We start from the raw sequence: 57,671 nt of genomic DNA, 5'->3' as shown, positions 1-57,671 counted from the left end.
TCGGCGGGGCTGTAGCCGTAGCGGGAGAAGACGGCGCAGATCTCGGCCCCGGGGAAACGGCGGTGCAGATGGGCGACGTTCTCCGCCGCGCTCTGGCCGGCGCCGACCACGACGAATCGGGAGGGGTCGGTGCCCTCCAACTCACCCACCCGGGTGAGCAGGTCGGAGGTGTGCCAGATCCGGTTCGAGCGGGTGACGCCCTCCGGTAGCCGGGGGCGCAGCCCGGTGCCGATGACCAGGTTGCGGGCCCGGTGGACGACCTCCTCGGAGCCGCAGCGGGCGGTGACGTCGAAGTGGGTCACCCCGCCCTCGGAGAGCACCGGTTCGACGGAGACGACCTCGTGGCCGTAGGAGACCATGTCGTCGACCTTGGAGGCGGCCCACTCGAAGTACTCGTGGAACTCGACCCGCAGCGGGAAGAAGTTCTTGTGGTTGACGAAGTCGATCAGCCGTCCCTTGCTCTGCAGGTAGCACAGGAAGCTGAACTCGCTCGACGGGTTCCGCAGCGTCACCAGGTCCTTGAGGTAGGAGACCTGCATGGTGGCGTCGTCGATGAGCATTCCCCGGTGCCAGCCGAATCGGGGTTGGCGCTCGAAGAAGTGGGAGGTGACCGCCTCCTGCCTGCCGACGCGCGCGTTGTGCTCGCGCAGTGCCACGGCCATGGCCACGTTGGACGGCCCGAAGCCGATGCCTACGAGGTCGTGGATCACTGGTGTGTCGCCAGGAAGAACCTGAGACATGTCACTCCCATCGGTGCGGGGCAACCGTCGGTCGGACGGTGGGAAACGGCGGGGAACAGCGGGGGGATGGTCGAAGTCGCGGCGGGATCGGCGGAACAGGGGCGTAGCCGGAGCACGACGATGACCGCCGACCGAACAAAACTTAGGTAAGGCTAACCTGACATGATCGGCCTGTCGACCGCCCCGTGACGGTGGCCGGGACGGCCGCGTGGTCCAACTGACCGAAAAAGGATCCCTGTTGCGTGGTTAGGTAAGCCTTGCTTTACTTGGCGCTGGTCAGTCGCCTTCCGAGGAGGAATCCCCATGCGGGTCGTCATGTTCGGTTACCAGACCTGGGGCCACCGCACCCTGCGAGCGCTCCTGGACTCCGAACACGACGTGGTGACGGTCGTGACGCACCCCGTGAGCGACCACGCCTACGAGAGGATCTGGAGCGACTCCGTCGCCGACCTCGCCACCGAGCACGACGTCCCGGTCATCCTCCGCGACCGACCCGACGACGAGGAACTGTTCCAACTCCTCAAGGACGCAGACCCGGACCTCATCGTCGCCAACAACTGGCGCACCTGGATCCCGCCGCGCGTCTTCGGCCTGCCCCGCCTCGGCACCCTCAACGTCCACGACTCGCTGCTGCCGAAGTACGCCGGCTTCTCCCCGCTGATCTGGGCCCTCATCAACGGCGAGAAGGAGGTCGGCGTCACCGCGCACATGATGGACGAGGAACTGGACGCCGGCGACATCGTCGTACAGCGCGCGATCCCCGTCGGCCCCACCGACACCGCGACCGACCTCTTCCACCGAACCGTGGACCTCATCGCCCCCGTCACCACCGAGGCCCTCGCCCTGCTCGCCTCCGGGCGGACGGAGTTCACCCCGCAGGACCGCTCCCTGGCCACCTTCTTCCACAAGCGCGCCGAGGAGGACATCCGGATCCACTGGGACCGGCCCGCCGAGTACCTGGAGCGCCTGATTCGGGCCCAATCCGCCCCGTACCCGGCCGCGTTCACCTTCCACCGGGGCCGGCGCCTGGAGATCCTCTCGGCCGTCGTCTCGACGGGGCGCTACGGTGGCACCCCCGGCCGGATCTTCTACCGCGAGGGGGAGGGCGTGGTGATCGTCGCCGGCGCCGACGCCCACACCGGCCGTAACCACGGCCTGGCCGTCACCCGGGTGCGCACCGAGGACGGCCGCGAACTGCCCGCGACCGAGTACTTCAGCTCCATGGGCGGCTACCTCACCGACCGTCCCTGACCGTCCCCGACAGCCCCCCACCACCGGGCCCCCCCGGGCCGTCGGTGCGTCCCCGGCGCCCGGGCCGCCCCGGGCGGTCGAGGGCCACCGATGGCCGGGACGACCGTCGTCGCGGCGCGTCCCGGCACCGGAACCACGCCTGACCCGTACGGGTGTTGACGGGGCTCCCGGGGGGCCCGGAGACTGACGCGCATGCCTTTCACGGACGTTCCCGGCCTGCCCTTCCCGGTGTCACCCGACGGCGCGCCGAAGTGCGCGCACGAGATCGTCGGGGACGCCCTGCGCGTCAGCGGCGGCGCCCGCACCGACCTGTTCGTCGATCCCGCCGGTACCGCCGGGAACCCGCCGAACGCCGGTCGGTTGGTCGGCATCCCGCCGGAGGGCGACTTCTCCCTCGCCGCCCGGGTACGGGTGGAGTTCGGCTCGGTGTACGACGCCGGGGTGCTGCTGGCGCACGCGGGCCCGCGCCGCTGGGCCAAGCTCTGCTTCGAGTACTCCCCGCAGCGCGTTCCCACCGCCGTCACCGTCGTCACCCGGACGACCTCCGACGACGCCAACGGCTTCGAGGTGGAGGGCGACGCGCTGTGGCTGCGGGTCACCCGCGCGGGAACCGCATGGGCCTTCCACGCCTCCACCGACGGCGAGTGGTGGCGCCTGCTGCGCTACTTCTCCCTGCACGAGGCGGAGGGGGAGCCGGCCCGGGTGGGCTTCCTCGCGCAGTCACCCATGGGCGAGGGGTGTGTGGCGACCTTCGACCGCGTCACCTTCAAGCCCTCGGCCCCGGCCGACCTCCGCGACGGCTCCTGACGGCCGGCCCGGCACGACGCGGCCCCGGCCCCGGCCCGTGGCGTCGTGCCACGGACCGGGGCCGGTCTCACGGAACCGGCACGGGGTCCGTACCCGTGTCGCCGTCGGCACCGCCATCCGGGCCCGGGACCACGACGCCGGGGCCCCTCTGCGCCGGAACCCCACCCGCGTCCGCCGTGCCCGCCGGGTCCGTGTCGTTCGTACCCGCGTCGGCGTTCACCGCCCCCCGCTCCGCCGGTTCGGCGAACTGCGCCGCCTGGATGGAGTACATCTCCGCGTACCGGCCTCCCCGGGCGAGCAGTTCCCCCGGGGAGCCGGACTCCACGACCGTGCCCTCGTGCAGGACGTGCACCAGGTCCGCGCCGCGCACCGACGCCATCCGATGGGTGATCAGGACAACCGTCCGTCCCTCGTCGGCCAGGGCCCGGATGCTCTCGAAGACCTCCTGCTCGGCCTTGGCGTCCAGGGCGGCGGTGGGTTCGTCCACGACGAGCACGGGTGCCTCGCGGTAGGCGGCGCGGGCGATGCCCAGTCGCTGCCACTGCCCGCCCGAGAGCTGGTGGCCGCGCTGGAAGACGCGCGACAGCAGGGTGCCCCAGCGCTGCGGCAGCGAGTCGACCACGGCGCCGGCGCCGGCCCGCCCGGCGGCGCGGTCCAGCCGCTCCTCGGTCATCGGGTCGTCCGCGCGACCGATGGCGACGTTCACCCCGGCGGTGAAGGGCCAGCGGTAGAAGTCCTGCCCCACCACCGCGAAGCGGGAGAAGAGTTGGGCGCGATCGGCCCGGCCGGTTTCCACGCCGCCGAACAGGATGCGGCCCGAGTCCGGCCGGTGGAGCCCGCAGATCAACTTGACCAGGGTGGTCTTGCCCGAGCCGTTCTCCCCGACCAGGGCGGTGACCCGCCCGGCGGGGATGGTCAGGGAGACGTCCCGCAGGGTGGGGGATGCGCTCTCGCTGCCGGGGAAGGAGAAGGTCACGCCCTCGACCGCGATGCCCACCGGCCCGTCCGGCACGGGCTCCCCGCCGACCGGGATCTCCCGGCCGTCGGCCTCGGTGACCACCCGGTGCAGGTCGTGCACGAAGAGGCTGTCCTCGTGCATGTTCGTCACCTGTGAGATCAACGAGTCCAGGGCCGAGGAACCGGCGCGGATCGCCACCACCGCCGCGCCGGCGGCGGCCAGGGCCACGGCGCCCGTCCACAGCAGGCCTCCGAGCACCGCGTAGGCGGCGACGGCGGTGAGACCGGTGAGGGCGGCGGCCAGCAACTGGGTGCCGGCCGTGACCCGGGCCAGCCGGGCCTGCTCCCCCTCGTACGCCCGGGACATCGCCCCGAAGTGGTGCAGCAGGAAGGGCCCGGTCCCGTGCACGCGCACCTCGGCGGCGGCGTCCTCCTCGATGATCAGCCGGGAGATGGTGCTCGCCGCGCGGGTGTGCTGCACCCACTCGTGGTACGAGCGGTACCTACGGCGGGCGATGGTGAGCGTGGCCCAGGCGCCGGGCAGGGTCATCAGCAGCAGCATCGGCATGAGCACCGGATGCAGCACCGCCAGCACACCCGCCGCCGCGACCAGCGAGATCAGCGCGGAGATCACCCGGGTGCCCTGGCCGACCATCCGCCGTGCGGATCCCGCCCCGAACTGCGCGGACTCCAGCAGCTTGTGGAAGGCGTGGTCCTCGATCGCGGCCAGTTCCACGGCGAGGACCCGTCGCAGGTACCGTTCGCGGGCCAGGCGTTCGACCTTGGGCTGCAGGACGCCGTCGGCCCGGGTGGTCACCGCCCCCAGCACCGCTCCGACCGAGGCCGCGCCCGCCACCAGCAGGATCGCCGGGAGGGCGTCGCGCAGTCCGTCGGTGACGGTGTCGGGGGCGAGGATCGCGGCCAGTACCGCCTGGATGCCGAGCAGGGCCACGGCACCGGTGACGCCGCGCAGGGTTTCGGCGATCACCACCTGGAGCGTGGCGCGTCGGTCGGCGTCCCGGGCGAGGCGCGCGCAGACCAGCAGCATGCGGGGGAGTTGGACGAGGGTGCGGCGCAGGGTCAGGCCCGTGATCGCCTCGTCGTGGCGGGACCAGCCCATGTCGTAGCGCAGCCGGCCGCCGAACAGCAGGCGCTCGGACTCCGAGACGAACTCCCCGTCCTCCCCGCCGGCTTCGGTCCCGGCCTCCTCGGTCCCGGCCTCCTCGGTCCCGGTGGTTCCCCCGACTCCTTCCGCGTCCGTTCCCCGCCCGGCGGGTTGATCGTCCGTGCCATCGTTCCCGCCGCTCTTCCTCTCCGTCGGCGTGCTCATGCCCGGCTCCCCCCTTCCGGACGGGAACCGCGGTGCCGATGACGAGAGTGGGGGCCGGGGGAGTCTCCGGGAGGGGCGAGGGCGTTCGGGTATCGGACCACGACTGTTCCTCTCGGTCTCGGAAAATCGCGCGAGTGCTCGGTTAACGCGGGTAGACCGGTCCGGGTCACGCCCGATTCGGGCGATTCATGGTTCAGATGTTCGGAGGTTGATGACGGGTGGGGAGGCCGGGACGATCGGGAGCGGACGGTTGCGCCCCCGCCTCGAACGCTCGCCCCGGCTCACCGGAACGTCCCATACGAAGCGAATGGCCCCGGGTCGTGGCGCGGGATGCGCCACGACCCGGGGCCGTGCATACATATGCGGAATGATCGGTGACCCGCGGTGGTGATCCGGGTGGGCCCGGGCGAATGTTCCCGGCCGGTGGGTCCCGGCGGACGGGTCCGGGAACCGCCGCTCAGTCCGTGCCGGACTCGATCGCGGCGTGGTCCAGCGCCTGGTCGTCCACCGAACCGGGCTCCTCCTCGGCGCCGAGGCTCGCGATGGCCTCCGCCCCGCCGGGCGCCGGTACGCCGATCAGACCCTTCCATGCCTCGAGCCGCCCACCCGCCGCGTACTGCTCGAGCTTCGCCCGGGAGTCGGCGATGTCGAGGTTGCGCATGGTCAGCTGACCGATCCGGTCGTCCGGGAAGAACGCCTGCTCGTGGCTGCGCTCCATGGACAGCTTCTCGGCGTGGTAGCTCAGCTGCGGGCCGGTGGTGTCCAGGATCGTGTAGTCCTGCCCCCGGCGCAGCCGCAGGGTGACGCTGCCGGTGACCGGGTAGCCGACCCAGCGTTGGAGGCTCTCGCGCAGCATGAGCGCCTGCGGGTCGAACCAGCGGCCCTCGTAGAGCAGCCGCCCGAGCCGGCGCCCCTCCACGTGGTACATCGCCACGGTGTCCTCGTTGTGGATGGCGTTGAGCAGCCGCTCGTAGGCGATGTGCAGCAGCGCCATGCCGGGGGCCTCGTAGATGCCGCGACTCTTGGCCTCGATGACGCGGTTCTCGATCTGGTCGGACATGCCCAGGCCGTGCCGGCCACCGATCGCGTTGGCCTCCCGGACGAGGTCCACGGCGGAGGGGAACGCCTTGCCGTTGATCCGCACCGGCCGTCCGTACTCGAAGTCGACGGTGACGTCCTCGGCCGGGATCTCCACGCCCTCGTCCCAGAAGCGGACGCCCATGATCGGGGAGACGATCTCCAGCGGGGTGTCGAGGTACTCCAGGCGCTTGGCCTCGTGGGTGGCGCCCCAGATGTTGGCGTCGGTGGAGTACGCCTTCTCGGCGGAGTCGCGGTAGGGCAGGTCCCGCTCGGAGAGCCAGACGGACATCTCCTGCCGGCCGCCGAGTTCGGTCACGAAGTCGCGGTCCAGCCAGGGCTTGTAGATCCGCAGGTCCGGGTTGGCGAGCAGGCCGTAGCGGTAGAACCGCTCGATGTCGTTGCCCTTGTAGGTGGAACCGTCACCCCAGATGGAGACGTCGTCATCGTGCATGGCCCGCACCAGCAGGGTGCCCACCACCGCGCGACCCAGCGGAGTGGTGTTGAAGTAGGTCTGCCCGGCGGACCGGATGTGGAAGGCGCCGGCGGTCAGGGCGGCCAATCCCTCCTCCACCAGGGCCTCGCGGCAGTCGATGAGCCGGGCGCGTTCGGCGCCGTAGGCGAGGCCCCGGGCGGGCACGTCGTCCAGCTTCGGCTCGTCGTACTGGCCGACATCGGCCGTGTAGGCGTAGGGGATGGCGCCGCCCTCGCGCATCCACGCCACCGCGACCGAGGTGTCCAGGCCACCCGAGAACGCGATGCCGACCCGCTCGCCGACTGGAAGTTTATTCAGAACCTTCGACATGTATGCATCCTAGGGCCATGCCGTGCCGGGTGCCGCCCCGTTTCGGGGCGGCACCCGGCGTGACGGTCGTCACCGACCGGGCCGGGGCGTGGGCTCCGGCTCGGGCAGGGGTCCGGGCGCCGGTGGTCGCGGCACGGGATCGGGCTCGCCGGGACCCGGCCCGGGGCCGGGCGTCGGCGGCACCGGGTCGGGGCCGGGCCCCGGGATCGGTGGTCCGGGATCGGGGGGTGGGACGGTCATCTCGACCTCCTCGGTCGTCGTACCCGCCCGGTCGGCGGGACATCGGCGGCGCGCCGGGAACGGGAACGCGTGTGACGGGGCTTCGCCCGGCCGCGCGACGCGTCACTCGGTCGGATAACCGGATGGAAACGGGCGAAACGGGCCGGGGTTCGGTGGCGGGGCGGTCGAGGTGCCCCTTCCCTCGGCGGTCTTCACCGGTCGCCCCTGCCGACCTCACGCAACGCCCACCCCACCTCTATTGACGTGTTCACGACGTCACGGATACGTTCGTTGGAATATGTCGGAATCAAGTCGAATGTGTTCGACGATGCCACCTTCGGGTCACCCCGGTTCCCGCCGGTGAGGCGGCGAGGCCGACGTATCGCAGTTCCACGAGCGGGCCTCCGACGTGGTCGGCAACCCACCCCTGCCGGGGCGGGTCCGGAAGGCGGGGGCGGTACGGCGAGCCATCCGGAAACGATCACATCGAGTCCCGCTCGGACGCACACGATCTGAAGGGACGACCGTGAAGAGCCGTTCACGAGGTTTTCTGACCGCCCTGACCTCACTCGCCGTACTCGTCGGCCTGGCCGCCGTGCCGACCTCCGCCCTCGCGGGGGAGGACGGCACCGACGAGGAGACGCCCCGGGAGACGGTGGGGGATGTGACCACCACCTCCGCCATGGACATGGTCGCGGCCATGCAGCCCGGTTGGAACCTGGGCAACACCCTGGACGCCGTCGGCAGCGACGAGACCGCCTGGGGCAACCCCCGGGTCACCCGTCAGCAGTTGGCCGCCATCCGAGCGCAGGGATTCGAGAGCATCCGCATCCCCGTGACCTGGAGCGCCCAGCAGGGCGGGGCCCCGGATTACACCATCGACCAGAGCTACCTCGACCGCGTCGAGGAGGTCGTCGACCAAGCCCTCGACGAGGGCTTCCACGTGATGATCAACATCCATCACGACTCCTGGCAGTGGATCATGAATCTGCCCCGGAACCACGACACGGTGATGGCCCGGTACACCGCGAGCTGGGAACAGATCGCCGAGACCTTCCGTGACGCGCCCCCCGAGCTGAGCTTCGAGAGCGTCAACGAGCCGTACTTCGAGGGCAGCTCCGGCGCCGCGCACGACGCCGAACTGCTGCACGACCTCAACACCACCTTCCACGGCATCGTCCGCGACTCCGGCGGCAACAACGCCGACCGCCTCCTGGTCCTCACCACCCTCCACGCCGCCCACGAGCAGGAGCGACTGGACGAGCTGGCCGAGACGTTCGACGAACTGGACGACCCCAACCTCGCCGCGACCATCCACTACTACGGCTTCTGGCCGTTCAGCGTGAACGTCGCCGGCTACACCCGCTACGAGCAGGACTCCCGGCGGGACATGGTCGAGACCTTCGACCGGCTCCACGACACCTTCGTCTCCCGCGGCATCCCGGTGATCATCGGCGAGTACGGCCTCCTCGGCTTCGACCGCCACACCGGCACCGTCCAGCAGGGCGAGAAGCTCAAGTTCTTCGAGGACTTCGGCAACCGGGCGCGCGCCCGCGACCTGACCACCATGTGGTGGGACAACGGCCAGCACTTCAACCGCAACTCCCTGACGTGGAACGACCCGACCCTGTACCGGCGGATCTCCACCAGCTGGACCACCGCCTCGGCGACCGCCTCCACCGACCAGATCTTCGTGCGCGGCTCCCGGCCCGTGACCGACGCCGAGATCACCCTCGACACCACCGGTCACACCCTCACCGCCGTCCGCCACGGCGCGCGGCAGCTGACGCGCGGTACCGACTACACCGTGAACGGCGACCGGCTCACCGTCTCCGCCGCGACCCTCACCCGCCTCACCGCCGGCGGCGGCCAGGGCGTCAAGGCCACGCTGACGCTGGAGTTCTCCGGCGGCGCCCCCTGGGATGTGCGGGTGATCACCCACAGGACACCGCGGCTCTCCAACGCCTCCGGCACCACCAACTCCCTCGTGATCCCCACCCGGTTCAACGGCGACCAGCTCGCCACCATGGAGGCCGTCTACGCGGACGGCGGCAACGCCGGCCCGCACGACTGGACCTCCTTCAAGGAGTTCGAGGCCGCCTTCTCCCCGGACTACGAGGCCGGGCGGATCACCCTCCCCTCGGCCTTCTTCAACGGCGTGCGGAACAACTCCACGGTCAACCTCACCTTCCACTTCTGGAGCGGTGACACCGTGACCTACACCCTCACCCGTTCCGGCGGCACCGTCACCGGCACCGCCGGCTGACCGTCGCCGAACGACCCCCACATCGGACGGGGCGGAGCCCACCATGCCGGGCTCCGCCCCGTGCCCGCCCGGCGAAGCCGGAATCGCCGAACGGGCACGGGGCCCGGTCCTGCCGTCACCCCGGCCCCGTCACCGGAAACGGCCGCCCCGCCCACGAGTCGTACGGTGCGCGAAAAGCCCGGGTGGCACCTCATCCCGCCGGGGGTGATGCTGAAAACCGGGAGGTGACCACCATGAGCGGGAAGCACCACCACGACGGCGACCGGTCATCGAGCGGGGAGCGGGAACGGCGCGGTGGGGAGGCGGACCTTCCGACCCCACTGGTGGACGCGTTCGCCTCCCGGCTGCGAGGCGCCCTCATCCGGCCCGACGACGCCGACTACGAGCCGGCCCGGAGGCTCTGGAACGGCATGATCGACAAACATCCGGCGCTGGTGGCCCGGTGCGCCGGTGACGAGGACGTGATCGCCTCGGTCGACTTCGCCCGCGAGAACAAGCTGCCACTCGCCGTGCGCGGCGGCGGACACGGCGTCGCCGGCCAGGCACTCTGCGACGGCGGCCTGGTCATCGACCTGTCGGAGATGAGAGAGGTCCACGTCGACCCGGAGAAGCGGAGCGCGGTCGCGCGCGGTGGCTGCACGCTCGGGGACATCGACCGCGAGACCCAGCGCCACGGGCTCGCCACTCCGCTGGGCGTGGTGACGGGGACCGGAGCGGCCGGCCTCACCCTCTCCGGAGGCATGGGCTGGCTCCGTCGCAAGCACGGACTGAGCTGCGACAACCTCGTGTCCGCACGGGTCGTCACCGCCGACGGGCAACTTCTGGTCGCCGACGGGGACCGGAACCGTGGACTGTTCTGGGCGATCCGTGGCGGCGGCGGCAACTTCGGCGTCGTCACCGCCTTCGAGTACCGGCTGCACCCCATCGGACCGGAGGTCTTCCTCTGCTTCGTGTTCCACCCCGCCTCCCACACCGAGGAGGTGCTGCGGGCCTGCGAGCGGTGCCTGTCCGAGAGACCGGACGACTTCGCCCCGATCGGGATCCTCGGCAGGATCCCGGAAGAGGAGGAGAGCTTCCCGCCCGAGATACGCGGGAAGCACTACGCGGCGCTGCTCGGACCCTACCCGGGCGACCCGGAGGAGGGCGAGCGACTCCTGCGACCGCTACGGGAGATCACCGAGCCGATCCTGGACCTCAGCGGGACGGTCCCCTACGCGGAGGCGCAGGGGACCGTGGACGAGGACTACCCCGACGGCCTGCGGTACTACTGGAAGTCCATCAACATGCCCGGGCTCGACGACGGGCTGATCAAGCGGCTCGCCGAGCACGCCGCCGCGGCACCGTCCGCCCTGTCCACCATCGACGTCTGGTACCAGGGCGGCGCCATGGCCCGCGTCGGCGAGGAGGAGACCGCCTTCGCCAACCGCGACGCCCCCTACCTGATCGGGATCGAGGCGAACTGGGAGGCGGAGGCCGAGTCGGCCGCGAACGTGGCCTGGGTGCGCGACACCTTCGCCGACCTGCGCTCGTTCTCCACCGGCGGCGTCTACCTCAACTTCCCCGGCTTCCTCGAGGAGGGCGAACAGCTCATGCACGAGGGCTACGGCACGAATTACGAGCGGCTCTCGGAGATCAAGGCGGAGTACGACCCCGACAATCTATTCCGCCTCAACGCGAACATCACGCCGAAGCGCTGAATCCGGGCCATCCGCCCCGGGCACGACCGCCGGTTGACCCTCGTGGCCCTCGCGCCCGGCTCACCACACCACGGACCGAACCCCGCCCAATTCGGGGGCCGTTCGTATGCCGACATCGGACCTGGGCCGACCCCCTCGGGCTCGCACCTGAATGGATTTCTCCGGGAGATATTAATTTTTCTCAGCGCGCCATATCGGAAAATAGTTATGCTGATGAGATGAAGGCGAATAGGCGGGATTGGGGGAGGTCGGGCCCGCTTAGGGTTATGGAAGTTGATGGCCAGTTGGTTACCTATGACAATCGCCGTCTGGACGCCGCTCGCGAGGCAGGGGTTAAAGTTCCGATCGAGCGTGTGGACCCGAATGCTCCCCATCCCGATTCCACGGCAGGGAAAACCTGGGGAGATAAATTCCAGCAGAGGTTCAACGATCCCAGGAGCAGAAGGGCTGGTGGTGTAGTGCCCAGTCAAGGGCTCTCCGAAAGGCCGACGGTGCAGTGCAAGGGTGGAGGTGGTGGGAAGTGAGTATTGCTTCAGGGCTTTGGGGAGACGGGAAAGTTTTCATCCGCGATGCTCTTCGCATGGTCTCAAGAGGGGTGTCGATCGATGTGCAGTTGGATGATGAATCTGATTCCGGAGTGAGTTTCGGAGGTGAGTTCGACCTTGAATTTGAGCTAGGGAAAAACCCGGACTGGGTTACACCGGTTGATGTCACCGGTACGCGGGAGACGGGTGATGGTGGGGAAATTTGCCGAGGGGAGGGTTCGTATGGATCTGAAGGATTCTTTGCCAGAATGGACGAGAAGGGAGGGCTCATTTGGGTCATGTATTTCGAAGAGTCGAATCCTTTTGTTGGGGTTTCCCTGATCGAAGGAGAGGCGATCTTCAGGTCGACTTCCGGGGTGACGGTAGTTATTGACATCGGCAATCCCGGGGAGGGTGGGTGACTGCCGGTTCTCATCTGGGTTTGGTTCCTGGTGAGGGTTTCCCAGGGAGGTTTCCGATTTCGATGGCTGGTGGGAAGTCCGGGGATAAGTTTGCTTTGATGGCGCCTGTGTCGTGCCTGAACTTTCTTGATCTTCGATTTAAGGTTTTTGCCTCTTTTGGTGAATTCCTGATAGGGTCTCTTGGGATTCCACTCAAGGTCTTTGTTTCTGTAAAACGACTCTGTCAGAGTTGCTCAGATGGTGGATGAGGTGCGGTCGGTGGTGGCGAGGAAGGCGGTCCAGCTTTCGGGGGTGAAGGTGAGGACGGGGCCCCGGGGCTTCTTGGAGTCGCGGACGGGGACGGCGGAGGGGTGGCCGTCCATGATCTCCACGCAACTGCCGCCCTCGGGGCCGCTGTACGACGACCTGTGCCACCTCCCGGATATGGAAGCGATCGGGGCGGCGAGGTCAGGCATGACGTTGATGTTCCTTCGCGGTCGCTCGCAGGAGGGTATGGGACTCCTTCGACGGCAACGCGTCCCCCAAAGCCTGATGGTAGGCGTTCTGCAACCGCTCGACCACGGTCGGGGAGTCGTGCACCCTCCCCACCCGCAATCCCTCCGAGTAGGCGACGGAGGGCTGGTCCTCGAACCACATCAGGGTCAACATGCCCTGCATCAGGGGATGGGCGCCCAACCCGTAGGGCAACACGTGGAGCCGCACCCGTCCCTCCTCGCAGAGCCGGACGAGATGAGCGATCTGGTCGGCCATCACGGCCGATCCACCGACCGGGCGGCGTAGAACCGCTTCGTCGAGGAGCGCCCACACCACGGGAAGAGGGCGGTGGGTGAGGATCTTCGCGCGTTCCAGCCGTGTGACGACGAGCCTGTCACATTCCTCATCGCTCAAGGGGGCGAAGCCGCTGCGAAGGATCGCGCGTGCGTACGCCTCCGTCTGGAGGATGCCGGGAACGCACGACAGGGCGAACTCGCGGATGACGGTGGCCTGCTGTTCGAGGTGGCGGGCGGCCTCGAAGTAGTCGGCGACGGCCACGTCTTTCTGCGGGAGGAAGCTGGTGAGCACGTTGCCGGTGTCGAGGACCCGGTCCAGGCGGCGGGCGTCCTCCCGTGAGGGGACGCGACGGCCCGCCTCGATGTGGGCGATGTGCGAGCGGGTCATGATCGCCGCGTCGGCCAACTCCTGCTGGGTCATGCCGGCAGCCGCGCGCTGTTCCCGCAACCATTCCCCATAGGTATTGCTCATGGTCAACTCCCGCGTGACAGGTGGAACGTCACTCCGAACCCCTGGTCAGCGTAGCCCGTCGCTTCTCACTGTGTGAGTGAATCGATACGGAGCGGAGTTTGCTTGCGGCCGGCTCCGCGACGACCCCGGCGCGGTCCGAGCCGCCGGGGTGGGAACACCCGAACCGTGGAGTGACGCCGTGCGCCGACTCATCGCCCGCCTTCCCGAACCGCCGACGCGGTTCCTCCGCCCGGCGTCCGGCCGTCACCGGGCATGTCCCGCTGCCGGCCGTGAGCCCGAGGTGGGGCGGCGTGGGGCGGCCCGCCACCGCCGAGCGGCGGGGTCCGCCCCGGGACCCGCGCCGGGGGCCGTTCCCGGGAGGTGGCGAGCGGTTCGCGCCGGGGGAGTGACCGCGTGAGCGCCCCCACGACAGGTGCCCCCTGCCCGGCGGCCCGGTCACCCCTCCCGGCGCGGGACGCGGCCGGTCGCGAGTCCCGCCTCCTCCACCGGGTGGAGGAGGTGCAGTTGGACACGGCCCTCGTCCTGCTCGGTCACGCCGCCGACATGGTGGACGACCGCCGGGTCACCGACGACCAGTTGCGGTACCTGGTGAGACGCATGGCGGAGGCGCTGCGCGAGGTGCACCGGGTCGCGGAGGCGCGCGGCGCCCGCCTTCCCGCGTTCCCGCCGGTCGGGAAGGGCGAGGGCGACCCGACCGGGGCCACTTCCATCCCGGCCGTTCCCTGAGCGACCCGGGCGGGGACGGAACACCCGCCGAGAGCCCCCGCGCCGGTCGCCCGGGAGGACGCGTAGCGGGCCGGACGCCCGCGACGGGGTTCGGAACGTTTCCCACCGGCCGCTCGCCGCGTCCCGTCGGTGACAGGGCTGTCGAGGGTGGCCGGCCTTCCACGCGCGGGGGCGGGCCGTTCACCCGCCCGCCATAGCGCACCTCGGCCATGCGGTGGGGGCGAATGGTCGGGAAGGGGTGGCCGGGTCCCGAATTTCCGCCAAGTCGGGGGCCGGAGGTTTTCTTCCGTTTCCCCGGTTCGGTGTGTTCGGTGTGGCCCCCCACCTCGGATGTCGGGGCGTTCCGGTCGCGGGGAACGAAGCGGGCCGGGTTCGGAGCGGCGCCCGCCCGTCCTCCGGGGCCGACAGGGCGACAGCCCGTCAACTGCCGTCTTCACCCCCTACCGACCGGTAGGGGGTGAATGGCGTGAATCGTTTCCCGCCCGGGCGCCGCCCCGGGAGCATCATCGCCCTGGAAACCAGCCGATCGACACCCCTTGGGGGGAGTGCCCATGGGGCTGCTCGGCGAGGACTTGGCGTTCGCACACGCCCTGACGACACAGGAAGCCGAGAGCGTGATGGCTCTCGGCTTCCCCAAGCGCTATCCGGCCGACGCCCACCTCGTCTCCGAGGGGGACCGGTCCCATCACGTCATGGTCGTGTCGGAGGGGTGGGTGACCGTGTCGGTGGCCACGGACCGGGGGGCCACGCGGCTCATCGTCGGGCTCCGCGGCCCCGGCGAGCTGCTGGGGGAGATGTCGGCGTTGGACCGGCATCCCCGCAGTGCCACGCTGCGTGCCCTGGGGGAGGTGGAGGCGCAGGTCATCGACGGGGACGTCTTCCGTCGCTTCCTGGCCGTGAACCCCCGGGTGGGCGGACTGGTGATGCGACAGCTCGCCGTCCGGCTGCGCAGCGCCGATCGGGAGCGCTCCGCCCTCGCCTCCCTCACGGTCCTGCAACGGCTGGCCGGGCGGCTCGCCGAACTCTCCCGACCGGGGGAGGCGGGGCCCTACCTCCCCGAGGGGGCCGCGACGGAAGGGCCGGGTGTCGTGATCCACCTGGCACAGGACGAGTTGGCGGCCACCGTGGGAGCGACCAGGGAGGCCGTGGCGAAGGCGCTCCGACTCCTGAGGGAGCAGGGGATCGTGCGCACCGGGAACCGGGTGGTGGAGATCCTCGACCCCCGGTTGCTCTCCCTGCTCGCCGAGGGCCATTCGGACTGAACTCCCGGGGCGGGTGTGTAAACGGCTACAGACGACCCCGTTCCACGGGGCGAGCCTGGTGGGACGTCGGGCAACGAGCGACGACGGATGTCATGAGAACGGCGGATGTCATGAGGGGGTTGGGGTGAAAGACGCCGGGGACGGCAGCGAAGCGCTCTACGAGTCGGTGATCAGCGTCGACGCGCGGCGCTCCGGGTCGTACGGGGACGCGGACAAGCCGCGGATGCGGGCCGATGTCCACGGGATCGTGGGGACGGCGTTCGCACACGCCGGGGTGGGACGGGAGGACCTGCACCTGGAGGACCGCGGGGACGGGGTGCTGGTCTCGGTGAGCGGTGGGATACCCGTCACCCGCCTGCTCGGCCTGTGGGTGGTGGAGGCGCACGAGGCCCTGCGCGAGACGAACCGGGCCCTGCGTGTCCCCCTGGGGCTGCGGGTGGGGATGCACGTCGGGCCGGTCCGTCACGACCCGCACGGCATCAGCGGGCGGGCGGTCGACCTCGCCTGCCGGCTGGCCGACTCGCAGCTCTCCCGGCGGCTGTTGGACGCCGAGGGGGCCGACATGGTGGTGGTGGTCTCGTCCTCCCTGTACGAGGACGTGGTGGCCGGCGGCGGGAAGTTCATCGAACCGGCGCGGTATTCCCCCGCTCGCCAGGACTTCAAGGAGGGCGCCACCAGAGCCTGGTTCCACCTGCCCGGCCGGCCGACTCCGGCCCTGCCGGCGGAGGGGGAGGAGCCCGGGCCGGGGGGCCCGGCGCCCGACCCCGACGCGGACACCGGAGGCGGCACCGGGGGCACCGACCCGGCCCCGCGCCCCGCTTCCGCGCGCGTCCCGGACACCGCCCCCGGGGTGACGCAGACCGTGACAGCCGCCCGCGACGTGTACCTCGCCGGCGGTGATCTGTCCCGGCACGACGGCAACACCTATCACCAGCCGGTGCACATCGGCCGCGTCGTCCGCGAGCCCGGGGACGGGGGGAACCGGTGACGCCGGGCGAGGAGCGGCGACCGGAGGGTCCCGTGGACGGCCGCCCCCGGGACGGGGACGGGGCCGGGGAGCCGGCTCCCGCCCCTCCGGGGGAGCCGGCGGATGCCGATGAGGGGGCGGGGCGGGGTGAGGAGGAGGCCCGGGAGCGGGCGCGTGCCGCCGAGCGGTTCCGGGAGCACACCCGGGACCCCCTCCGTGCCGGGGGAGCCGGGGAGGGCGAGGACGCGGAGGACGGCGGGGACGGTCCCGCTGTCCTGGCCGCCGCGGCCGCCGCACGGCGCACCGGCCGCAGGTTGTTCGAGGCCGGGCGGGATCTGAACACCATCGACCGCTCCTACATCAGCAGCGCCCACATCGGTGACATCCATCTGAGGCTGGACGCCCACCGGCCGGGCACGCGGATGCGCAGCGGGCCCGTTCCCGAGGAGGAACTGCGCGGGCTGCGACGGCTCCACGTGGAGCCGGAGGGGTATGTGCGGCTGCGCGAGGCGCTGCGCACCCGCCGGTTGCTGGTGCTGGGCGCGGCGCCGGGCACGGGGCGCACCATGACGGCGCTCTGCCTGCTCGACGAGGTCACCGCCGGAGCCGCCGGGGGAGGGACCCCCACCGGTTCCGGGGCACGGGTGCACCGGGCCGATCCGGAGCACGGGGTGCGCGGGTTGGTGGAGCTGCTCGGTGACGCGGATGACGCCGGTGACCCGGACGCCCCCAGGACGTCGGGCACCGCCCCCGGCAGGGGTTACCTGGTGGAGCTTCCTCCCGCCGGTCCCGGTTCCGCCCCGCCCGACGCGTTGGACCTGGACGGTCTGGCCGCCTCGCTGGCCGGGCGACGGGCGTTCGCCGTGATCGTGGTGACGATCGGCTCCGCCGCCAACGCCCTGATGGCCGGCCGCTACGGCATGACCTGTCTGCCCGTCCCCACCCGCGAACTCCTCACCGCCCGCCTGCGCGATCGACTCCGGGAGCACGTCCCCCCGGCCGCCGGCAGCGGTACCGGTGACGGCGCCCGCCCCGATCCGGGTGAGCTGCTGGCGTCGGCGCTCGCGCGGGCGGACGCCGAGGAGGTGGGGAACGCCATCGGCCTGGAGGATCTGCGGCCCGCCGAGGTCGAGGTCCTGGCCTCCCTGCTCGCCGGCCGGGTGACGGGCGCGATCACCGACGAGGAACTGCTGGCCGGTTGCCGGGACCTGGCCGCGCGCCAGGCCCGGGAGTGGTTCACCGGTGTGGACCGGGGCTCGGCCGTGCCCCGGACCGGCGCGGAAAGGGGTGTGGTCGGGCCGTCGGCGGCCTCGTTGTTCCACCCCGTGGCGTTCCGGCTGGCCCTCGCCGTGCTGGGTGGCGTGCCGTACGGCGTGGTGGCCTCCGCGGCCCACCTCCTGACCTGGGAACTGTCCGTACAGGCCGATCCGGACACCACCCCGGCCCGACCGTTGTTCTGCGACGACCCGGACACGGACCTCGTGCTCGCCCGGGCCGACCTCCGGCGGGGGCGGACGGAGGTGGCCGGGGCGGAGGTGGAGGCCGGTCTGGTCTGGTACCGGGGCGCGGCCCTGCCCTCGGCGGTGCTGGCCGAGGTCTGGGACCGGCATTTCCCGGTGCGGGCACCGATGGTGCGCTGGTTGCGGTTGTTGGCGGACGACCCCCGCCCCGGGGTGTGGATGCGGGCGGCCGTGGCGGCGGGGGAGCTGTGCGTCCGGGACTTCGATCACGGCCACGGGGAGTTGATCCGACCGCTGGCCCGGGCGAGGGCCACCCGGCGGAGGTTCTTCGCCGCCACGGCGATGGACCAGGTGGCCGGTCACCCCTCCCACCGCCCCGCGGTGCACAAATTGGTCGACGACTGGAGCCGGAGCGAGTCGGCGGCGCTGCGCTGGACCGCGGCGATGACCCTGGGCTACGGGAACGCCGCCCCGGGAACGGAGGAGGCCCTGGACGCCCTGGCCCGTACGGGCACCCGGGGGGAGGGCGCCGGGGTGGCGGTGGCCTCGTTCAACACGGTGCGGTTGATGGCGTCGTCCGAGGCGGGAAAGGTGATGGAGCGCGTGGCGGCCTGGGTGCGCCACCGGCGCGAGGAGTACCGGGACCTGGGTCTGGTGACCGTGGTGAGGTTCGCCGCCACCGAGGTGAACGAGGTGTTGGCGGAGGGCCCCGACTCGCCGTTGGGCGAGCGCCGCGACCAGCCCCTGCCGCTCGCCCTCGCGGCGGTTCATCCCGGGCTGGTGCCCGTCATGGCCGCCCCTCTCCGGGTCGCGCTCGACACGCCCCGTTCCCGGGACGCGGCGCTCGACGCGTTGGAGTCGCTGCTCCGCTCCGCGGTGCGCGCGGACGGCATGGAACGGACCCGGCCGGGCTTGGCGGAGCTGCTGCCCCACCTGGTGCGGGAGAAGCACGAACTGCAACGGCTGGACTGGCTGTTGCGCCGGATGATGAACGACCGGGACGATCCGCTGCCCGAGGACCGGGCCCGCTCCCTGTGGTGGCTGGCCGTTCCCGCGGGCCGCGGATCGCCGAAGGGGGAGAACCATGTTCGATGACGGCCACCCGAACGCGCCCGCCGGGCCGGCGCCCGGCAACACCCTCGCCGGCCCCTTCCTGCGGGAGTACGTTCCGTCGAAACCGTTCCGGCACACGAGTGCCCGGACGACCTCGGTGCTGTTCTACGCCAACGGCGGCCACAGCGTCGTGACCGTCACCGGGACCACCCACCACGGGAGGAAGGCGCTGGCCCGCCCGCGCACCGTGTGCGAGATCGCCGGCGGAACCTTTCTGACGATGCTCCGGATGGAGTTGCCGGCCGCCGGCGGGGCGACCTTCTTCACGGCGGAGGTCGACATCCAGTGGACGGTCGGCGACCCCCACCGGGTGGCGGTGGAGGTGGTGACGGATGTCGCCGAACGGCTGAGGGCCCCCGTCCTGGAGAGGTTGCGCGAGGTCTCCTCGGAGTTCCCCGTGGCCCGGGCGGAAGAGGCCGAGCGGCTTCTCACCCGACGCTGCGCCGACGGGCGGTGGAACGACCTGGGCTCCGAACTTGGGCTGCGAATAAGGCTGTTCGTCCGCCTGAGGACGGACGACAGGACGATCGGCCATGTGGAGGACATCCGGGAGGTCCGGGCCGGGATCGAGGTGACCCGGGTTCGGCAGGAGATGTTCCGCGACATGCTCCGGGGCGGCCGGCTGGAACAGCTCGCCTACATGCTGGCGGCCGAGCCCGCGGCGGCCAAGGAGTTCATGGAGAAGATCCGCCAGGAGGGCCGGCAGGACGAGAAGGAGTACCTGACCCGCCTGCTGGCCATGGTCGACGAGGGGCGGATCCACTCGCACGAGGTGGAGGCCCGGGTCCTGGACCTCGTCGACCGCGGTCGCCATCCCCTCGGAGGCGCTTCGTCGGGCCCGCCTGCGCGGGACCCCGCGGACCCGTGGTCCGCCGGGCCGGAGGGCTTCACCCCGGAGTGGGCGCTGGAGCCGTCCCCCGGGCCACCGGCTGACCCGGGGGACGGCTCCACCACGGGGGACCCCACCCCGGTGGACCGGGCCGACCGGGACCCCGGGGCCGGGCACGACCGGGACGGGGACCGGGAAGGGTCCCTCCACGGGGTCCGGGACGAGCCGTGGCCGTGGGGGGACGAACGGTGACCGCCACACCCGCGCCCGGGGCGGGCCCCCCCGCGGGGGAGCGGGTCGCGGAACGCCTGCTGACCACCGTCCGGGAGGACCTGGGGCGCGCGGACACGAAGGTGTCCGTCCTGGTCTCCGGGTCCCTGGCGCTGCCGGTGCTCCTGATCGGGCTGCGGGGCAACCCGGCCTGGCAGGGGCCGCTCGACCTCGTCCTGGTGGCCGCCGGCGTGTGCTGGACGCTCGCGGTGACCGCCCTGGTACGGGCGCTCATGCCGCGCACCCGCACCGTGCGCGAGCGGTCGGGGGTGACGTTCTTCGGCGACCTCGTGCCCCCGCAGGACCTCGGCCGGTTGACCTCTGAGGTGACCGAGGCCGGGCGCGACCCCGTCGGGTGGCTGCTCGTCCAGGCAGTGGACGTCAGCTTCATCCTCTCCGCGAAGTACCGGGCCATCCGTTGGGGAGTGGTCGGCCTGGCCTGCTCGGTGACGCTCGCCCTCGTCTGGGGCCTGACCGCGCCGTGACCCGTCGTCCGGGCGACGGCCATCGCCCGGACACACCCACGCATCCGCGTCCCGAGGGCGCGAACGATCTCCGAGGGGGAGAACCCATGACCATACGCAGGGGAAGAGGATCGGGTAGAGGAAGTCCGGGAGCCGGTGGGGGGCCGGGCACCCGGCGCGGTTCCCGGACCGTCGCGGGGCTCCTGTGCACCCTGGCACTGCCGTGGGCGCTCGCCGTTCCGACCGGCCCCGACCCGATGCCGGTGGCGGACCCCCGACCGGCCGGCACGGCTGTGGAGTACGTCGTGGCGGTGGACGTGTCGGCCAGCCTCACCCCGGCGGACCTGGAGGCGGAGAAGGCCGCCGCCACCCGCATCGCGCTGGGAGACGTCTCCTCCGCCTCGCACGTCACCGTCTTCGGGTTCGCCGCGGCCGAGGACAAGGGTCAGAGCGCGGTGGATCCCGCCTGTCCGAGGACGCGGCTGGACGCCTCCGGCCGCGAGGCGATCGCCGCGTGCGTCGCGGAACTGCGCATCCGCGGGGCGGGGGAGGGCACCGGGACCGACTTCCCGAGCGCGATCCGGCAGGGGGTGCACGAACTGACCGAGGGGACCGACCCCTCGGTGCCCCGCGTGCTGTTCCTGCTGACCGACGGGAAGATGGACGTCGTCGACAGTGAGAACTACGGGCACCCCGCGCACCGGGAGGCCGAGGGCGAGCGGCAGCTGGAGGAGGAACTCCGCAAAGCCGCCGAACAGGGCGTGCAGATCTGGCCGCTGGGCTTCGGCCCGGAGCCCGACGAGGCGCAGCTCGAGCGCATCGCCGCCGGCGGATACCAGGACGGCTGCGTCGAGCTGCCCTCGGCCCGGCCGAGAGCGGCCAGGTTGTCGGACGCCGCCGATGTCGGACCGGTGCTGGAGGAGATCTTCGCCGCCGCCCACTGCCTGCGCCACCAGGAGGGGCCCAGCGAACGGCCGCCCGCCACGATGGAGATCGACATCTCCCCCCTCGCCACCGTGGGCAGCATCGTCGTGGACAAGGGTGATCCGGAGGTGGAGATCACCTACCTGGACCCCACCGGCCACGAGGTCCCCACCATCGGCACCCACGGCGACTCCGACTTCGAGCTGGCGGGGGCCTCCGGCACCGTCGAGGCGCTGCGGATCGTCAATCCCCTGCCCGGTACCTGGCGGGTGCGGGCCGAGGCCCCCGAGGGGCACCGTTCCCTACCGGTCGGTCTCAGCGTGCTGTGGCAGGGCGAGTTGCGCGGCGCGATCACCATGGACCCGCCCTCGCCGCGTCCCGGCCGGGAGGTCGTGGTGACGATGCGCCTGCAGACCCGCGAGGGGTACGGGATCGACGACCCGCGGGACTACGCCGGCCTGCGGGTGGAGGGCGAGCTGACCGGCGACGGCTTCGACCCCGTGGAGCTGGACCTCGCCGACGACGGCGAGACCCCGGACCCCGTGGGCGGGGACGGCGCGTTCGCGGGCGTGGTGACGGTGCCGGAGAGCGCCGACGGCGTCCTGAGCGCCACCGCCACCCTCACGGTGCCGGGGTTGAACGCCGACACCCGCACCGAGAGCGGACGCGTCGCCCCCGTCTCGCCGACCGTGACCGCCACCCTCGCCCTGACCGGGGAGCGGACCCACCCCGGCGGGGTGATCGGCGGGACCCTGAGCGTGCGGAACACCGGGGACACCCCCCGGACGCTGCGCCTGTCCGTCACCGACGTGCAGGCGGGCCTGCTCACCGTGACCCCCGCCGAGATCGTGGTGGAGCCCGGCGAGGCGACGCGCCGGGAGGTGACCCTGGAGGTGGCGCCCGCGCCCCTCTTCGGGGACGACCTCACCGGGAAGGGACTGCGGCTGGAGGCCACCGTCGGGGTCCTTGACGCGGACGACGGGGACCGGGTCCTGGACCACCACATCCTGTCCGTACCGGTCACCCCCGAGCCCGGCCCCTGGGAGAGGTACCGCGGGCTCCTGGCGGGGGCGGGGGCGCTGCTCGCCGTCCTCGTCGGCGCGGTGGTGCTCCTGATGCGGCGACGCCGGACCGTCCGGGACCCGCACGGTCTGGTGCTCCGGCTGCTGGACGGGACCGGCGACGTCATCGGCGAGCACCGGATCACCTCCCGGGACGGGGGCTGGTACGGGTTCGACGTCGTTCGCTCCGGCGGTGCGCCGCGCATCGAGCGGCGTCGCGACGGGCGGTACGCGATCCGGCGCGACGCCGCCGGCTCGCCGGTGCTGCGCAAGCGGACCGACAGGGCCCGTTTCCCGGTGCCCCCCGGGGGAGGGGTGCCGCTCGGCGACGGAGTGAACCTCACCGCCGAGGCCGGCTCCCGGACCTCCGGGGGCCGCCGGCCCGACACACGTCCCGCCGTCCCGACCGGCGCGGCCACGGGACGGCCCGGAGCCCCCGACCCCGACCTGTGACCGCGCCCGGGAGGGCCGGCGCATCCCGGCCCTCCCGGGCGGGAGCCCCGCCCGGCGGCCCCCGACCGGCGGAACCACCACCGCCGCACGCACCGGCGACGGACGCGCCACGCGGGCACCGGACCCGCGCCATCACCACCACCATCACGGGGTCGGCGACCCGACCCCGGGGGGAGAAACCAGTGAAGATCTTCCAACCGATGCTGTTCGTCGGACTGGGCGGCACCGGCGGCCTGATCGGCGCCGAGCTGGAGAACCGACTCCGCGCGGAACTGTGCGGTCCGGACGGCACCGACCTCACCCGACTGAACGGCTACGCGCCCCACCAACTGCCCGGCTGTCTGCAGTTCGTGTACGCTGACTACAGCGAGACCGACTTGCAGCGTCTTCCCCGCTTCACGGTGGACGCCGCGCTGCGACCCGCCTACGCCTCCACCTCACGGGCGACCCACGACCTGCTGCCGAACTTCGACAGCTCACCGGAGGTGACCAGGACGCTGAGGGCGGGGCTGCGCGACGAGGTCGCCGGCTGGCTCCCGCCCCGCGAGGGGGAGCCGAGGATCACGCCGTTGCGCAACGGCGCGGGTCAGCTGCCCACCGTCGGGCGGGCCGCGCTCTTCGCCACGCTGCGGCACGGCCTCAACCCGATCCTGCAGCCCCTGCTCGACGCGATCGACACGATCGCCAGGTCCACCGGAGACCTGGGCGAACTCGGCGGCGGCCACACCACGGGATGCGACGTCTTCGTGGCGTTCTCCGTCGCCGGCGGGACCGGCGCCGGCATCTTCCTGGACTACCTGCACCTGATCGACCACGCCTTCCGGCTCCGCCACTTCGAGGGCGTCAAGATCTACCCCCTGGTCATGATGCCGTCGGCGTTCGCCGGGACCAACGGCGACGGACGGGAGATGGAGCTCAACGGCGCCCGGGCGCTCGTCGACCTGTTCCGCCTGGTGGACAGCCAGAACGCGCCGACGGAGAACGCCGAACTCGGCGACTCGGAGCACGGTGCCGGCGACGCCCTCCGCTATCCCGGTGCCACGACGATCCGGATGGGCACCGGGGCGTTGCCCACCGCCTTCCTGTTCAGCCCGACGGCCGGAATCCGCGCGGACGACCTGCGCCGCTCCATCGTCTCCCTGGTGATGTCCCTGATCGGCACCGAACTGGGGGCGGACGCCCCGGGCGGCCGGGAGACGACGGGCACCGACGACCACCAGACCTTCGCCGCGAACTTCATCAACCGCGGAGTGCACCGCGCCCTGCCCTCGGCCACGGGCATCGGCCGTCAGGGCGTCTCCACCAGTCTGGTCGCCTCCATGACCGTGCCGGTCGAGCCGCTGGCCGATCTGGTCGCCGGACGCCTGCTCTCACAGGCTGTGGGGGAACTGTCGGACCGGCAGCGCGCCGTTCCCGTCGACGAGGCCAGGGAGATGATCCGTCAACTCTTCGTCGACTCCCACATCGAGGACCTCTGGCACCGCCGACCGGAGGACCTGCCCGAGCCCGACCCGGTGCCGCGTGGTGCCAGGGCCGTCGAGCAGGCACTGCGGGAACGGCAGGAGGACATGGAGCGGGCGCTGCACAACCTCCGTGCCTCGCTCGACCGCGAGGTCCCCTCGATGGTCCACGGCTTCGCCCCCGGCCCGGCCGTGGAGAAACTCCTCGGGAAGGTGGACCCCTTCCAGGCCGAACGCGTCCTGCGGGGCGACCCCGGGAGCGCGAACGCCATCGTGCGTCTGGGGTTCCTCGGCATGTTGGAGAACCGGGCCGCCGAGCCCCCCGCCCCGCCGGACATCACCACCCAGCCCCCGACGATCCCCCGACTGCGGGGCGCGATGGCCGGGATGGCCCCGGTGCGCTGGGGCGACGACGACGTGCAGGCGACCCTGCGGGCACAGGACGAGTGGTACCGGTGGCGCGCCCGCGTCCTGTGGCACCGCGCCTGGTGGGAGCAGCGGCGCCGCTGGTCGCGGGCCGAGGGGGCCGTCGTCGACGTCCGGGGGCTGACGAGGGCCCTGCTGGAACGGGCGGAAGGGGAGCGGGGGACGGCCGCCCGCAAGAGCCGTGAGCTGTACGAGGACCGCACCGGCGTCTCGTACCTGCTGCCGCCCCAGCGCAACCTCGCGCACTTCTACGAGGACGTGGTCAAGAGGCTCGCCCGACAGGAGGGGGTCGAGGAGCACGAGGGCGAGGGCGTGCTCCTGCTCGCCATGGTCGACGGGAACGCCTGGCGCGACGCCCACGCCGCCGCCCGCCGCGACCCGAACGCCGCCGTGGCGAAGGTGAAGAGGATGGTGGAGAGCCGGCTCACCCGGCTCTTCGTCGAGAGCGGCGAGCACCGGGAGGAGCGCCCCCTGCTGCCGTCGATGGCCACCCTCCTGTCGGCGGCCGCGGGGGACGCGGAGAGCGACGGCAAGGTGACCCGGGAGGCGCTCGAGTTGTTCTCCCGCAAGCTGAGCGGGCTGCTCCCGGTCGGGTTCGTCCCCGAGGGGACCGGCCCCCTGCGGGTGCTGGTCACCTACCCCCGGGTCCGTTCCCGGGGCCGGGTGGAGGACCACCTGGGCAAGGTGCTGCGGCTGCCGGCCGGCGGGACGGTGACCTATCAGGGGGTGGACAGCGAGTCGATCACCGTCGTGCTCTTCCGCAGCGAGATGGGGCTGCTCCAGGTGCCCGAGGCCCGCACGCTGCTGCGGCGCTGGGCCAGGGCCCGGAAGGAGGAGCAGCCCCAGGACCTGCTCGCCTGGCGACAGCGGCTCGGCCACCGCGACCACTGGCTGGTGAGTTCCGAGGAGGACCGTCGCGTCATCCTGCACAACCTGCTGTGCTGCATGTGGAACGGCCAGGTGGAGGTGGTGGACGGCGATCCGGCCTCGCCGAGGCGGGTGCGGCTGCGCCTACACCCCGGACGGGCCCCCGACGCGCCGAGCGTGACGCTGCGTCCGGGGGAGTTCTCCGGCGGGGTGTCGAGCTGGGCCGACCTGCTGCGCACCTATGAGCGCTGGACCGTCGTGGACCACGAGCGCACCGTCGAGGACTACTGCCGCACGCTGATGGAGGTCCGCCCGGCGGCCCTGTCCGGCGGCACCGCCGAACCCGACCCCCTCTTCCTCGACCTGGTGGAGAAGATCGCCCCCCGACAGGTGGAACTCCTGGAACGGTACCGGCGGGAGTCCGGGGAGCGGACCGAACGCTGGATCGCACCGCTGTGGGAGTTCTGGACCCGGACGCTGCCGGACGCGCTGGACACCCCCTTCGGGCGGGAGGGCGCGATCCAGCCCACCCTGCGCACTCTCCTCGATCACGTGCGGGGGGAGTCGCTGTCGGGCCCGCTCGCGGAGCCCTTCCGCGCGCCGGTCGCCCCCGACGACGACGAGGACGATTGGGGCACCGCGCCGCGGACCGGAGGCTTCCCGGGCCGGGCCGAACCCCACCCGGGGGACCGTGACCGTCCCCACGGGAACGGCTTTGGGGACTTCCCCGGGGACTCCCCCGCCGCCGGGGCCGACCGGTGGGACTCCCCCGTCGGATTCTCCTCCGGATCCCCCTCGGGGTCTCCTTCCGGTGACGACCACCGCGCCCCCGGCACCGGCGGTGATCGGTGATGAGGACCGTCCCCACCGTCGGCTCCGTCATCCCCCTGGACCTGCGCTCCGATGGAGAACGGCTGCTCGACCACGCCGCGCTGCGGGCCGAGATCGACCGCCGATCGGCGCCGGACGACCCCTCGGACACCGGTGACACCGCCTTCCTGGTCGTGGACACCCCGGAGGGCCTGTCGGCGCACCGGCGGCAGTACGAGGTGATCGCCACCCACCCGGAGGCCGAGGAGGTCCGGATCCTCGTCCTCGTCGTCGGGGAGGCCCCCACCGGGCGGGGGGCCGGGGAGGAGCGTCGGCGGGACCGGTTGGTCCGCCCGTCCGTCCTGCGGTCCCCCGGCATCGCCCTGGTGTGGGCGGACGACCTGCAGGCCGGTCGCACCCCGCGGGAGCGGGGCGCCCCCGACGACCCGGGGGCGCTGGCCGTCCTCGTGGACCTGCTCTCGATCCCCGACGTGTTCGCCGAGGTGTTGGACGCGCTCGCCGCCACGCCCGACGGGGTCGCCTCGCCGGGCGTGCGCCTGGTCGAGCAGGACGTCTCCCCCGAGGTGCGCGAGCGGGCCTGGCGCGATGCCCTCGTGCGCTTCGCCGGCGAGGAGGACGACGGCGCACCGGGCGCGGGGGGATCCCCGTGGGAGGGCGTCGAACCACCCTCCTCCCTGCGGGACCTGATGACCCGCCGGGTGGGCGGGGAGGGGACGCACCGGGAACCGGGCGGCCGGGCCGACACCCTGTATCGCGCCTGTCGGGAGGCGCTCGACGTGATGGAGGAGGATCTGGAGGCGGCGCGCTTGCTCTCCGCCCTGTGGCGGAGCACGGGCCCCCGGGCGCCGGAGGAGAACCGGGAGCGGGCCGACGAGGCACTGGCCGGGTACCGGGACCTCGCCGACCGGGCCCGTCGGGAGAGCCTCGACGTGGAGTCCTCACCGGCCGCGGCGGGCACCCGGCTGCACCTCCTCGGGGTGCGGGTTCCCCCGGCCGAGGGGGTGGGGGACCGGGCGGGGGAGGCGCTCCGGGACTTCACCGAACGGCTCCTGGAGCGGGGGACTCCCCTTCGCACGGTCGCCCGGTGCCTCACCGTGCTGGCCGGACGGATGGACCCGGTGCCCGCTGGCGACCCGTCGCCCGACCGGGCCGCCCGGTCGGGCGACGGGTCGGGCCACGATCCGGCGGCGGCCGCCCCGGCCCCCGTCGCCCCGGTGATGATCGGCGGCGGTGCCCTCGGCGGGTTCCTCGGCGCGCTGTGGCACGGTCCGTACGCGCCGCTCGCCGTCCTGCTCCCGCTGCTGTTCGCGATCGCCGTGCTGGCCGGCGTCCGCGCCTCCCGGAACCTCGGGGGGGCGGGGGACACGACCCGCCGGTTCGCGCGGTGCGCCCCGGTCGCGATCGCCGCCGCCTTCCTCGGGGCGGCCGGCGGTGTGGCGGTGGCGCACCCGCTCCGGCCCCCGCTCGGGTGGGGGGCCCTCGCCGCGGTGGTGGGGGGCGTGACGATGGTGCTGGTGGTGCGGCGCTGGTGGCGGGCGATGGTCGCCTCCTCCGGCGCGCACGCGGGGATCGCCCGGCTGCGCCGGGAACTGGAGGACACCGACGCCGGGGTCGCCGGGGTCGCGCGGGAGTGCTGGGCCGTCGGGGAACGGCTGGACTGTGCCGACGCCGCCCGGGCGGTCGCCGGGATGCTGCTGGCCACGGCCTCGGCGGCGGCGCGGGAGGCCCGGCCGCCGCGCCCGTCCCCGGTCCGGCTGGCCCGGGGAGCGGCGGAGGGGAACGGATCGTCGCCCGTCGTCTCGTGGTTCCCCCCGGAGCCGGGCGGGGACCCGGCGGAGGAGGACTGGGCCGCGCAGGGCTGGTCGACACACGAGTGGGAGGCCCCGGGGCGGGGAGAGCGGGGGTGGGGGGAACGGCACCGGTTCAACGGGGACCCCGCCGCCCTCGGGGACGAGCCGCCGGGAGTCCGGTGGGGGGAGACTCCCACGGAGGCGTGGACGCCGTCCGGGGACCCCGGCCTCCCCGGGCCCCGGGACCGTCCCGACCCCGATGGCCCCGGTGGCCCCGGCGACCGGGAAGCCGCGACAGACCCCCCGGGGGACCGGGGGGCCGGCACCCCGCACTGGCTCGACCGGGAGGCGGGGGAGGGCGGCCCGGACCTGGTCTCCGCGCTCGGTGACGACCTGCGACAAGCGGTTCTCCTCGCCCTGGCCCCCCACTGGGGCGCCGTCGTGCGCGGCAGCGCCGGCGCGGTCGCCGTCCGGAGCACGGAGGAGCGGGTCCGGGAGTTGCTGGCACGGGCCCGCCGGCATCTGCGCCACAACGGCGTGGTGGTGCCGCCGCCGTTCGGATCCCCGCACCGGGCGCGTCCCGCCTCGGCCCGCCTGCTGGGCACCGACCCGGGAAGGGTCGCCGACGTGGTGGGGGCCGAGGCGGACCGTCGGGCCGTCGTCCAGCTCTCCTCCCCGGAGCAGCTGTCCTCGCTCGGCCGGGACCCCTCGGCGGCGGTGTGGATCAGGTTCGCCCCACGGGCGATGCGCGAGGAGTTCGCCGGCACCACGGCCGGGGGCACCGCGCTCCCCGGTGACCTCCTGTGGACCTCCTCGGGGCGTTACGCGGGCATCCTGCGTCTCACCCCCCTGCGGCTCGGCACGGTCGTCACCGTGCAGAGCCGTGAGGACGAGGACACCGGGGCCCACCCGCTCGGCGACCTCCCCGGCACCGGTCGCACCGGTCCGGACGGTCGGTGGGACGGTGGGGACCTGTGACGACCACACCCCACCGCCCGTCGGCCGGACGGGAGGTCGAGCCGGGGACCCCCCTCGCCTTCACCGACCCCGCCGGCCGGCGCCGGGTCACCACCGCCCGGATCGGCCCGGAGCGGCTCCGGGACCCCTCGCTGCCCCACCTGGTGGGCCCGGTCCTGCTCGGGGAGGGGAGGCAACGCTGCCTCCGGGTGCGGCCGGTCCCCGAACGGGCGTCCGACTCGGCGACGCGGGCCCTGCTGGACACGGAGATCCGCGCCGCCCTCGGATTGCACGGGGCGCTCGCCGGCACGGAGCACGCCGCTCTTTTCCCGGAACCGCTCGGCCACGAGACGGACACCGGCGAACCCTTCCTGCTGTACGCCCCGCCCCGGGGCACGCTCCTGTCGGTCACCCGGGTGATGTCCGCGACCGATCAACGAGCCCTGGCCCGGGGACTGGTGTCCGCCCTGTGTGTCCTGGAGGATCTCTCGCTGGTTCTGCGCGGGATCTCCCCCGCGACGGTCTTCTGGGACGGCTCGTCGGTCCAGCTCTGGGGACTGGAGGGCGCGGAGACCGTCGGCCGCCCCCGGAGTCCGTGGGGCCGGAAGCCCTACCGTTCCCCCGAACAGGGTGCCGGGCGGGGGCTCGTCGAGGTCGGGGACATGGTCTGGAGCGCCGCCCGGGTGCTCTACCGGATGGCGTCGGGTCGACCGGGCCCCCCGGACGGACCCCCTCCCGACCTCGCCGAGTACCGGGTGCTCGACGGGATGCTGCGGGGCGCCTTCGCGCCCCTGGCGGCGGACCGCCCCACTCCGACGGAACTGCTCGACCGCCTGTTCCCCGGAGCCGGCCGGAGACCGGTCCGCCCCCCGGGGGACGGCGGGGCGCCCCACCCCCACCGGCAGGCGTTCGAGGAGACGCTGCGGCTCAAACGGCGGGTCGCCTCCACCTCACCCCCGCGACCGCCGGAGGGGGAGGACGGCGGGGCCCCGGGGGAGTCGACCGGGGAGGTGCTCTGCCCCCACTGCCTGCGGACCATCCGGTTCGATCCGCACGCGCTGTTCGTCACCGACAGCAGAAAGCAGTACCAACCCCTGGACCCGGCCGAGTTGGACAACGTCCTGAGCCGGGAGGACATCCTGCGGGGCGCGGTGCAACGGTGCTCGGCCGATCCCCGCTCCCCCGAACACTTCATCGCCGTGCCCCACCTGGTGCACGGCCGGCCCTTGACGGTGGCGATGGTCGGGGCGTCCGCCAGCGGCAAGAGCCACCTGCTGACCCGGATTATCGCGGAGATCATCGACGGCGGCCTCGAACCCCACGGTCTCACCTGGCGGTCGGTCAACCCGGAACAGCACGCGCGGTTCGTGCGCGATCGGGTGCAGCCGCTGCGCGCCGGACGGGTGCTGGGACACACCGAGACGATGAACGGGTTCGCCCGTTTCGAGGAGGCCCTGCTGATCACCGACGCCGGGGGGAGGACCCGGCCGGTCGCCTTCTTCGACCTGGCCGGTGAGGACCTCGTGCGGACCGACGGGGCCCTGCGGTTCCTGCTCGGGGTCGACGCCATGATCTTCGTCGTGGACCCGCTGTCGGCCCTGCCCCTGCCCCACCTGGACCACCTGCGGAAACCGATGAACCTGGAAGTGAACCCGAACGGGGACCCGGCCTTCGCCACCGTCCTGGACCGACTTCCCCGGAACGGCCCGTACAGCGACATCACGGCGGCGATGGTGGTCGGCAAGGCGGACCTCCTGCGATTCCACCCACCCGTCGACCGGTGGTGGGCAGAACCGGAGCCCACCGGCCTGGACCCCGACCTGATCCGGGAGGAGAGCGGGGACGTGTACGGCTTCCTGCGCCGACACGCCGGCCAGGCGTGGCTGAGTCCCTTCGACACGATCCGCCGCTGCACCCTGCACGTCGCCTCCGCGACCGGGGCCCGGGACGACGCCGGACGGTACCCGGCCGGCGCCGAGGCCCGCAGGGTCCTGGGGCCGTTGGTCTCACTGCTGGCGATGAACGGTCTGATCCCGCTGCCGAGCGGGGCGGATGTCCTCGGCGGCGGAACGGAACCCGCGGGGGGAGGGGAGCCGCGATGAGCGACACCCATCGATCGAAACGGCCGGAGTCCTCCGGGCAGCCGGGCCGTCCCGGGCCCCCGGGAGGTGCGGACAACCGGCCGGCGGGCGGACGGCCGGTGGCCGGTGGGGGCGCCGTGGATCAGGTCCTGTTCCGGTGGGGGGGCAACCACGGCATCCCGCGCACCGGCATGGGACCGGTCGCGGCCTCCTGCTCCAGGGAAGCTGCCGAGCGCCTCGGGGCGCACATCTCACCCCTGCTCTGGGTCCCGGACAACCACGAGGGGCGCCGGAGTTTCGTGCGCATCACGACCCCGGAGGGGAACGTGGCGCTCATCGCCCGACGGCCCCACACGGACGGTGCCGGTCGCCCCAGTACCGAGAGCCTGGTGCTCACGGGATCGGCGGACGTCCTGACCACGCCGGTGTGCCTGGGCCTCACCCGGCGCCTCGCGAGAACCCCGGTGGACGCCGAGGGCGGGGGGTGGGGGGCGTTACCGCTACTGTCCGCCGACCGGGTCATCGCGTTCGGGAGCACGTTCCGGGAGGACTTGTCCGCCGAACTGCACCGGGTCGGGGACGCCCTGGCGGCGGTCACCGCCACCTGGCTGCGCGACCCGGCGCGACGGGTGTCGCTGCTCGTCGACGACTCCCGCTCCCTCCTGCCCGACCACGAGTCGGTCCCCGTCCTGTACCTCGGGCTGCACCTTCTCTTCGGCACCTGGAGGGGCAGACCGTGGACGTTCGCCACCCACGACACGACCGACACCCACCCCCTGGACCTGACCTGCGTACCGCGCTGGGAGGCGGGGCAGGGTGGAGCCGACGCGCCGGCCAGGCTTGACGGCGCCCAACCGCCCGGGAACGGCTCCGAGCACGAGTCGGCCCGCCGGTTGGTGGAGGAGATGCTGCGGAACGTCGGCAAACGGTCGGCGACGCCCGCGCTGGACACGTGGCTGCCCCGGTCCACCGACATGGGATGGCCCGATCGGTGCGAATGGTTGGAGCGGCGGCTCCGGGGTGGTGCGCGGGGGGACGCCCGGCCGATCCGTCGCTCCCCGGCGGAGCAGGAACCCGTTCCGCCGGAGGGGCGGGCCACGCCGCGACGGGCCGACGGGGCGGGATACACCGGTCCCGGCCCCTCGCGCGCGGACACCCCGGGCCCCGGCGCCGCCCCCACCCGTCACCGTGCCGGTGAGCCCCCGGCGCGTCCCCGACCCGATCACGCGGGGCGCCACGCCGGTTGGGACGCCCCTGCGTCCCACCTCCCGGGCGGCTCGACCGTGTACGACGGGCGTGCCCCGCACGCCCCGTACGAGGGGCACGCCCCCCACGACCGGGCCGACCCGCACGACCCCGAGGACCGGGCCGACCGCCTGCACCTGGAGGAACTCGGGCGGGCCCACGACATGTCCCGGCAGGAGGTGAACGAGCGGCTCGACCGGCTGGCCGACGCGACGCGGGCGGAGATCCGGGGCCCGCGGGCGCGGCACGAGGTGTGCGGACAAGTGCTCCGCCTGCTCCCCCGCCTGCTGGAGGGCGCCGGGGACGGCCACGAGCGGTGGGGCCGTGGGGAGGAGGACATCCGCCGGCTGGCCGACCTGTTCACCCGGACCGTCGCCCCCCTGGCCCGGGACGACCGGTACCGCCACGACCTGGACGTGCTGTTCCGCGCCGCGCTCGACGCGCCGGACCACGTGGCGGACCCCTGGCTCCGCCACGCCGTGCTGGAACCGGTCACCGGCCGTCCTCCCGACCTTCCCCCCGAGGCGTGGCGACGGGTCGTCCGCCACCTGGCCGACCGGCCCGTCCGGCGGACCCCCGACCTCCCCCGACAACCACCCGCGCCCCCACCCCCGTCACCTTCGCCACTCCCGTCACCCCCGTCACCTATGCCGACGACCGGTGGGAGACCGTCGGAGGCGGGGGAAACCGGGGCCCGCCCCCGGGTGGATCCGGCCTGGTTGGTGTTGGGGGGCGGGGGCGCGGCGATCCTGGCCATCGTCGTCCTCATCGTCCTCATCGCCTCCCTTCGGTGAGGGGAGCCCTCGGGCCCGGATCCGGCGCCCCGTCTCGATTTCCCGGAGTGGGACGGGCGGGGCGGGGAACCAGGGGTGGACCGGGCGTGCGGCGGGCGCGCGCCGGGACCACCGAGGAGGGAGCGGGGCATGGACGCCGAGGTGATCGTGGTGGGAGCCGGACCCGTCGGGCTGCTGCTCGCCGGGGACCTGGCGGCGGCCGGGCGGTCCGTGGTGCTGCTGGAACGCCGTCCGCCCGGGCTCTCCAACCTCACCCGGGCCCTGGCCGTGCACGCCCGCACCCTGGAGTACCTCGACGCGCGCGGCCTCGCCGACGACCTGATCGACCGGGGTCGGCGGGTGGCCCGGCCGCGCGGGATCGCCGGCGTCGAACTCGACCTCACCGGGCTGCGCACCCGGTTCCCGTTTCTGTTGGTCACCCCGCAGTACGAGGTCGAGCGACTGCTGGAGCGCCGGGCGCGGAAGGCCGGCGCGGACATCCGGTACGGCACCGAGGCGATCGGGGTGGAGCAGTGGGAGGCGGCGGTGACGGTGCGGGTGCGCCGTGCCGGCTCGTCCGGGGCCGGCGGGGACGGGAACGCCGGCGGGGGGACGGGGGATGCCCTGCGTGCCCGCTGGGTGGTGGGCACCGACGGCCACCGCAGCACCGTCCGCGAGGCGGTCGGCCTGCCGTTCCCCGGGCAGACCTTCCCCGCCTCCCTCGTCCTGGCCGACGTCCGGCTCGCAGGCCCGCCGCAGGGACCGGTGAGGGCGGACGCCCGTGACAACGCCTTCGCCCTCATCGCCTCCTTCGGCGACGGCCGGTACCGCGTCGTCGGCTGGGACCCGCGCAACGAGGTCCCGGAGGACACCCCCGTCGACCTCGACGAACTCCGGGAGATCACCCGCCGCGTGCTGGGCACCGACTTCGGCATGCGCGACGCGCAGTGGCTCTCCCGACTGCGCAGCGAGGAACGGCAGGTGCCGACCTACCGCGTGGGGCGGGTCTTCCTCGCCGGGGACGCGGCGCACGTGCACTCCCCGGCCGGCGGCCAGGGCATGAACACCGGGCTCCAGGACGCGGGCAACCTCTCCTGGAAGCTCGTCGCCGCGCTGGAGGGCCGTCCCGGAGCCGGGGACCTGCTGGACACCTACCACGCCGAACGGCACCCGATCGGCGCGTTGGCGCTGCGCAGCAGCGGTGCGCTGCTGCGCGCGGCCGTGCTCCGCCCGGCGCCGGCCCGGGCCGTGCGCGACCTCGCCGTCCGACTGTTCGCCGACACCCCGGCGCTGCGCGACCGAGGGCTGGGCCAGGTCACCGGCATCGGGCTCGGCTACCGAGCCGAGCGCGGGGCGCACCCGCTCGTCGGCCGCCAGGCCCCCGACCTCGCGTTGGCCGACGGTTTCCCGGGCGGTGCCCCCGGCGGGCCGTCGGACACCGGACGGGCCCCGTCGCGGCTGTACGGGGTGCTGCGGGCCGGCCGGTTCGTGCTGGTCACACCGGCGGGGGAGCCCTCACCGTTCGCCGGCACGCCGGACGCGGACCGGGTGTGGCACGTCCGGTGGGCCAACCCCGACCGACGCACCGCCCTGCTGATCCGCCCCGACGCCCACATCGCCGGCGCCACGGAGGCCCGCGACCCGGCCCGCCGGGCGGAGGACCTGCGCGCCGCCCTCGCCCGCCGCGGCGGCGCGGGGTGAGGGAGTGCGGAATTCACCTGATGAGGTGATCCACCTGGTGGCGTCGCCCCTGCCCGTCGGCCCGTCCTGAAGGGGTGGGCGCCCGAGGAAATGGCGGAAGGGGAAAAATGGCGGAAGGGGAAAGAAGGAAGGGGCGGTGGCCGCATGACGGCGAGTGCCCCTTCAAGTCCGATGCCGGGACCATACCGACTCTTCCGGGTCGCGGGGCACGATGTGGTGATCACCCGGAGCGTTGGGATGGTGTCACCCTGGGCGCCCGCCCCCGGGCGGGGTGTCGGGGCGTCGGTGTCGGGGCAGCCTTACCGGGTGCGGTGGGCCTCCGGCCCACCCCCGATCCCGGAGGTTCGCATGACACGCAAGTGGCTCGGGAGATTATCGACCTCGGTGGTCGCCGTGGCGGTGTTCGCCGGCGGCGGCGCGATGCTGGCCGGTCCCGCGACCGCCGCCCCGGCGGGCGGCACGGCCTCCGGGGCGGTCGGCGAGACCGCGTCGTTCGGCTGGCAGGTGGTGGATTACTTCTTCTACACCGGCTCCTCCGGCGTGGCGCAGCGGGAGTGCATGGCACGGGGGGAGAGTGGCGTCGCCAACGGCTCCTGGTCCCGATTCCGCTGTTTCAACGACGGTGTCGGGACGATTCGCCTGGAGGCGTGGATCAACTGACCCGGTCGTGGGTGCCCCACGCCCCCGGGCGGCCGTTCCTCCACACGGCCGCCCGGGGGCGTCGGTGCGACCCGGGAGACTTCCGGATGTCCCGCCGCGAGGAGCGCGGCGGCACGGAGGGGAGTGCGGTGTGCGGGCGGTGGAGGTGGCCGGACGGGTCACCGGGCGGGATCTGTGGGACGGGATGCGGGCCCGCAGGGGCATGCGTGCCCTGCGGTGGGGTCTCGCCGTGGTGTTGGTGATCGCGGGTGGGTGCGTGGTGGCCGCGTGGCTTCTCCCGGATCGGGAGTGGGCGCGGTACGCCGGCCTTCTCGGCGCCGGCCCCCTGATCGGAGGCGTGATGGGGTGGGCGGCGGACCGCCTGAGGCTGCGGCGGCTGGACGCCCGGGCGGCGGCACGCGGCGAGTGCCGCGTCCGTATCCACGACGCCGGAATCGAGGCGGGCGACGCGCTCTCGACGTTCACGACGGGCTGGGAGGCTTTCCCCACCGGGCGGAGACGGGGCGCTGTCTCGTGCTGCTCGGCTCCCGGGGGATCTCCGCGCCCGTGATGGTGCTCTCCAAACGGCTGTTCGCCTCCCCGGAGGAGATCGAGGAGGCACGGCTGCTGGTGGCCCGGCACACCACGCCGCTGACGAGGTCCTCCCGGGGGTGAGCTGGCACCCACCGCCGGGCCCCGGCCCTCTCGTCGGGGAGGGCGGGGCCGGGCGGTCGGGACTCAGGCCATGCGGCCCAGCGGGGCGAGGGCGTCGAGTTCGGCGCGGACCTCCCCGGGCAGTTCGAGGTCGAGGGCGTCCATCGCCTCGTCCAACTGCTCGAGTCGGCTGACGCCGAGCACCGGCATCACCGGCCGCTGTCCGCCGACCATCCAGGCCAGCGCAACCTGGTTGGCGGTGACGCCCATCCGGTCGGCGAGTTCCCGCAACAGGCGCAGGCGACGCTCGTTCGTCCCGTCGCGGTACTCCGGGGAGAGCTGCCGGTCGGGACGGGTCAACGCGCCCTGGAGCAGCGGCGAGTACCCCTGGAGGACACCGTCGTGCTCCGCCGCCCACGCCACGAGGTCACGGTCCAGGGGGCGCTGCGGGGCGATGTTGTGACCGGGGTCCGGCCACAGGTAGGAGTGGCGCATCTGCACCACGCGCGGCGCGGCCAGGGAGTCGTCCGCCGCCGCCAGGGCCTCGGCCTCCCGCATCCGCGCGGCGTCGGTGTTGCTGGCGCCGATCACGCCGACCCGGCCCGAGCGGACCGCCTCGGAGAGGGCCCCCAGGGTGTCGGCGAGCGGGACCGACGGATCGTCGGCGTGGGTGAGGTACAGGTCGATGGACGAACACCCGAGTCGTTCGGCGCTCAGGTCGAGCTGTCGGCGGATCACGTCCGGACCCAGGCCCTCGGCCGACTCCGGGAAGGGTCCGTCCAGCGGGTCGGGCAGGCAACCCACCTTGCTGGTGATCAGCACGTCGTCGCGGGCGCCGCGTTCGGCCATCCAGCGGCCGATGAGCAGCTCGGACTCCTCGCCGGTACCGTCCGGTGCCCAGAAGGCGTAGCAGTTGGCGGTGTCCAGGACCCGTCCACCGCGCTCGACCCAGCGGTCGAGGAGGGCGAAGGAGGTCTTCTCGTCCACGGTGGTGCCGAAGTACATCGTGCCGAGCGCGGCCCGCTCGCCGCGCAGTCGTTCCAGGACGGTGGTGCCGTACGGGGTGGTGAGCACGGGGGTGTCCCTTTCGTGGTTCGGGTGTTCGTGAGGTGTGGTTCGTGGTTCGGGCGTTGGCCCGTCGGGCGTTCAGCGGCTCGAACGGTCGCGGGTCCGGTGTGCGACGGTCGGTGGTCTCCGGTTCGGGGTCGGGTTCGGCGGTCCGACCCGCGGGCGGCGCGTCCCGGGGGAGGTCCCGGGGGACGCGCCGACCTCCGGGTGATCGACGGCCGCCGGCCGCCGGTCCCCGGGGGACGGTGGGCGGCGGCCGACGATAGTCCCGTAGCCGAAGGCGAGGACATCGGCCGCGGCGAGAACCAGCCGGCTGGCCGCCGCGGCCGCCGCGGCCTCCGGGACGGGGAGCAACGGCACCAACGCGACGGCGAGCAGGGCCTCCCGCACCCCGATGCCGTCCGGCAGGATCACCACCAGGCTCGCCAGGGCGGTGGCCAGGGCGAACCCGCCCACGCAGGGGATCAGCGCCGCCATCGGGTCGGCGCCCAGCGCGACGACCAGCACCCACAGGTGGAGACCGGTGATCACCCAGGACACCGCGCACAGCCACACCGAACGGCGCAGCACGCCGGCCGGAACCTCGGCGAGCCGCCGGCCCAGCGCGGGCAGCCTGCGGGCCAGGCGCATCGCGGCGCCCAGCAGCCACGGCATGGCGAGCAGCACGAGGACGGCCGCGCCCGCGGAGGCGAGCGCGGCGCCGCCGCCGTACAGCAACCCCAGCAGCGTCGGGGCGCCGAGGGCGGCGCCGGTGGCCAGGGCGACCGCGCCGTAGAGGCCGAAGGCGGCGGTGAAGTGCAGGACCGTGATGCCCGAGGAGGCGGCCAGGCGGACCTGGAGCACGATGGACCACATCACACCCGGCACGTACTTGCCCAGACTTCCCGCCGCGAAGAGCTGGACGGCGCTCAGCCGCGTCATCGGCCCGGAGAGGGACTGGAGGGGCTCGCGCCAGGACAGCGCGGTCAGCCACAGGCCGACCAGGGCGGGCAGCAGGGCGAGCGGCAGCACGGGCCCGAGCCGGCCGACCGCCGCCTCGGCCGCCGCCCGGTCGGCGGCCAGGGAGTGGGCCAGGAAACCGGCGCACGCCACCACCAACAGCACGGTCAGGGTGTGCCGGACGAGGGGGCGGCGCAGGGCCGCGCGGAGCGCGTCGAGGCAGCGGCCGGCCGGGGTTCGGCCCGCTAGGACCCGACCGGTCGGCGGGGCCGGGCCGGGTCGCGGTCCCGGGGGCCCGCCGGCCCCCGGTTCCGGTTCCGTGCCCGGAACCGGAACCGCGACGGCGGGGCCGCCGGGCCGGGTCGATCCCGCCGCCGTGCGCGGGTCGCTCACCTCCCCTCCCCGGCCGGGGAGGCGGCCCCCGGGTTCCGGTACCGCCGCCGGAAGGCCGGGGACAGGGCCCATCGCCCGACCCCCACCAGGGCGGCGGCACCGGTGGTGACGTGGGTCATCAGGTGCAGCGCCGCCATCGCGGGGAGCGCGCGCGTTCCGGCCCGGTCCCGGATCAGCCGCAGCATCCCGCGTTCCGCGACGGTGAAGAGGCCGAGTCCGACGCCGGCCACCGCCGCCCCCGCCCGGGGGCGGCGGGCCGCGCCGAGGAGCCCCGCGCCGATCAGGGCGGTGCCGGTGACGGCGAGCGGCTGGTGGGCGGTGTCGGAGAGTCCGGGACGGGCGCGCTCCCGGTCGGCGAAGAGCGCCACCAGCGGCACCGAGCGCCGGTACTGCTTGCGCAGCAGCACGCCGAGGCGGTCGTCGTCGTCGTGGCGGCCCACGATGCGCGGATCCAGGACGACCCGGGCCAGCGGGGCCAGCCGGGCGCCGTACTCGACGTCCTCGGTGTCCCGCAGGGTCTCGTCCAGCGGTCCCGCCCGTTCGTACGTCTCCCGGGGCATCGCGCCGATGGAGAAGTAGGCGGCCCGCACGTCGCCGGCGGTGCGCCGGCGCCAGTGGTGGCCGTGGAGCACCTTGTACCGCTCCACCCATCCGTCGTCGATCAGCGGCACGTCGTCGTAGTTGCCGCAGACGAAGCCGATGTCGGGGTCGGATTCCAGCAGGTCGACGGCGCGTTCGACGGCGTCGGGGCGCAGCGCGATGTCGGAGTCCAGGAAGAAGAGGATGGAGCCCTTGCTGTGCCGCACGCCGGTGTTGCGGGCGGCGGAGACGCCGGCGTTGGAGGTGCGCACCAGAGTGCAGGGGAACTCCTCGGCGATGCGCGGGGAGTTGTCGGTGCTGCCGTCGTCCACGACCACGATCTCGACGCGCGGGTAGCTCTGTTCGGCGACGGCCCGCAGGCACAGCGGCAGGGTCCGCGCGTAGTTGTGGTTGGGGATGATGACGGAGACGAGGGGGCGCTCGGCCGGGTCGGTGCCCGGGCGCGGCTCCCCGACGGGCGCGGGGGTGTGCCCGGTGGGGGGTTCGCCCACCTGCTCGGCGACCCGGTCGATGGCGTGTTCGGTGGCGGGGTTCACGGCGGGGTACCTCACAGGAGTCGTCCGACGGTCAGACACAGCAGCCACAGCACGGCGTTGATCACCAGCGGCCGGTCCCGCAGCACGTCCCGCCCCGGTTCGCCGCCGCCGCGTTCCACGGTCACCAGCTGGAGGTAGCGGCACAGGGCGAAGACGGTGAACGGAACGGTGACCACGGCCAGGGCGGCGGAGTTGGGATGGTCCAGCGAGAGCACGTGCAGCTCGTAGCCGATGAGCGAGGCGGTCACCAGGACGACCATCAGCTGGTCGAGCAGCGGCAGGGAGTATCCGGCGAGCGCGGGTCGGTGGACGGTGCCCCGGCCGTCCCGGTGCGCCGCAGCCAGCTCGTGGCGCCGTTTGCCCAGGGAGAGCAGCAGGCAGGCGCAGTACACGCAGATGAGCAGGGCCGGATCGAGGGGGGCGGCGACCGCGAGGCAACCCGCCACCGCGCGCAGCAAGAACCCGGCGGCCACGACGCTGATGTCCACCAGCGAGTGGTGCTTGAGCGCCAGGCAGTACAGCAGGTTCAGCGCGAGGTAGCCGGCGACCGCGTACCGGGCGCCCACCGGCAGCAGGGTGGCGGCGACCGCGAGCACCGCCAGGCACGCGGCGCCCAGGGCCAGGGCCCCGCCGGGTCCGATCCGACCGTCGGCCAGCGGGCGCCGGCGTTTGCGCGGGTGGGCCCGGTCCCGGTGCCGGTCCATCCAGTCGTTGAGCACGTAGACGGAGGCCGAGGCGGCGATGAAGGCGATCAGCGCCGCGAGGGCCTGTCCCGGTCGCTCCGACAGTGTCGCCGGGGCCACCGCCAGGGGGGCGAGGAGCACGAAGACGTTCTTCACCCACTGGCGGGGGCGCAGCAGCTCCACCCCGGCCGGCAGCCGGGAGCGTCGGGCGGGTGCCGGGGGTGGCGCCGGGGGGCGGGGCCGGGTGCCCCCCGACCGCCCGGCGGGGTACGGGGTGGGGCCCCGCCCGCTTCGGGGTGGATTCGACGGCACGGGGTTCGTCGCCGGCGACGCGGTCCAACCGGTGACGCCGGCTCTTTCGCCCGTGCCGGCCGTCTCCTCCGTCACGGCGGTGTCCTCCGCCACGACCGGCCGGGTTCGGAGGGCCGATCCGCCGCCGCTCGGGGCGTGGTGGTCCACCACGCCCGTCTCGCCCGGGGGCCTCACAGCAGTGCTTTCGTGTCGCTGGGCAACAGGCTCCGGTACGCCTCTTCGTGGGCGTCGAGGAAGGCGTCCCCGCCGAACAGCTTCGTGGCGAGTTCGCTGCCCTCCCGGCGGGCCTCGGCCGGCAGCGCCGCCATCTCCAGCAGCGCCTCGCGCAGGGCGGTGGGGTCGCGCGGAGGGATCAGCCGGCCGAAGCCGGTGACCTCGACGGGGTAGCGGGAGCCGGGCAGGTCGGTGGTGACCGACGGGGTGCCCGACATCATGGCCTCCACCTGCACGATGCCGAAGGACTCGGAGACGGAGGGGAGCGCGAACACGTCGATGGAGGCGTAGAAGTCCCGGACCCGTTCGCCGCGCAGCAGGCCGGTGAAGCGGATGCGCGGGTCGTCCCCGGCCTCGCGCCGCAGCTGCTCGATGTTGCTGCCGCCCGCGACGGTGGTGTGGTCGCCGGCGATCAGCAGCCGGGCGGCGGGGTCGTCGAGGCCGCGGAAGGCGCGGATGAGGTACTCGATGCCCTTGTCGACGGTGATCCGGCCCATGAAGCCGATGTGCAGCCCCTCGCCCTCCCGCATCCGGGGGGTGCCGCCGTTGCGGTCCACGCAGGGGGAGGGGATGGGGCGCAGTTCGCGGCGCCGGATGGTCGGCCAGATCCGCGAACCACGGGCCTGGTCCTCGCTGTTGGTGATGACCAGGTCGGCGCGGCGGATCGCGGCCCGGCACGACTCGTCGACCATTCGCATCCCGAAGCGGTTCACGAGGCCGTCCGGCAGGAAGGCGTCGATGTGGTAGGTCACCACGAGCCGTGCCTTCCGCCGCAGGGCCGCGACGAAGGCCGCCTCGGGGTTGGGCAGGTGGATGTGAAGGATGTCCGAGCGGGCGGCCAGCCGTCCGGCGAGGAGGGGGAGACGGGGGGCGATGAAACCCCGGCTGACCCGGGCCAGCACGGGGGCGCGGAAGACGTGGACGCCGTTGATGACCTCGTACTCCGGCAGGACCGGGTCGTGTTGGGCGCAGACGACGGCGACGTCCCAGCCGCGGGCGGCCATGCCCTCGGCGGTGAGGCGGGCCGCCTCGGTGAGGCCGCTGACGTAGGGGGCGTAGTAGTCCAGCATCACCGTCACGTGGAACCTGTCGGGTTGCGTCATGGTGTGTCCCTCTCGTGGGTGTGAGTCGGGTGGCGCGGACGGGTTTCGGGCAGGGCGGAGCGGTGGTGTGGTGCGGTGTTTCCGGTGACCGGCGACCGGCGACCGGCGTCGGGGCGCTTGGGAGGTGCCGGGGCGCGCGGGGCCCGGTCAGGGGACGAGCAGCCGGATCTCCTGGGCGCTGTGGTCGGAGAATTCGGCGCCCCCGCCGAAGCGGTATCCGGTGACCGGGATGTCCCCGGAGGTGAAGAGCCAGTCCAGCCGCCACAGGCGGGGCAGGGGGTAGTCGGCGGTCGGCCAGGAGGTGGCGGGCGCCGGGCCCCGCTCGGGGGTGTGCGTCCGGACGTCGGGACCGAGGTCGATCAGGCTGCCCATCCAGGGGGAGTTGAAGTCACCGGTGACCACCGCCGGGTGCGGATTGTCCGCCAGGTCCTTCCGCAACCAGTCCAACTCCTCGGTGCGCCACTGGTGTTGTTGGGCCAGGAAGGAACGGAAGCGCTCGGACAGCGGGTTGTCGCCGACCCGGAAGGGCACCGGGAGGTGGCTGTTGTACAGGGACAGCGTGGTGTCACCGACGAGCACGTCGGTGCGCTGGGTCTTCCTCCCCTGCCAGTACCAGGCGTTCTCCCGGTCGGGCACGGATCGGTGGTGCACGGCGACGACCGGCAGCCGGGAGAGGGTGATCAGCTCGCCCTCCACGACGATCTCGTGGTCGGGGAACTCCTCCCGCAGCCGTTCGGTGTCGTCGATGAGGATCGGGTCCTCGCCCTCCCAGTGCAGGTACTCCTGCAACAGGTAGACATCGGCGTCCTGTTCGCGCAGGAAGGCGTGGAAGGCGTCGGGGTCGTCGTCCATGTCCCAGTAGTCGGCGTTCCAGGAGAAGACGGTGATCTCCTCGCCCGCCGCTCCGTGCGCCGCGCCCGGGTCCGGGTTGCCCCAGCCGGGGCCGTAGCCGGCCAGGTGGGCCCCGACCAGGACGGGGACCAGGAGGGCCGGCGCCAGCCACCGGCGCACCGGGCGGGCCAGAGGGGACGCGGCGAGCAGCAGCAGGGGGATCGCGAGGAACGCCACGGGTGGCGTGGCCTCGATGACCAGCCACGGCCACCAGCGGTCGGTGAGCAGCAGGTGCAGTGAGAGGAAGACCGTCCACAGTGCGCCGGCGCCCACCAGCAGGCGGGTGCCGAGGCACCAGCGGGCCCGCGCCGGGGGGTTGTCGGCGGCCCCGTCGGCGGTTTTCCCACCGGACGGGTCGGTGGGCGGGGCGCCCGGCCGGTCCCCCCGGGGCGGTGGGCCGTCGGGGGGATGGGTGGGGCGCAGTTCTGTCACGAACATGCCATGTCACTCCTCGTGGAACCGGAACGGGGCGGAGGAAGAGGGAACGGAAGCGGATCGGGCGGGGATCGGGCGGGACGGAACGGGCCTGCCGGAACGGTTCAGAAGAAGACCTTCGCCATGCGCAGCACACCCTGCTTCCAGGGATCCGTACTGGTCCGGCCGCCCTTGGCCGGGCCGTCCTTCCCGGACCCGGCCACCGCCGGGGGCCCGGCGGCGGCCACCGCGGCACGCCGCTCGCGCCACCAGTCGTAGGTCTGCAGGATCGCCTCGCGGTTGCTCATCAAGGGCTCGAAACCGAGCCGCTCCCGCGCCTTGTCCACGCTCACGTACGAGTCGTCCAGCAGCTTGAACAGCAGCCGCCCGTACACCGGGGAGAGCCCCGTGCGCTCCAGTCCTCGCAGCACCGCCACGGCCGGCCGGCCGGGCACGGACACCACACGCCTGCCGTGGCCGGCGGCGTCGAGCACTGCCTGGAAGTCCTCGCGGAGGGTGCCGAATCGGGCGGCCCCGATGTTGTAGGTGTCGTTGGCCGGCGCCTCCGGCGCGCGCAGCACGGTCACCACCGCCTCGACCAGGTCCCGCAGCGCGAGCATCTGGGTGCGCACGTCGCCCCGGCCCAGCACGGGGAAGTTGCGTCCCTCCTCCGCCCACTCGAAGAGCATGTCGAACAGCCCCATCCGGCCCGGCCCGAGGAAGGTCTTGGGTCGCAGGATCGGCAGGAGCATCCCCTCGGCGCGGTACCGTTCGGCGATCACCTCGGCCTCCGCCTTCGCGGAGCTGTAGGTGTCCACGGGCTCGCGCGGATGGTCCTCCGGGGTCGGGACCAGTTTGGGCAGGCCGTAGACGGCGGTCGAGGAGATGTGCACCACCCGGGGCACGCCGGCGGCCCGCGCCGCCTCCAGCACCGCGGTGGTGCCCTTGACGACGATCGAGCGGATCTGCTGGGCCGGATAGCTGGGCAGGGCGGAGGCGCAGTGGACGAGGGCGTCGGTGTCGCGCAGCGCCTCCGCGACGGCCCGCCGGTCGCGGATGTCGCCGCTCAGGGACGTCAGCCCGGTGGCCTCCGGCACCGGCCGCAGGTCGAAGGCGCGGACCTCCCGACCCTCCTTCAGCAGCCGTTCGACCAGGTGTGAGCCGAGGACGCCGGCCGCGCCGGTCACCGTCACCCGGGCGGGGAGTTCGGCCGGCGCCGGCATCGGCGCCTCGGCCCCGGCGGGCACGGGGATGTCGGTGGTTCCGGGAACGGGTCGGGTCACCACAGCGAGCTCACCCGCTCCCGCATGAAGCGCCCCACCAGCCGGCCCATGCCCTCGGCGAGGGTGGCCTCCAGGGCGTCGAGGAACCGTTCGCACTCCTCGCGTCCCGCCACCAACGGCGGACTGACCACCAGGGGGCTGCGCCCGTTCAGGGTGTAGTAGGCGTAGATGTCGTGCTTGCGGTAGAGGGTGTCGATCACCGCCGCCGTGATGATCTTCGTGCGCAGCAGGGGATCCTTGGCGGGGCCGCCGACCGGCAGCTTCCCGACCAGGTCCAGCACCTTCGGCCCACCGGAGAGGAAGACACCGTGCAGGGCCCCGGCGCCGGCGACATCGGTGACGACGTCCGGGTAGGTCTTCCGGATGCGTTCCAGTCCCGGCGTCAGCACCTCCTCGATGGCCCTGGCCCGGGCGGGGAAGTCCTCCTCGACCGCGACGGCGATCGCCTCGATCGCGGTGGCGGTCTCCTCCCCGAAGCCGTAGTAGGTGGTGCTGGTGCTCTGCATCATGGCGTCCGTCATGTTGTCGTACGCCTTGCGGAAGAGCGCGTCGCGCGCCACGAACGCCGAGATCGAGGACTTGCCGCCACCGAAGGACTTCGAGGTGGTGACGATGTCCGGGATCAGCCCCTCGTAGCGGGTGAAGTGGAACATGCTCCCGGTCTTGCCCCACCCGGTGTAGATCTCGTCGAAGATCAACACGATGTCCTCGGCCGCGCACAGCTCGCGCACCCCGCGCAGGAACTCCTCCGAGCACCACCGCATGGTGGAGGCGCTGAACGGCTCGATCAGCAGCGCGTAGACATCGCTGCGCCCCTTCGCGTCCCGCGCCTCGGCCAGCGCCTCGCGCACCGAGTCGAGGTCGTCGTACCGGAAGGCGCGGATGCCGGGGATGGTGGGGAAGTCGAAGTGGTTCTGCGCGCTGCCGGTCAGGCCGCCGGAACCCAGCAGCTTGCCGTGGAAGGCGATGTCCGAGCGCAGCACCTGCCGCCGGGTGCCGCCGTGGTACTTGTACGCCAGCTTCACGGCTCCTTCGACGGCCTCGGCCCCGGAGTTGGGCAGGAACGACCGGTTGAGGTCACCGGGCAGGATCTGCGCGAGGTTGTGGCCCAGCGCGGCGAGATAGGGCGAGAAGTAGGTCTTGTGGACCTCCATCCGCCGCCGCTCCTGGAAGCGTTGGCGGGCGGCCAGGACCCGGGGGTGGTTGTGCCCGTGGTTCAGCACGCCGACGCCGCCGGTGAAGTCGAGGATGCGGCGGCCGTCCCGGGTGTGGATGTAGGCGCCCTCGGCGCGGTCGACCAGCTCCCGACCGAACCCGAAGGAGGTCATCAGCCGGACCTGGCTCTTGTTGATGTACGTGCGGTACAGGTCGTGGACGGTGTCGACGTCCATTGCCTCGGCCTCGTCGAGGCCGATCAGGTGTGCCATCGGTGTCTCCCATGCGAGGTCCTCGTCATGCCGTGCCCCGGGGAGGGCGTGGGATGACGGAGTGGTCGCCGGCCGGAGTGCGCCGGGTGCGGAGGGACCCCGGCGTCTCCGCCGGCGGTCCGTGAACCACACGGTGGCACGCGACCGGGAGGGCGCACGAGGCGTGACCGGCGTCCGGTGCCGGTCCGGCCGGAAGTGGACAGCGCGCGGTTCCGGGCACGGCCCCGGAGGCCCCGGGGGGAGGCGGGTGGCGCCGGCCGACGGACCGGGCGTACCGGAACGCCGGGTCGCGGGTGCCGGTCCGCGGGTGCCGGTCCGGGAACGCCGCGTCGGGTGCGTCGGGTCGGGCGGAATGTACCGGGGAGGATGGGAACGGCTCCGCCGACCCGGGGCCCGCACGGGGTCGGTACCGCCGGCACGGGGCGTGGCGGCACCGGCCGCCCCGATGGGAGCACCGCCCCCGCCGTCGCCGGCCCCCGGGGGCTTCACCGGCCGGGAGGGCCCGGTCCGGGAGTGGCCGGAGTGCCAGCCCGGCCCGTCGGCGGATCCGTGCCGCCACCGGCCCGTGGGCGGGCGGTCGGCGGCGGGGTACCCGAAGGGGCCCCGGGGCGCGGACGGCCCGGCTCAGCCGGTGGTGGTCGTCCCGGCGCCACCGGGAAGCACGTCGCCGTCCCGTTCCCCCGCCGCCCCCTGCCGACCGATCATCAGACCGGCCTGGAAGCGGCTGGTGGCGCCGAGTTCGTCCATCAGGGCGGAGATGTAACGGCGACAGGTGCGGGTGGCCATCCCCAGCCGGCGGGCGATCACCTCGTCCTTCAACCCCATCGACATCAGGCGCAGGATCGAGTCGCGAAGCTCGGTGCCGGTCTGTCGTTCGCCGGAACCGGTCGTCGGCTCCGCGTCGGCGGGGACGAAGGGCTGCGCCACCTGCCAGGCGGCCTCGAAGGACCGGCACAGGTAGGCGACCATGGTGGGGTCGGTGACCACGGCGGCGCCGGGGGCCTCCCGCCCGTCGCGTTCCTTCGGGACGAAGGCGATGCGCCGGTCGTAGATGATGATGCGTTCGGTGAGTTCCTCGGCGGTACGGACCTCGCCGCCCTCCTCGCCGACCCGTCTGACGTAGGCCCGGGTCGCCAGACTCGCGCGGGCGGTGTGCTGGTAGAGGGTCCGGATGCGGACACCGCGCCTGAGCAGCTCCCGGGTCTGGGCCAGATCGTGTTGGAGGAGTTCGGCCGACCGACCGCCGCCGGGTTGCAGGCTCATGCGTTCCCGGGTGCAGCGGTGACGGGCGAGTTCGATCTCCCGGCGCACCTCGGCGGCGTCGTCGAGGACGCGGATGGAATTCTCCGCGTACCGTAATTGCTCGATTGAGCGATAAAGCTGCCCGAGTGAGCGAAGCTGTTCGTGGATGCGGACGATCCGACGACGCCGTTCGACGATCGCCATTTCGAGCGGGGAGATCAACTCCGCCTCGACGATCTCCGGATCGAGGGGCATCCGGGTCTTCCCGTCCTCGCCGAGCGGCCCGAGTAACCGCAGCTCCTCCAGGGCTTTGCGGGCCTCCGCGACCCGTGCGACCCCCACCCCCAGCTCCTCGGCGATCGCCTCGTCGGCGAAGGCGCCGCAGCGCACCGCGGCCCGGTAGACGTCCACGGCGAACTCGTCCAACAGCGGTGGCTCGTCCACGGCTCCCTCAGGGCTCGACATTCCGCCGCGATCCACAAGTTGCCACTCCAGCATAGGACACCGCGGACGTATCGAACGGGAACGTCGTCGCCGGCAATCTGAGGGTGTGCCCGATGGCCGACATCCCTATCGCAGTATCACTGGAGATACGATGAATTGCGCTCGGCACCAGCTTTCCGGTCTTTCCCACTTCCTCCGGTCCGTGACGGCCCTTTCGGCGGCACTCCTCGTCGCCGGGGTCCTCGGCTCCGCCGCCGGCACCGCCCCCGCCGCCCGGGGGGTCGGGGCGGCCGAGACGAAGCTTCGCTTCGCCGACGACCAGTGGGACCTCGCCGACGACCAGTGGGACACCGCGCCCCCGGCGGCGACCACGGCCTGAGGCGACCCCGTTCGCCGAAGGCGACATCCTCCCGCACACGACCGCGCACCCCCGACCGGAGACGATCACCGGCGGGGGTGCGCGGTCGTGTGGTGCCGGGTGCCGGGTGCCGGGTGCCGGGTGCCGGGTGCCGGGTGCCGGGTGCCGGGGTCGCGTCGGGGCGCCACGCCCACTCCTCGAACCCGATGGGCCGGGGGACGGACGGCTATGGGTGGCCGACTCGATGCCGCACGGGCCCTGCCGGCTCGGGCATGTGGCGCGAGGTACCGATGGCGAGGGTGTCCGAGCCGGTGGGCGCGCGGTCGCGTGGTCGGGGGTTCCCGGCACGACGGGTGGTGGGTGCCGGGGATCCGGGCGGTGGTGGGGTCCGGGCAGTGGTGGGATCCGGGTGTCGAGGTGGGGTCCGGTGAGTACCACGCCCGGCCGCACCGGGTGCGACCGGAACCGTGGCGGTCCGGAACCACACGCGACCGAAACCACACGCGACCGAAACCACGTCCGACCGCACCGGGCTGTGCCGCCCGCTCATCCCCCCTCGGACACCGGCACCGGCACCGGGGCCCGCCGCCGGGCGAGATACGCCTCGGCGATCCCCAGGGCGTTCCGGGCACATCCCGCCCGCAGGTCATCCAGCGTCAACCACAGCCAGAAACCTCGCGGATCGTGCGGCACCACCCGCACCCGCCCCACGTGCACCGAGTCCGGATCCCCGGCGGTCAACGGTGTCGGCGCCGCCCGGGGCGCGCCCGAGTCGTGAACCACTATCCCGGGGAGGGAGTCCAACATCCGCACCAGCGCCCGTCGCGCTGTCGGCACCTCGGCCTGTACGAACAGTGCCGCCGAGTGCCCGCCGACCACGGGCACGCTCACGCAGGTCACCGTCAGGTTCAACCTGGGTCGGCCCAGCACGCGACGGGTCTCCCGCAGCAACCGTTGCTCCTCGGTGGTGAACCGGTCGGGTACCGGGCCGCCCACCGCCGGCACCACGTTGAAGGCCAGCGGCGGGCGGAAGCACTCCGAGGGCGGATCGGCGTCCGGATCCCGCAGAGCCAACTCGCTGCCCTCCAGCAACTCCTCCACCCCGCGGTGCCCCTCGTCCGAGGCGGCCTGATAGGTGCTCACCACCACCTGCCGCACTCCGAAGTCCCGTTCGATGCCGTGCAACACCCGGGCCAGTGCCACGGCCATCGGGCCGGGGGAGGCGAGGACGGTCCCGGAGGGACACCGCTCCGCCGTCCGACCGTTGACCTCGGGCACCACCGACGGAACCCCCGGATCGCCGGGAAAGGCGTCCGTGGTGTCGATAACCAGGGCGCCGCGGCGCGCGGCCGGACGCGCCCAGCGGCGGCTGACCCCGACTCCCGCGCACAGGAAGACGACATCGGCGTCCTCGAAGACCTTCTCCTCCAGGGGGAGCACCGGGTCGCGGCGGCTCCCGACCGGGTGGCGCCGGCCGTTGGGGTCGACCAATCGCAACTCCCGGTACCCCGTGCCGGGGCCCCGTTCCTCGATCAGTTCCCGGAGGGCGGTGCCCCGGGCGCCCCGGGCACCGACCAGGACGAGGCGGGGAGCCGTGGGGTGCGCGACACGTGTCATCGGGGTCCTCCGATCCGGGTGGCCCCCGGAGCGGGCACCCGCCATCCTGCCGGCGGACGCCCGGTCGGGTCGGCCGGAAGGGCCCGACCCCCTTCGGGGCGGAACGGCGGGACGCCCGCGACGCGCGGGGCCGGCTTCCGTGGGGCCCGTCCCCATGTAACCGCCGTAGCACCCCCCGTTCGCCCTCCGGACGGTGTCCACAACCGGACTGTCCCCACCCGGCCGGCGGGCGGATGCGCGGTGGCGTTCCTCTCTGATCGGGGACGACCGGGAACGACCGATGGTGACAACTTCCCGGTTGCCCGGGGTGCGGCTATAGAGCCGGCGGAGGCACGACTTCCCGGGGCGCCGGGTCCGCCTCGGGGAGCGCTGAGCGACAGGCGGGTGAGTCCGGCCGGGACGACACGGGCGGTGCCCGGAGCGGTGCGTCGGGCGCGGGCGGCGAGGCCGGTCCGGGACACACGGCGTCCCGTCGTGTCGGCCGGTACCGACGCCCGGGCCGGTCCTCCCGGATTCCCCCGGCCGGGAGGAGGCGGGGCACGCGAGGTGCGTGTGTCGGGTCCTTGTCGTTATCGGACGACGGTTTGGACTTCGTCGACGGTCACGTCGAGGGTGGTGTCGTACTCGCCGTCGGGGAGTGTGTCCCCGCCGCCGAGGGAGTCGGTCCAGGTCACGCCCCAGACGAGGGTGGCCCGCATGGTGTGGGGGGTGCCGGCGGTGGTGGAGCGCAGGTAGGTGATGCCGCAGGGCGGTTCCTCGCCGCTCCTGCCCCGGCTCCAGGGCTCGCCGATGCGTCCGCTGCGGGCGTCGCAGCGGCCGGAGGCGGGGTGGAGCGTGGCGTCGGGGGTGCCCGGGCTCAGGTGCAGGGTGTGGGGGGTGGCGACGGTCTCGGCCCAGATCCCGTAGTCCGGCAGCTCGGCGCGCACGGTCACCGGCTCGAAGGCGGCTTCCTCCAGCCACACCCAGGAGGGGAGGTTGACCACCTGGTTGTTCTCGGGGTTGAGGATCACCTCGGTCTCCGGGACCCGGGTGTACTCCCGGGCCAGGGCGGCCAGGGTGGCGGTGTCCACCACGCCAGGGCCCGGCGGCGGGTCGCCGAAGTCCACCCGGAACAGGCGCGGCTCACACGAGTACTGGGCGGCCCGGTCGGGGTGGTCGCGGTTGATCACCCGGGACCAGAACATCCCCTCACCCGAGCGATCGGCGTGGAAGTCGGGGAACTCCCCGTCCTCCTCGAAGAGGTCGTCGTACCGGTGCCGGGTGTCGGTCTGGACCTCCTCCTCGTGAGGGGAGTCCACCGTCATGTGGCGCAGCCAGTCGTCCTCCTTGGCCCGCATCTCATCGGGGGTGTAGAGGGGGGCGTAGTAGCAGGCCGGTGGGGACCAGGAGGTGGCGGAGACCAACGGCGCAGGGTTCCCCTCCCCGGTGGAGGTGAACACGATCCGCGCCTCCGCGTGGATCCCCCCACCGCCACCCCCGCCACCCGTCCGGGGCGGAGCCTCGGGCGGGGGAATCCCCGCCATGTCCCCGTCGGTGAGATCGGCACGAGCGAGGTCGGGGAGCGCCAGAACGATGAGCAGGCTTCCCGCGGTCACTCCACCAAGCCCGCGGAATTTCAGTTGCATTCCTCGGCCTCTCGGTAGAAGTGGTACTCCGTGGTCTGCCACACGCCGCCGTCATTCAACTCGACTCGGGTGACGTACTGGGACGCTTTTGCCGAGGCGTTGGCCTCTTCGACGACTTCACCGGTCTCCGCGTCAATGGTCGCCACATCCCTGAAGTCACGACAGAAGAGAACACCCGCCGAGCTGTCGTCGTACATCGTGACCTCGTAACCGAAATACATGCTTGTGCCGGTGGAGGAGAGCCCTTGGTCGATGGCTGATTGCACCAGTTGGACCGAGTTGGCGAGGGCCTCACCGGTGAGGTAGAAGGTCATCGCCGGGCGATTCGTCTCGTGGTGAACGAGGCCCTCCGCCACGGCGTCCTGGAACCCTTGGCTGTCGCGGAGGATGGCGTCCTTGACCGGGTCGCCGGTCTCCTTGTCCTCGTAGACGTTCTCCAAGTCGTCCCCGAGGTCGATCTCCGGTCGCTCGATGGAGTCCTCCGGCTCCTCGGCGGCCTCGTCGCCGCCGTTCGCCTCGTCGTCCGCCTCCTCCTCGACGGGTTCCGCCGGGGCGGTCTCCGCGCCCGCGATGGGGTCGTTCTCCTCGCCCGTGTCAGAGGAGGAGCACCCGGTCAGCAGCAGCGCGGCCCCCGCTACTCCCGCCACGACCGTCCGCAACCGACCGTTCCTCGACGTTCCGCCACTCATGCCCTGCTCCACTCGATACAAGGGGTTACGACCCCGATACGGTACCGAGCGCCCCCGACAGGTGCCGGCCCCACCCATCCCCCGGAAAACCGGAGGCATTGGTTCCTCACCGAACCCACGCCGTCACCCGACCACCCCACAGCGGCCGGTCGGGCGCGGTGAGTTCGGCAGGATCCGAGGGTGTGGGCGAGGTCTCGGTGTGGGCGTCCTCGACGCACCGAGGACTCACCGGGATCACGACGTGCCCGGGGAGGGTGGGAAGAGGCGGCGGCTCGTCACGAGGGAACCGTGTGGTGGGGCCGGCGCCTCCTCACCCCCGCACGTCGACCGTCGGATTCGGGACGCTGCCGACGGGAGTCGGACACGGAGTCCGGCGGTGCCTCGCGGCAGGTTGTGCACAGGGTGTGGACGGCGCTTCGGAAGGCCACGCGATCGCAGCGGGCGCAGGTGCGCCATGGCGGGAGTGGTGCGACCGGTGGGGGAGCGCCGGTCGGTGCGGTCCGGGTCGACCGTGGGGCCGGCAGGAACGCGGTCAGGCGGTGGGCCAGGAGTCGGGCGGGTCGGTGGGTGAGGGGCCGTGGCAGGTTGGCGGTGAGGGCACGGGTGATCTCGTCGAGCCGTGCGCCGCGTGCCAGCCACGTGTCCACGGTCGGGGCGAGGTCGTGGAGTTCGCGCTCGGAGAGCAGGAGCCGGGGGTCGTGGTCGGCCAGGGAGTCCAGGACCGTCCGCGCGGCCCGGCTCACCGGCCGGGCCGGCCCTCTCTCGACCTCCGGCCGTGTCGGCGCGACGGTCGAGGCGACCGGCTCCCGACACCCGGCCTCCGGCCCGAGCGCGGGGTCCTGCTCGGCGGAGGAGGGACGCGGCGCGGCGGCCACCACCGGGGCCGGGGCGGACGACCGGTCGGCAACCGTCTTCTCGGTCGGACCGGCACCATCGGCGGGCACCCGCTCCGGCGCGGCCTCCGCGACCCGGGGCGCGGGGACGGGGGCGCCCGTGACAGTCGGGGCCCCGACGGGAACGGACGTGGGCGTGACGCGGGCCGCCGGAACAGTCGAGAGAGCCGGCCTCTCCACCGGTACGGGTTCGACCCGGGGCGCGGAGACGACGGGCGCGGGACACGTCACCGAAGCCGGCCGGACATCCGCCTCCGGCCGGGACACCGGTCGTGGCGCGGGAGTCGGAGCGGGCGCCGGCGCCGGAAGGGGCTCGGGCCCGGGCGCCGGCTCCTCGACGGAGAGAGCGCCTCCTCCCGCCTCCGCGAACCTCTTCGCCGCCTCGGGGAGGTGGCGGAGGACGAAGCGGGTGCGCACGGTGCCGTCGGCCAGGCGGTACAGGCGGCGTTCGAGGTAGCCGTCCTCTTCCAGTTCGCGCAGCGCGCGGCTGATCCGCACGCGCCCCTCGGTGAAGTGCCGGCACAGTCGCTCGATGCTCATCGGCGTGCCCTCGGGCAGCGAGAACAGGTAGACGGCGACGCCAAGGACGACGGCACTGCCGCGCCTGCGCAACAGGAAGTTGGGAAGAATCGTGAAGTTCCGGGTGAATTTGGCCCGGAGGTGCATGAGCCCGGACATGATCGGGCTACGCTGGTTGCCAGCCATCGGGAAGGTCTCGTTCCTGATTGGTCAGGCCCTCGGCCGGGACCGCTAATCCCGGACGGGGGCCGAATGCGTTGTGGGGTTGTCGGAAGCGACCATAACCCCCCATCGGACCGCGAAGCCGGCGAAGTCACCCGCACGAGTGATGCCGGGTTTGTGGTGGGTGGGTGGGAAGGTTCTCGCTGTTCCAGTCCTTCTCAAGGCTGCCGACCCACCGGCTGCCGGTCCACCGACACCCGGTGAACGGGAGGAGCCCACCCCGAGCCATCGGCTTCCGGCGGTGCTCACCGGCGCCGGGGAACCCGGTGCCGGAAAGGTCGGCCGCGTGTCAACTCGTACCCACGTGCCCACCCGTTGTTCCGGGCTTCGCGGGGGCACGACATAGTGGATGACCGATGGCGTCACCGGCCACCGGTGATGGGGGAGTTCGGGAAACGGGGGGTTCCGTGGCGCGGGCGTCTGATTGGTCGCCGGTGGGGATGTCCTCGGATCCGGCGCCGGGGGATCCGGATCGCATCGAGCGTCTGGGCGGTGAGTTGGAGGAGTTCGCCGACGATGTGTTCACCGCTCTGGGCAAGGTGCGGTCGATGGGTGAGGAGGGGGCGCTCGCCACGTTTGTGGGGGAGAGTGCGGAAGCGTATCGGGATCGTTTCGACAAGCTGCCGCCGGATCTGGACAAGCTGCACACCTCCTACGACCTGGCCGCGCAGGCGTTGTTGACGTACGCGCCGAAGTTGCGCGAGGCACAGACGGACGCGGATCGGGCGCTTGCCGAGGCGATCGAGGCCCGTGAAGAACTCTCCACCGCGCAGTCGTGGTTGGAGCGGGCCACCTCCGCTCTGGAGGATGCGGAGGAGGCGGCGGAGCCGCCGGATGAGGGTGAGGTGGCGGCCGAGGTCCGCCGGGCGTTGACGGATGCGGAGAGCGATCAGGGCAACGCCGAGAGCGCGGTCACCGACGCGCGGGGGAAGTTGGATCTGGCGATCGCGTTGGCGGGTCAGGCCAAGGAGTTGCGCGAGGAGGCCGCCCAGCGCTGCAAGGCGGATCTGGAGGAGGCTTCCGAGGCGGGGATCCCGAATCGCAAGTGGTGGCAGAAGGCCGCGGATTGGGTGGTGGACAACTGGGACACCATCGTCGCCGTCGCCCAGGTTGTCGTCACGGTGTTGAGCATTGTGGCGTTGGTGTTGGGTGGGCCGTTGGTGTGGGGGTTGATCCTGGCGGCCTCGTTGATCATCCTCGCGGACACGTTGATCGACTACGCCAACGGCGAGGCGAGTTTGTGGGATGTCGGATTCGCGTTGTTGGACTGCGTGCCCGGCGGGCGTTTGGCCTCCGCCGGTGCGAAGACCGCCACGTTGGGCATGGCGCGGGGGGCGAGGGGACAGGGCCGGCAGGTCCGACAGGAGGGGCGTCCGGCAGCGGGGAAGAACACCTCCGATGACCCGGTGGACTTCGCCACCGGCGAGGTCCTGCTCCCGGCCACCGACATCGACCTGCCCGGCGTCCTGCCCCTGCTGCTGGAACGCCACCACATCTCCACCTACCGGGCGGGGCGGCTGTTCGGTAGGTCGTGGTCCTCCACGCTGGATCAACGTCTGGAGTTGGACGCCCGGGAGGTGTGCTTTCGCACCGCCGACGGCATGACCCTGGTCTACCCCGTCCCCACCCGGAATCCGGATGATCCGGTGATGCCGGTGGAGGGTCCGCGCTGGGGACTGGCCTGGGACGGCCGGCCCGGCTCCCCGCTGACGATTCACCAGCGCGAGTCGGGGAGGACGCTGCACTTCGGCCCCGTGCCCGGTGCGCCGGGTAACGAGCTGCCGCTGGTGTCGATCACCGACCGCAACGAAAACCGCATCGAGATCCGCCACAACGAGCACGGCGAGCCGGTCGAGGTCACCCACTCGGGTGGCTACCGCATCGGCGTGGCGGTGGTGGACCGGCGCATCACCTCCTACCGGCTGCTCTCCGCACCCGAACAACCCATCCTGTTGGCCTTCGACTACGACGACGCGGGGAACCTCGCGCGCGTCTTCAACTCTTCCGGCCTGCCGCTGCGCTTCTGGTACGACGAGCACGACCGGTTGATTCGGTGGGAGGACCGCAACAACACCTGGTACCGCTACGAATACGACCAGGCGGGCCGATGTGTCTTCGGTACCGGCTCGGGGCGGGTCTTCGAGTACCGCTACGAGTACGACACCGCCAACCACCGCACCACCGCCCACGCGGCACGCGGCTACCCCACGGTCTACCAGTTCAACGACAGTTTCCAGCTCGTGGCGGAGACCGATCCGCTGGGCCACACCACCCGCCGCACATGGGACCGCTACGACCATCTCCTGTCGGTCACCGATCCTCTCGGTCACACCACCCGCTACGTCCGTAACGAGCACGGTGACCCGACCACCGTTATCCGTCCCGACGACCACGAGATCCACGCGGAGTACAACGACCTGGGCCTGCCCACCGCGATCACCGAGGCCGACGGCACCACCTGGCGCCAGGAGTTCGACGAGCGGGGCAACCGAACGACTGTCATCGACCCGGCCGGGCACCGCACCACCTGGACACATCACCCCACCGGTGCCCCCGCCACCATCACCGACACACTCGGCGCGATCACCCGCATCGACACCGACCCCGCCGGACTGCCGGTAGCGGTGGTCGATCCGCTGGGCGCGACCACGGCCCTGGACCGGGACGCTTTCGGTCGCCCCACCTCCATCACCGATCCGCTGGGGGCGATCACCCGGATGGAGTGGTCACCGGAGGGCAAGCCGGTGCGCCGCACCGACCCCCTGGGACACGTCGAGTCCTGGGAGTGGGATGCGGAGGGCAACTGCCTGACCCACACCGACGAGAACGGCGGGATCACCGCCTGGGCCTACGGCCCGTTCGACCTGCCGGTCTCGCAGACGACTGCCGATGGCGCGCGGTATGTCCTCACCCGTGACACCGAGTTGAACATCACCGCCGTCACCGCCCCCGACGGTCATACCTGGACCTACACCCTCGATCCGGCCGGCCGTGTGGTCGCCGAGACCGACTACGACGGCCGCACCACCACCCGCGAATACGACGCCGCCGGCCACTTGGTCCGTCAGACGAACCCGGCGGGGCAATCCATCGACTACGTCCACGACGTGCTCGGTCAACCGATCTCGGCCACGACCGATACCGGCGAGACCACCACCTGGACCCACGACAGGAGCGGGCGAATCGTTGCCGCAACCGCACCGGGAGTGGAGCTGTCCCGCACCCACGATCCGGTTGGGAATCTCCTCGGTGAGACGGTCAACGGCCATACCCTGACCCTGACCGTGGATCCGGTGGGGAACCTGCTCTCCCGCACCACCCCCACCGGCCACACCAGCCGATGGACCCATGACACCGCGGGACGTCCCATCGGTCTGATTTCCGGAGAGCAGGCCCTGACCTTCACCCGCAACGCCACCGGGCAGGAAACTGAGCGCCGTATCGGCGACGTTCTGACCCTCACCACCGGCCATGATGCGGCCGGGCGGATGGTCGAGCAGGTCCTCACCGGTGCCGGTGACCGGCGTCTGCACCACAAACGCTGGACCCACCGCGCGGACGGCTACCCCACCGCCGTCACCGACGCCACGGGCACCACCACGCTCACCCTGGATGCGATCGGGCGCCCCACGAACCTGACCGGCCCGGCCGGCACCGAGGCGTACACCTACAACCCCACCGGCGACCAAACGGCCGCCACCGCCCCCGGACTACCGGCCGAAGCGGTCGGGGAACGCGCCTACACCGGCACCCTGCTGGCCCGCGCCGGGCGCACCCGCTACACCTACGACGCGGCCGGTCGGGTGATCCGCCGCACCGTCACCCGCATCTCCCGCACCCCCGACACCTGGCACCACACCTGGGACGCCCACGACCGCCTCACCAAGACCGTCACCCCCGACGGCACGGT

The 57,671-nt window shown here is 72.9% G+C and carries 39 protein-coding genes (1 of these 39 running past the window's edge); 21 read left to right on the top strand and 18 right to left on the bottom strand.

Annotated features, from left to right (window positions below; genetic code table 11):
* Positions 1-740, bottom strand: the 5' portion of a protein-coding gene (locus LZF96_RS19120) for a lysine N(6)-hydroxylase/L-ornithine N(5)-oxygenase family protein (protein ID WP_233874070.1). 613 nt of this gene lie to the left of the window's left edge; 740 of the gene's 1,353 nt are visible here — the first part of the coding sequence; its start codon is at positions 738-740; its stop codon lies beyond the left edge, outside the window.
* A 303-nt stretch (positions 741-1,043) separates the two neighbouring features.
* Here LZF96_RS19120 and LZF96_RS19115 point away from each other — a divergent pair, with 303 nt between their 5' ends.
* Together LZF96_RS19115 and LZF96_RS19110 are read left to right on the top strand one after the other, a co-directional pair.
* Complete coding sequence (locus tag LZF96_RS19115) at positions 1,044-1,991, top strand: methionyl-tRNA formyltransferase (RefSeq protein WP_233874067.1); 948 nt, start codon at positions 1,044-1,046, stop codon at positions 1,989-1,991.
* 192 nt (positions 1,992-2,183) lie between these two features.
* Positions 2,184-2,798 carry a DUF1349 domain-containing protein gene (locus LZF96_RS19110; RefSeq protein WP_233874064.1) on the top strand — a complete coding sequence of 205 codons (615 nt, stop codon included), beginning with the start codon at positions 2,184-2,186 and terminating at the stop codon, positions 2,796-2,798.
* A gap of 67 nt (positions 2,799-2,865) precedes the next feature.
* Here the strand turns inward: LZF96_RS19110 and LZF96_RS19105 are convergent, their stop codons facing one another.
* Positions 2,866-5,085 carry an ABC transporter ATP-binding protein gene (locus tag LZF96_RS19105; RefSeq protein ID WP_233874061.1) on the bottom strand — a complete coding sequence of 740 codons (2,220 nt, stop codon included), beginning with the start codon at positions 5,083-5,085 and terminating at the stop codon, positions 2,866-2,868.
* 457 nt (positions 5,086-5,542) lie between these two features.
* Positions 5,543-6,967 (bottom strand): argininosuccinate synthase, encoded by a 1,425-nt coding sequence (argG, locus tag LZF96_RS19100; RefSeq protein ID WP_233874058.1) that lies wholly within the window; start codon positions 6,965-6,967, stop codon positions 5,543-5,545.
* 745 nt (positions 6,968-7,712) lie between these two features.
* Here argG and LZF96_RS19095 point away from each other — a divergent pair.
* The 3 genes from LZF96_RS19095 (at position 7,713) to LZF96_RS19085 (ending at position 12,095) form a co-directional block, all read left to right on the top strand.
* Positions 7,713-9,452, top strand: a complete 1,740-nt coding sequence (locus LZF96_RS19095; protein ID WP_233874055.1) for a cellulase family glycosylhydrolase — start codon at positions 7,713-7,715, stop codon at positions 9,450-9,452.
* Positions 9,453-9,685: 233 nt separating this feature from the next.
* Positions 9,686-11,149, top strand: coding sequence for an FAD-binding oxidoreductase (locus LZF96_RS19090; RefSeq protein WP_233874050.1), 1,464 nt, complete (start codon positions 9,686-9,688; stop codon positions 11,147-11,149).
* Between the two features lie 520 nt (positions 11,150-11,669).
* Positions 11,670-12,095 (top strand): hypothetical protein, encoded by a 426-nt coding sequence (locus LZF96_RS19085; RefSeq protein WP_233874048.1) that lies wholly within the window; start codon positions 11,670-11,672, stop codon positions 12,093-12,095.
* Positions 12,096-12,328: 233 nt separating this feature from the next.
* Here the strand turns inward: LZF96_RS19085 and LZF96_RS19080 are convergent, their stop codons facing one another.
* Both LZF96_RS19080 and LZF96_RS19075 read right to left on the bottom strand, forming a co-directional pair.
* The gene (locus LZF96_RS19080; RefSeq protein ID WP_233874046.1) at positions 12,329-12,550 is read right to left on the bottom strand and encodes a DUF397 domain-containing protein; all 222 of its coding nucleotides are present in this window, start codon (positions 12,548-12,550) and stop codon (positions 12,329-12,331) included.
* Positions 12,543-13,337, bottom strand: coding sequence for a helix-turn-helix transcriptional regulator (locus tag LZF96_RS19075; protein WP_233874042.1), 795 nt, complete (start codon positions 13,335-13,337; stop codon positions 12,543-12,545). The genes LZF96_RS19080 and LZF96_RS19075 overlap by 8 nt, the downstream gene beginning before the upstream one ends.
* Positions 13,338-13,730: 393 nt before the next feature.
* Here LZF96_RS19075 and LZF96_RS19070 point away from each other — a divergent pair, with 393 nt between their 5' ends.
* The 14 genes from LZF96_RS19070 to LZF96_RS19005 all read left to right on the top strand — a co-directional run bounded on the left by LZF96_RS19070 (position 13,731) and on the right by LZF96_RS19005 (position 36,207).
* Positions 13,731-14,063 carry a hypothetical protein gene (locus LZF96_RS19070; RefSeq protein ID WP_233874038.1) on the top strand — a complete coding sequence of 111 codons (333 nt, stop codon included), beginning with the start codon at positions 13,731-13,733 and terminating at the stop codon, positions 14,061-14,063.
* 551 nt (positions 14,064-14,614) lie between these two features.
* On the top strand, positions 14,615-15,325 hold the full coding sequence (locus LZF96_RS19065) for a Crp/Fnr family transcriptional regulator (RefSeq protein WP_233874034.1): 711 nt from the start codon (positions 14,615-14,617) through the stop codon (positions 15,323-15,325).
* Positions 15,326-15,449: 124 nt separating this feature from the next.
* Complete coding sequence (locus tag LZF96_RS19060; protein WP_233874031.1) at positions 15,450-16,313, top strand: hypothetical protein; 864 nt, start codon at positions 15,450-15,452, stop codon at positions 16,311-16,313.
* A gap of 32 nt (positions 16,314-16,345) precedes the next feature.
* Positions 16,346-18,847: a hypothetical protein gene (locus LZF96_RS19055; RefSeq protein WP_233874028.1), complete on the top strand. Its 2,502-nt coding sequence runs from the start codon at positions 16,346-16,348 to the stop codon at positions 18,845-18,847.
* Positions 18,837-19,946, top strand: coding sequence for a hypothetical protein (locus tag LZF96_RS19050; protein ID WP_233874025.1), 1,110 nt, complete (start codon positions 18,837-18,839; stop codon positions 19,944-19,946). The genes LZF96_RS19055 and LZF96_RS19050 overlap by 11 nt, the downstream gene beginning before the upstream one ends.
* On the top strand, positions 19,943-20,449 hold the full coding sequence (locus tag LZF96_RS19045) for a Pycsar system effector family protein (protein ID WP_233874023.1): 507 nt from the start codon (positions 19,943-19,945) through the stop codon (positions 20,447-20,449). Before LZF96_RS19050 ends, LZF96_RS19045 begins: the two co-directional genes overlap by 4 nt.
* 86 nt (positions 20,450-20,535) lie before the next feature.
* On the top strand, positions 20,536-22,866 hold the full coding sequence (locus tag LZF96_RS19040; RefSeq protein WP_233874020.1) for a VWA domain-containing protein: 2,331 nt from the start codon (positions 20,536-20,538) through the stop codon (positions 22,864-22,866).
* Positions 22,867-23,048: 182 nt separating this feature from the next.
* Positions 23,049-26,471 (top strand): tubulin-like doman-containing protein, encoded by a 3,423-nt coding sequence (locus tag LZF96_RS19035; RefSeq protein WP_233874017.1) that lies wholly within the window; start codon positions 23,049-23,051, stop codon positions 26,469-26,471.
* A complete protein-coding gene (locus LZF96_RS19030) occupies positions 26,471-29,218 on the top strand; it encodes a hypothetical protein (RefSeq protein ID WP_233874013.1) in 2,748 nt (915 codons plus the stop codon). The genes LZF96_RS19035 and LZF96_RS19030 overlap by 1 nt, the downstream gene beginning before the upstream one ends.
* Entirely contained in the window at positions 29,215-31,299 is a 2,085-nt protein-coding gene (locus LZF96_RS19025; protein ID WP_233874009.1) for a hypothetical protein, read from the top strand. Before LZF96_RS19030 ends, LZF96_RS19025 begins: the two co-directional genes overlap by 4 nt.
* 116 nt (positions 31,300-31,415) lie before the next feature.
* Entirely contained in the window at positions 31,416-33,317 is a 1,902-nt protein-coding gene (locus LZF96_RS19020) for a hypothetical protein (RefSeq protein WP_233874005.1), read from the top strand.
* 129 nt (positions 33,318-33,446) lie between these two features.
* Complete coding sequence (locus LZF96_RS19015) at positions 33,447-34,997, top strand: FAD-dependent monooxygenase (protein ID WP_233874001.1); 1,551 nt, start codon at positions 33,447-33,449, stop codon at positions 34,995-34,997.
* A gap of 348 nt (positions 34,998-35,345) precedes the next feature.
* Complete coding sequence (locus LZF96_RS19010) at positions 35,346-35,657, top strand: hypothetical protein (protein WP_233873997.1); 312 nt, start codon at positions 35,346-35,348, stop codon at positions 35,655-35,657.
* A 130-nt stretch (positions 35,658-35,787) separates the two neighbouring features.
* On the top strand, positions 35,788-36,207 hold the full coding sequence (locus LZF96_RS19005) for a hypothetical protein (RefSeq protein WP_233873994.1): 420 nt from the start codon (positions 35,788-35,790) through the stop codon (positions 36,205-36,207).
* Between the two features lie 167 nt (positions 36,208-36,374).
* Here the strand turns inward: LZF96_RS19005 and LZF96_RS19000 are convergent, their stop codons facing one another.
* The 9 genes from LZF96_RS19000 to LZF96_RS18960 all read right to left on the bottom strand — a co-directional run bounded on the left by LZF96_RS19000 (position 36,375) and on the right by LZF96_RS18960 (position 47,859).
* Complete coding sequence (locus tag LZF96_RS19000; protein ID WP_233873991.1) at positions 36,375-37,364, bottom strand: aldo/keto reductase; 990 nt, start codon at positions 37,362-37,364, stop codon at positions 36,375-36,377.
* Positions 37,365-37,436: 72 nt separating this feature from the next.
* Complete coding sequence (locus LZF96_RS18995) at positions 37,437-38,462, bottom strand: lysylphosphatidylglycerol synthase domain-containing protein (RefSeq protein WP_233873988.1); 1,026 nt, start codon at positions 38,460-38,462, stop codon at positions 37,437-37,439.
* Positions 38,463-38,686: 224 nt separating this feature from the next.
* Entirely contained in the window at positions 38,687-39,826 is a 1,140-nt protein-coding gene (locus LZF96_RS18990; protein ID WP_233873985.1) for a glycosyltransferase family 2 protein, read from the bottom strand.
* An 11-nt stretch (positions 39,827-39,837) separates the two neighbouring features.
* A complete protein-coding gene (locus tag LZF96_RS18985) occupies positions 39,838-40,692 on the bottom strand; it encodes a UbiA prenyltransferase family protein (RefSeq protein WP_233873982.1) in 855 nt (284 codons plus the stop codon).
* Between the two features lie 299 nt (positions 40,693-40,991).
* Complete coding sequence (locus LZF96_RS18980; protein WP_233873979.1) at positions 40,992-42,137, bottom strand: glycosyltransferase family 4 protein; 1,146 nt, start codon at positions 42,135-42,137, stop codon at positions 40,992-40,994.
* Between the two features lie 147 nt (positions 42,138-42,284).
* Entirely contained in the window at positions 42,285-43,466 is a 1,182-nt protein-coding gene (locus LZF96_RS18975; protein ID WP_233873976.1) for an endonuclease/exonuclease/phosphatase family protein, read from the bottom strand.
* A gap of 101 nt (positions 43,467-43,567) precedes the next feature.
* Entirely contained in the window at positions 43,568-44,665 is a 1,098-nt protein-coding gene (locus LZF96_RS18970; protein WP_233874085.1) for an NAD(P)-dependent oxidoreductase, read from the bottom strand.
* Positions 44,666-44,721: 56 nt separating this feature from the next.
* Positions 44,722-46,152: an aspartate aminotransferase family protein gene (locus LZF96_RS18965; RefSeq protein WP_233873973.1), complete on the bottom strand. Its 1,431-nt coding sequence runs from the start codon at positions 46,150-46,152 to the stop codon at positions 44,722-44,724.
* 624 nt (positions 46,153-46,776) lie between these two features.
* Positions 46,777-47,859 (bottom strand): LuxR C-terminal-related transcriptional regulator, encoded by a 1,083-nt coding sequence (locus LZF96_RS18960; protein ID WP_233873970.1) that lies wholly within the window; start codon positions 47,857-47,859, stop codon positions 46,777-46,779.
* Between the two features lie 181 nt (positions 47,860-48,040).
* Between LZF96_RS18960 and LZF96_RS18955 the strand changes: the two genes are divergently transcribed.
* Positions 48,041-48,217, top strand: a complete 177-nt coding sequence (locus tag LZF96_RS18955) for a hypothetical protein (protein ID WP_233873967.1) — start codon at positions 48,041-48,043, stop codon at positions 48,215-48,217.
* 525 nt (positions 48,218-48,742) lie between these two features.
* Here the strand turns inward: LZF96_RS18955 and LZF96_RS18950 are convergent.
* From LZF96_RS18950 to LZF96_RS18935, 4 genes are all read right to left on the bottom strand, one after another.
* Complete coding sequence (locus LZF96_RS18950) at positions 48,743-49,813, bottom strand: aspartate-semialdehyde dehydrogenase (protein WP_233873964.1); 1,071 nt, start codon at positions 49,811-49,813, stop codon at positions 48,743-48,745.
* 569 nt (positions 49,814-50,382) lie between these two features.
* Positions 50,383-51,408, bottom strand: a complete 1,026-nt coding sequence (locus LZF96_RS18945) for a hypothetical protein (RefSeq protein WP_233873961.1) — start codon at positions 51,406-51,408, stop codon at positions 50,383-50,385.
* Positions 51,409-51,428: 20 nt separating this feature from the next.
* A complete protein-coding gene (locus tag LZF96_RS18940; protein WP_233873958.1) occupies positions 51,429-52,127 on the bottom strand; it encodes a hypothetical protein in 699 nt (232 codons plus the stop codon).
* Positions 52,128-52,402: 275 nt separating this feature from the next.
* A complete protein-coding gene (locus tag LZF96_RS18935) occupies positions 52,403-53,725 on the bottom strand; it encodes a hypothetical protein (RefSeq protein WP_233873956.1) in 1,323 nt (440 codons plus the stop codon).
* 476 nt (positions 53,726-54,201) lie between these two features.
* On the opposite strand from LZF96_RS18935, the gene LZF96_RS18930 reads away from it, so the two are divergent.
* A partial coding sequence (locus tag LZF96_RS18930; RefSeq protein WP_233873953.1) for a DUF6531 domain-containing protein occupies positions 54,202-57,671 on the top strand: 3,470 nt, incomplete at its 3' end.

It is taken from the genome of Streptomyces sp. ST2-7A, assembly GCF_021390475.1.
In the GTDB taxonomy this organism is placed as follows: Bacteria; Actinomycetota; Actinomycetes; order Streptomycetales; family Streptomycetaceae; genus Streptomyces.
This window is presented reverse-complemented; position numbering and strand designations above follow the sequence as displayed.

Coding starts and splice junctions, on each gene's coding strand:
- LZF96_RS19115 (WP_233874067.1), top strand. CDS start 1,044: ATGCGGGTCGTCATGTTCGGTTACCAGACCTGGGGCCACCGCACCCTG.
- LZF96_RS19110 (WP_233874064.1), top strand. CDS start 2,184: ATGCCTTTCACGGACGTTCCCGGCCTGCCCTTCCCGGTGTCACCCGAC.
- LZF96_RS19105 (WP_233874061.1), bottom strand. CDS start 5,085: ATGAGCACGCCGACGGAGAGGAAGAGCGGCGGGAACGATGGCACGGAC.
- argG (WP_233874058.1), bottom strand. CDS start 6,967: ATGTCGAAGGTTCTGAATAAACTTCCAGTCGGCGAGCGGGTCGGCATC.
- LZF96_RS19090 (WP_233874050.1), top strand. CDS start 9,686: ATGAGCGGGAAGCACCACCACGACGGCGACCGGTCATCGAGCGGGGAG.
- LZF96_RS19080 (WP_233874046.1), bottom strand. CDS start 12,550: ATGCCTGACCTCGCCGCCCCGATCGCTTCCATATCCGGGAGGTGGCAC.
- LZF96_RS19075 (WP_233874042.1), bottom strand. CDS start 13,337: ATGAGCAATACCTATGGGGAATGGTTGCGGGAACAGCGCGCGGCTGCC.
- LZF96_RS19065 (WP_233874034.1), top strand. CDS start 14,615: ATGGGGCTGCTCGGCGAGGACTTGGCGTTCGCACACGCCCTGACGACA.
- LZF96_RS19050 (WP_233874025.1), top strand. CDS start 18,837: ATGTTCGATGACGGCCACCCGAACGCGCCCGCCGGGCCGGCGCCCGGC.
- LZF96_RS19040 (WP_233874020.1), top strand. CDS start 20,536: ATGACCATACGCAGGGGAAGAGGATCGGGTAGAGGAAGTCCGGGAGCC.
- LZF96_RS19030 (WP_233874013.1), top strand. CDS start 26,471: ATGAGGACCGTCCCCACCGTCGGCTCCGTCATCCCCCTGGACCTGCGC.
- LZF96_RS19015 (WP_233874001.1), top strand. CDS start 33,447: ATGGACGCCGAGGTGATCGTGGTGGGAGCCGGACCCGTCGGGCTGCTG.
- LZF96_RS19010 (WP_233873997.1), top strand. CDS start 35,346: ATGACACGCAAGTGGCTCGGGAGATTATCGACCTCGGTGGTCGCCGTG.
- LZF96_RS18980 (WP_233873979.1), bottom strand. CDS start 42,137: ATGACGCAACCCGACAGGTTCCACGTGACGGTGATGCTGGACTACTAC.
- LZF96_RS18975 (WP_233873976.1), bottom strand. CDS start 43,466: ATGTTCGTGACAGAACTGCGCCCCACCCATCCCCCCGACGGCCCACCG.
- LZF96_RS18970 (WP_233874085.1), bottom strand. CDS start 44,665: ATGCCGGCGCCGGCCGAACTCCCCGCCCGGGTGACGGTGACCGGCGCG.
- LZF96_RS18965 (WP_233873973.1), bottom strand. CDS start 46,152: ATGGCACACCTGATCGGCCTCGACGAGGCCGAGGCAATGGACGTCGAC.
- LZF96_RS18960 (WP_233873970.1), bottom strand. CDS start 47,859: ATGTCGAGCCCTGAGGGAGCCGTGGACGAGCCACCGCTGTTGGACGAG.
- LZF96_RS18950 (WP_233873964.1), bottom strand. CDS start 49,813: ATGACACGTGTCGCGCACCCCACGGCTCCCCGCCTCGTCCTGGTCGGT.
- LZF96_RS18940 (WP_233873958.1), bottom strand. CDS start 52,127: ATGAGTGGCGGAACGTCGAGGAACGGTCGGTTGCGGACGGTCGTGGCG.
- LZF96_RS18935 (WP_233873956.1), bottom strand. CDS start 53,725: ATGGCTGGCAACCAGCGTAGCCCGATCATGTCCGGGCTCATGCACCTC.